Genomic DNA, 54,101 nt, shown 5'->3' on the forward strand with positions numbered 1-54,101 from the left:
CCCCAACCCATCCAGTCTCGTAGCCCAGGGTGACGATGAAACCCTGTCGGTCAAGTCTGGACGCAGGATGGCGAGCTTGAAGCCATCCTGCGTCCGGATTGCGTTCTCAGGGCTCGCTGAAGCCGCCGCGCACCCACGCGTTGGCGGCATCCCGGGTGAACTTGAAGTTCACCGGCACGCGATGCTTCGCGACGGTCGCGCCAGCGTCGTCGATGGCCGAGAGCAGCGCGTGGGGTTCGTACTCATCGGCCACCATCTCAAGCCGGACCTCGTACCAGCGGCCCTCCCAGGCGATGGAGAGCTTCTTGGTCATGGCCTGCTCGTGCTGTCGCGCGGAGCGATCCAGGACCTCCGAGGCCGTCTTCACGAAGGTCGCGAACGCCGGCGCATCAAAGGGCTTGGGATTCTTCTTGTCGCGGCCCATCACCCACGGGCTGATGAGTACGGGCTCGGGGATCCCCTGCTTGCGGATCTCCACGGCCCAGCCGTCGTCGTCCTCGTTCTTGATGACCTTGGCCGTCCAGCCGTTCTTCCGCCAGAACGTGGGCTCCATCACTTCGGGTTCGGCGGGCGTCTGCTCGTTGCTCATGGCATTGCTCATACTCCCCCGGGTGACACCTCGCCAGGACACAATCCTGGAACCGGAATGCATCACGGCGGCGGCGCGGGGCTCCTATCCATTCAGAGAACAACGCTGCAAGGGAGCCCATCGATGACCTTTCTTCCTCGTGGTCTGGGGGTGCGGCTGCTTGCCTGCTCCCTGGTGCTGACGGCCTGCGCTGAAACCCGGGGGACACCGGATGCCGGCCCGCCCCCTGTCGTGGCCTGGGATGGCACCTCCACCCCCATCGAAGAGAAGAGCGATTGGATTGACCGCGGTGTCTTCGCTCCTTGCGAGTTCACCCCGCCACTGGGAACCGAGATCGACTGCGACACCCCGGCCCTCTTCAACCTGTCGCAATGCAACCCGAGCGCGCTCCGCACGGCGTCACGGCACGGCATCTACCAGACCGAGCTGCGACCGGACACCGGCGAGTACCCTTGGGGCGGAGCTGGCCTCCTGCTTCCGGAAGGGGGCGGCACGGGAACCTCGAACTTCGATCGCTTCACCCGGCAGCAGTTCGATGACCAGGGCATGCTCCTCACGAGCGTCTTCACCACGACCCGGGGCGTGGCCATCAAGACCGCGCTGGCGGGCTGTGACGTGCCCCAGCCCCACCACATCACCGGCTGCTATGCGGTCTGCACCAACGGCGTGCTCACGGAGAAGGGGACGTTCGACGCGGACCGCCTGGTCTTGAGCCGCGGTGAGGCCGAGTCCTCCGGGGGCCTGAACCTCGTCTCCGAGTCCGTCGTCGGGATTGGCCATCCGGTGGATGTCTACGTCACGAAGAACCATGCCTACGTGGTGTCCATCCAGCTCAAGCCGGACATGCCCTCGGGAGGCCTGACGGTCTTCGACGTCAGCGACCGCAACCACCCCGTGTTGAAGAAGGTCATCTCCCTGCCGGGCGACGGGTACTGGAACGCCGCGTGGGCCAAGGACGACGTCCTCTACGTCGCCACCAAGGCTTCCGGCGTCATCCTGTATGACATTTCAAACCCGGGGGATCCGACCTACCTCCGCAGCGTGCCCAGCGGCGCGCCCCCGAATGTCCACACCCTGTTCGTGGATGGCAACCGGCTCTACGCCATGGCGCTGCGGCCCGCGCAGACGCTCATCTTCGACATCACGTCCCCGCGAGACCCCGTCCTGCTCAACCGCGTCGTCTTCTCGTCCGAGGAGTTCGTCACCAGCTATCCGCACGACTCCTTCGCCTACGAGGGCCGCCTCTACATCAACCACACGGACATCGGCTTCCTGGTCACCGACCCGAGCGACCCGATGCAGGTCAAGGAGCTGGGCAAGTACCACTACAACCGGCAGTACAGCCATGCCAGCGCGGTGGGGACCTTCGCGGGCCGCACCATCGCGTTCGAGGGCAGTGAGCAGGAGGGCGCGCACCTTCGCGTGCTGGATGTCACCGACCCGGCGAACATCCAGCTCATCGGCGAGCACCGGCTGCGTCCCACCACCTCCATCCACAACATGATCCTGAAGGGCACGAAGCTGTACGTCGCCTGGTACCAGGAAGGCGTGCGCGTGTTCGACGTGGCCAACCCCACGCTCCCCAAGGAGATTGCCTGGTTCAACGCCTACCGTGAGACCGACCCGAAGCGGCTGGGCGTCGTCTACGAGGGCGTCATGGGGATGCGCGTCCCGGGCGACGGGTTTGTCTACGCGGTGGACACCTCGCGCGGGCTGCTCATCTTCAACGAGCCCTGAGCGCGCGAGAAGTGAGAGGGAGGAGCCTGCGCTCCTGAGACGATCGGGTCCCCTGGCCGTCGCATTCTGCTCACGCGGAAAGGACGTGCGGACACTGAACGTCCAGCGGGCCAGGGCCTAGATCCACGGCGCAGTCGAGGAAGCAAGGCAGGCGTCCCCTGCCCTCTTCCGTACACGGTCGGCACGCCGCCCGAAGGAGGATCGAAGTGCAAGCTCCCCACATTGTCTCTCCATTCATGCACGTGCGCAGACGCGCCATGGGTGCCATCGCATGGCTCGCGCTGGTCACCCCATGGATTCCGCTTCAGGCTCACGCGGAGCAACCGCCGCCGCCGTGCCATCCCAACCCGAATGCCAACGCGGATGTCGCCACTGTGGCCAAACGTGGGGACATCGTCGCGCTGCCCACGCCGCTGAAGGATCGGATCCTCCGGCTCGCAAGCCGGCCGCACACCTTCCTCCCCATGCAAGCCTATGCGGAGGCGGACACGCCGAGCCAACTCTTCCAGTACTACCTGCTGGATACCAATGGCTTCGAGCGCAACGTCTTCGTCAGCATCATTCCCGGCGTCAATGACACCGCGATGTTGACGGCCACGGGCGGCAACTGCGGTCTTCCTACCATCGCGTCGGTACGGCTCGTCGTCGAGCCGAAGCCCGGGCTTCCCACCGACCCGAACAACGTCCGTGCCTTCATCGACGTCTTCACGGACATCTCCGGGCTCTTCGTCATCAACAACGAGAGCGGGTGGTACGAAGGCTGGATGATCCACGACCTGGTCGTCCCGCCGGTCGCGCCCCCGCGTCCTGACGGGCGTGCCCAGTTCGGCACGATGACCGCCGCCGATGCGGCGATGCTGGCGAAGATCGGCCACCACAACAACGTCCCCGGGAATCTCTTCACGACGGATGGGAAGGGCGTCCGGTTCCCGAGCGAGAACGATCGCTTCCCGTGGATTCAGAGCAACGTCGTTCCCATCCAGCTCAGCATGGGGGCGTACAACGCCCTGCAGCAACTGGATGTCCACAACTACTGGGAGTTCAACTACACCACGAACTGGGTCCACCCGCTCTACGAGCTGCCGTTCACCGGTGGCTTCCCCGACAAGATTGGGGCGCCTCCTGACGCCTTCGAGGACGGTGAGATTGGCTTGCTGAAGTCAATCGTCCCCGGCTCGGGGCCCCTGGGCGTGAAGAACTTTCCGCAAGAGTATGGAGACAGCCCGTATCGTCCCCGCGATCCGGACCTCTTCGACGCGGAGATCGACTCCCAGCGTGAGTTCCGCCAGCGATTCATCCCGAGCGGGCTCGCCAACGAAATCTTCCTGGATGTCTATGTCCGGCTGGCGTCGTTCATGCCCTGGGAGAAGAACCTGAACCGCCGCCTCTTCCAGGCCTATGCCCGGGAAGTCGCGCGGGTCGACATGAATGGTGACGGCGTCGTCTCGGCCGCCGAGGGCGACGTCGACTCCTCCTCGGATGGCTTCGCGGACAACTCGCGGTTGTTCATCCCCGCCACGGCGTTCAATCGCTTCGCGGTGACTCGCGAGATCAACGATGGCTATCTCGCACCTCGCTTCGCCCCCAGTCAGCGCGCCTGGCTGCTGACGGGCGGGCGCCAGGAGGTCAGTCCCACGGTAGACGCCTCCGCGGGGCGAGACGGCGACGACCGCTGAAGGACCCGGAGGGGTCTCGGTTCCGTGGCACTCCTCGCTGAGCGCCGCGGAACCGGGACAAGGCCACGAACTCCGTGCGCTTGCACCGCCGCATCAGCGCCTCGCAGGAGCGGCGGCACGGAGTCCTCCAGGACCTCCTGGGGGAGGGCTAGAACTTCTGGCGTGCCTGGCCGTTGAATGCCGCCATGGCCCACTTCGTCCCGTTTGCCCTGCGCGCGCTCCTGCCGCTGGGAGTCGCAGCCGTCTTCGTGACGTTATCGCCCCAGGTCCTCGCGGCCCGGGCGACCTCACGCTCCCTGGGGGGCGAAAACCGCTACCTGACCCATGTCACCACCGACAAGCCGCTCTACCGCCCCGGGGAGCAGGTGCTGGTGCGGGGCCTGGTGCTGGACGCCCTGAACCGCAAGCCGTACGCGGGCTCACTCCATGCGCAGGTGGAGGTGCGCGGGCCCAAGGGGGACGTCGTCACCACCAGCACGGCTTCCACGGCGGACTCCGTCTGGGGCTACGCCTGGCCCATCCCCGCTGGACAGGCCGGCGGCGAGTACACCCTGCGCGTCACCTATCCGTGGACGGGCGCGGCCCCCGCGGAGCGGAAGTTCGACGTGCGCGCCTACCGGGCCCCCCGGCTCAAGTCCCAGATTGAGTTCCTCCGGGACGGCTACGGGCCGGGCGACACCGTCACCGCCACGCTGGACGTGAAGCGCGCGGAGGGCGGCGTGCCCGCGGGCGCGAAGGTGACGGCCAACGCGCTCGTGGATGGCGCCAACGTGGCGCAGGTGCCGTGCACGGTGGACGCGAAGGGGCGCTGCACGGTGAGCTTCCCGCTGCCCGCCGCCATGGAGCGCGGCGAGGGCACGCTGGCCTTCACCATCCAGGACGGCGGCGTGGTGGAGTCCGCCGCGAAGACGATCCCCATCCTCCTCCAGACGCTGGACCTGGCCATGTACCCGGAGGGCGGCGACCTGGTGGCGGGGCTCGCCTCGCGCGTCTACTTCGAGGCGCGCACGCCCGCGCGCAAGCCGGCGGACCTGATGGGCCGGATCGTGGAGGTAGAGAGCGGCAAGGTCGTCGCCCGCGTGAGCTCCGAGCACGAGGGCCGTGGCCGCTTCGAGCTGACCCCGCAGGCGGGGGTGCGGTACGCGCTGCGCATCGACTCGCCTTCAGGCATCCGGAAGAGCTTCCCGTTGCCGGAGGTGAAGCCGAGGGGCGCCGTCATCCGCGTGCGCGACGACGTGGTTCCCGCGGGCAAGCTGGTGCAGCTCGTCGTGGGCCTGACCAACGTCGGCCGCGCGACGGTGACGCTGAGCCAGCGCGAGGTGCGCGTCGCCTCCGCGGTGCTGGACGACGTGAAGGGCGGGCCGGTGACGTTGAACCCCGGCGAGGCGGACGGCGTGCTCGTCGCCACGGTGTGGGACCACGACGGGCGGCCCCTCGCGGAGCGGCTGGTGTTCCGCCAGCCCTCGAAGGAGCTGTCGGTGGAGCTGAAGGCGGACCGCACGCGCTACGTGCCCGGTGGCCCCGTGCAGCTCACGGCCCGGACGACGCGCGGCGGTCAGCCGGTCTCCGCGCTGGTGATGCTCACCGTGACGGATGACGCGGTGCTGGAGCTCCAGGAGAAGCGCGACCAGGCGCCGCAGCTCCCGGTCATGGTGCTGCTGGAGCCGGAGGTGAAGGAGCTGGCCGACGCGCAGCTCTACCTCGACGCGAAGAATCCGAAGTCCAGGCTGGCGGTGGACCTGCTGCTGGGGACGCAGGGCTGGCGGCGCTTCGCGCTGACCGACACGAAGGCCTTCCTCGCCCGGCACGGTGACGCGGCGATGCGCGTGCTCGCGGTGCGCTGGCCGCCGGAGCCCGTCCGCAAGCCCCGGCCGTCCGCCATCGCCAAGGCCGGACGCGGCGCCGCCGTGGGGGGAATGCTGCGAATGGAAAAGCCCCTGATGGACCAGAACGTCGAGGACGAGGACGACGCCTTCGCCGGCGCGGCCGAGGGCGCGGCCATCCCCCAGATGGTCCCCGTCGCCGCGGCGGCTCCGCCTCCCATGCCCCCGGCGGATGCGCCCGCGGAAGTGGAGGCACCGGCCCCCGTGCTCCAGGCGGCGAAGGAGGAAGAGGCGCCAATGGAGCGCAGGAGGAGCCTTCGCGCGAAGCGGGACTTCAACGCCGACGACAAGCAGGTCATCCAGGGGCAGCTGATCTACCTCCGCGAGTTCGCGCACACCGCGCGGCCCAACCGCAAGTCGGGAGACCGGGTCGACTTCGCGGAGACGCTCTACTGGAACGCCGGGGTGCGCACGGATGCCCGCACCGGCGAGGCGCGGGTGTCCTTCGCGATGAGCGACTCGGTGACGACGTTCAAGGCGTTCGCGGGAGCCGTGGGCGGTGACGGCGCGCTCGGTTCGGCGGTGGCGGAGCTGGAGTCCGTGCAGCCGTTCTACGCGGAGCCCAAGCTGCCGCTGGAGGTGACGTCGGGAGACGTGGTGCGGCTGCCGGTGGCGCTGGTGAACGGGACGGAGGCGCGGCTTTCGGGCGCGGGGGTGAAGGTGGAGCTGAAGGGAGACGTGAAGGTCTCCGGCGGCCCCACGCTGGACCTCGCCTCGCAGGCGCGCGGCCGGCAGCTCTTCTCCCTGGAGATTGGCCAGGAAGCAAAGCCGGTGGACGTGAAGCTCACGGCGAGCGCGGGCGAGTACACGGACGTCGTCACCCGCACGCTGTCCATCAAGCCCCGGGGCTTCCCGGGACGCGTGTCCTACGGCGGGCTGGTGTCCGCGAAGGCACCGGCGGTGCACCCGGTGGTGCTGCCCAGGAGCCTGGTTCCCGGCACCGTGCGGACGTCCATCGCCGTGTACCCGGGCCCGCTGGCCAACATGACGGAGTCGCTGGCCCGCCTCATCCAGGAGCCCTCCGGCTGCTTCGAGCAGACCAGCTCCACGACGTACCCCATGACGATGGCGCAGCAGTATTTCCAGACGCACACCGGCGTGAACCCGGAGCTGGTGGCGAGCGCGAAAGAGAAGCTGGAGCGCGGCTACCAGCGGCTGGTGGGCTACGAGACGTCCGAGAAGGGCTACGAGTGGTTCGGGCAGAACCCCGGCCATGAGGCGCTGACCGCGTTCGGCCTGCTGCACTTCACGGACATGCGCCAGGTGCGCGACGTGGACACCGCGATGATGGAGCGCACGCGCGAGTGGCTGCTCCAGCAGCGGGACGGCCAGGGCGGCTTCAATCGCAAGCGCCGCGCGCTGCACGTGTGGGTGGAGGACCCGGACACGTCGAACGCGTACATCGTCTGGACGCTGCTGGAGAGCGCGGGCCAGCCGGCCTCGCAGGCGAAGGAGCTGTCGCGCGAGGTGGCCTCGGTGAAGGCCGCCGCGGCGAAGAGCACCAACAGCTACGTGGTGGCCCTGGCGGCCAACGTGCTGGCGCTCGCCGGTGACACCGCCGAGGCCCGGAAGCTGATGGGCCGGCTCGCCTCCGCTCAGGGGAAGGAAGGCGTGGTGGACGGCGCGACGCAGTCCATCGTGGGCAGCATGGGCGAGACGCTGAACATCGAGACCACCGCGCTGGCGACGCTGGCGTGGATGCGCGACCCCGCCTACGTGGGCAACGTGGAGCGCGCGATGAAGTTCCTCGCGGAGTCCAGCGACGGTGGCCGCTACGGCGCGACGCAGAGCACGGTGCTCGCGCTGCGCGCCATCATCGCCTACGACAAGGCGCGCGCGTCCAAGCTCACCCCGGGGCTGGTGCGCGTCTACGTGGATGGCCGTCCGGTGGGCGAGCCGGTGCGCTTCGACGGCTCCTCCCAGGAAGCCCTCAAGCTGCCCGACGTGAGCGCGCTGCTGGGTACGGGCGAGCGCCGAGTGGAGCTGCGGATGGAGGGAGGCGCGGAGCTGCCGTACTCGGTGGAGGTCACCTACAACATGCTGACGCCGGACAGCTCCAAGGACACGGCGCTGACGCTGGAGGTGGCGCTGGCGAAGACGGCCCTCACCGAGGGTGAGCCCACGGAGGCGCGGGTGGTGGTGGCCAACCGCACGGGCCAGAAGCTGCCCACGGCGGTGGCCATCTTCGGCGTGCCGGGCGGACTGGAAGTGCGCCACGACCAGCTCAAGGAGCTGGTGAAGCGGCAGGTGGTGGATGCGTACGAGGTGCTCGGGCGCGACGTCGTCCTGTACTGGCGTGGCATGGAGCCGAACAAGCGCATCGACGTGCCACTGTCCCTGGTGGCCGCGGTGCCCGGCACCTACACGGGCCCGTCCAGCCGCGCGTACCTGTACTACGCGGACGAGCACAAGGTGTGGAGCGAGGGCGTGAAGGTCTCCATCGCACCGAAGCCGTAGCCGGACCGAATCGACCGGGCCTCCGACCAGGGACCGGTGGGCATGACGTATAGGCAGGTACACCCGTACCTGCTCCCGTCCATGACCCACCGGCCCCAGCCCTCCCGTCCTCCCCAGTGCCGGCGAGCCCTCTTCGTCGCGCTCGCCCTCATCCTCCCGCTCACCACCGCTTGTGGTGACGAGGAGCCCATCCAGAAGCCCGGCCCCGTCGAACCCCAGGCCGATGCGGGCGGTCAGGATGCGTCCACCGTGACGACTCCCGACGCCTCGTGTGCCGGCGCCGCCTGTGATGCGGGGGTCATCGTCGAATCCCCCGACGCGGGCCCCGCGGATGGCGGTGTAACGGATGCCGGCACGGCGGATGCCGGCGCTCCGGATGCCGGCCCGGACGTGCCCCTGCCCCTGCCTGTCGACCTGAGCGCCCCGTCCGAGCTGCTCGTGCGCGGCGACGACTTCGCGGTCTTGCGCGTCGGCGTCGAGCGGCACGAGGGCTTCACCGGTCCCGTCACCCTTTCCATCCGTGGCCTGCCCTCCGAGTTCTTCGTGGCCGACCGGAATGTGTCGGAGGGCACGAGCGCGGCGGCGCTGGTCGTGAGTGTGTCCGGGCGCGTCGGGCCGGGGACCCGCCTTGACGCCACGCTGGTGGCCACCGCGGAGGGCCGGTCCACCTCGCGTCCGTTGCGGATGCTGGTCGCGGGCCCCTCCTTCACGCTGGACCCCACCTTCCCCGTGGTGCCCCTGGGCTGGGCGGATGGGTCGCGGTTCGTCGACGTGTCGCCGGACGGCAAGCTGCTCACGGCCTATCCCATCGCCAACGCCTCCTCGCCGAGCGCCCAGGGCTACGTCCTCGAGCGCCATCATGCGGACGGCATCCCGGACCTGACGTTCGGGATGCTCGGGTCGGTGACGCACCCGCGTCCGGCGATGTCACGCATGCTCGCGTTCAAGGCCCTGCCCACGGGAGGCAGCCTCGTGGCGGGCGCCGCCGCCGACTGCCACGACGGCGACAACGCGCCCCCCTGCACCTTCCTCGTCTCGCGCCACCTCGCCACGGGCATGCTCGATACGAGCTTCGGGGACGAGGGCGTCGTTTCGACGCGGTTCAATGCCGCGCCCCGCTCCCTGGTGAAGCTCCTCGCGGACGAGGCGGGCCGGGTGTCGGTGGCCCTGACGTACTACGACCCGACCCAAAGCAGACCCTACATCTACGCCGTGCAGCGGTGGGAGGCGGATGGCAGGCCCGTCGCGGGATTCGGGACGGAGGGGCGGGCAACGTCCGCGCTCCCGGCCTATGAACAGCGCTTCGACCAGCTCCGAGAGGCCCTCCAGTGGAAGGACGGCACCATCGTCATCGCCGTCACGCTCTTCGACAGTGGCAGCCCGGGCAACCACGGACTGGGGTTCGTCCGCATGGACGGAAAGACCGGGCAGGCCGGGTGGTCGGTGGAAAACAGCCCCAATCTCCATCGGAGCGTCGCCACGGACGGGCACGGCCGGTTCGTCTCGCTCCTCAACACGTATGCCCCCGGTTATGACCTCCTCGTGCAGTGGTACAACGAGGCCGGCACGCGCATCTACTTCGGCACGGGAAGCACCACGATGCCGCCGCGCCAGCTCGCCATCGGCTCGGCCAATGAGCTGTTCTTCGATGACGTGGGCACGCCCTACACGGAGGGACAGATTGAGGGGGGTGGAGGGCTGGCGGTGGTGCGCTTCACCCGGCACGGGGCGGTGGACCCGGGGTTTGGCACCAACGGTCTCGTCCGGTTGGACGCCCGGCTGAACTCCGTGTCTGGCTTCATCCGTGAGCCCAATGGCTGTCTGCTCGCGCAGACGGTGCCGGAGCCGGGGCTGGTCCGCTTCTGGCCGTGACGCGCCAGCCGCTCTCCACGATAGAACGAGGGCTTCTTCCCTCGCCGCACCCTTGAGATGACCCAGCCCGACACCTCCGTCATGGCCCTGCTGGCCCGCGTCTACGACTCCCGCAACAGCCACTTCGATGCGGAGGGCCGCTACAGCCATCGGATCCCCTCCACCTTCACGGAGGCGGAGCATCAGCAACTGAGGGACACCGGGCTGGTGCCCAATGTCTTCATCCAGTGGGGACATGACGAGGTCATCACCCGGTTGCGCCAGTCCGCCGCGGCGGTCGACCTGCGCCCCGCGGCGGATGCGTTCGTGGCCTCGATGGGGTCCGCCGACCTCGCCTGGTTGACCGTGCTGCCCGCCGCTGTCCTCGGGCGCGCCATGCCGGTCCACGCCGAGGACCCCATGGGCGGCGGCAGCTGCCGTGTCTGCTTCTTCAAGGCGGACGTCATCGACACCACCCAGGCCGCGTACTTCCGTCACCTGGAGGGCGCGGGCTGGGGTGACGCCCAACCGGCCGACGGCGTCCTCGCACTGAACGCCGCCATCGCCAGTCCACCGTCCGCCTGGCCGAAGCCCACGCCGCGAGACGTCTGGGTGTTCCACCAGGTGCTCGACCTGCTGCGCGGCCTTCCCTCCACGGCACGCTACAGCCAGGCGCGCACCGCGCTCCACAAGGCCGGACTCCTGAGCGCCAGCCGTCCCTCGCGCTGCGGGACCGTGCTGGAAGCGCTCGCGTTCATCGGCATCCTGCAGACGCCCGAGCACCCGGGCCTGATGACCCGCTTCACGACCGCCATCGAGCGCGACCAGCGCCCATCGGTCCGCGTGGAGGTGCCAGCACCGCTGGCGTGGTGGTCGGCGAAGGAGGGCCTCCAGGAGACGCTGGTGGCCACGCTGTTCGGCCATCTCGAGCGACCGAAGGCGGAGCCCACCCCGCCACCACCAGCGCCTACCGCGCGCCGCAAGACGGCCAGCCCGGCCGGCGCCCGGCCCAAGTCCATCCCCGGCCCGCCAGCCCCGGGCAGCGTGTATGCCATTCGCTTCCGCGAGGACCTGTGGGGTGCCGCCTATTGCCATGAGGTGCGCACCGACGGCCGGGGCCGGATGGAGTTCCTCGACCTGCTCTCCCCCACTCCGCCCACGGCGGACCAGCTGACAGTCATCGGCTTCCGGGACCGCCTGAATGGCGAGCGCTGGCAGACCTGGTGCAGCGGTCTCGACAAGACTCCTGGGGTCAAACGCATCGCGATGGATGTCCCCGCCCCCGCGCACGGCCAGCCCGTGCCGGAGCGCATCCCCCACGGCGGCGCCCGCGACCTGCAGCACCTGGCCGGGTGGAACTTCAGATTCTGAGCGCGTTTCCCGCGCAACTTCCGCGCGCGGCCCGGGTTCATGAGGGCTTTCCTGGAGGAAGTCCCCATGAAGCGAAGCGGAACGACGCAGTTCACCTGGGCGTGCGCGCTGTGGGCCCTGGGCACCGCCGGCTGTGGAAGCCCGGAGGACACGCTCGACTCCAGTGATGGCGTGACCTGGGGAACGTCCCAGGCGGCCCTCACCGTGCACGAGCAGGCCGCGCTGGATACGGCCAACAACGCGGCGGGCTGCAAACCGCTCGGGAACTTCTACTGGGAGATTGGCAACGGGTCCGGGCTGCTCTACGGCCTCACGAAGGGCAGCGGCGTCACGGCCACGACGGTGATGCCCATCGCGTCCGCGAGCAAGTGGTTGTACGCAGGGGCCTACGTGCAGTCCAAGGGCTACGCGAACCTGACCTCGGACGACAAGAAGCGGCTCAACTTCACCAGCGGCTACATCGACGAGAACACCACCCTGTGTGACGCCGCCGGGACGACCGTCTCCGCGTGCTACGGACCGTCCTTCAAGGACGTCACCTATCGCCCGCTCCAGAACGGCCGCTTCTTCTACAACGGCGGGCACATGCAGAAGCTGGCCCTGGATGACATCGGTGCGCGCAAGGGCACCGGCCTGCTGAGCGTCATGGATTGGCTCAATCCCTTGCTGGGCACCACCTTCCCGGAGTCCGACAGCGACGTCGCCGTGGCGGGAGGTTTCTCCGGCAGCGCGGCGCAGTACCGCGTCTTCCTGCTGAAGATGATCAACAGTCAGTACGCGCTGTCCTCCAAGCTGACCGTGGACTCCGTCCCCGCCTGGTCGGGAGGCCCCAACGTGGCCTACACGCCGTGGTCCGCCGCGGGCGAGGCGTACTACGGGCTCGGACACTGGATCGAAGGAGAGACCGTCGGCAGCTCCTGGACCGTGACGGGCCACTCGTCGGCGGGGGCGTTCGGCTTCTACCCGTGGGTGAACGCGGCCAGGACCCGGTACATGGTCCTGGCTCGCAGCCGTCAGCTCGGCAACGAGGAGGGCGAGAAGTCACGCGCCTGTGCCCAGACCGTCCGCAAGGCGTACGAGACGGGCGTGGCACAACCGTGATCAGGGCATCCTGTCCTTGCGCATGAACACCCGCCGGCTCTCGTCGAGCCCCCGTGCAAGATGCTCGGCCCGGATGACCTCCAGGGCCGGCGTCAGGGTCTCGACGACCCGGAAGCCCAGCCGCGCGTAGTAGGGCGCGTTCCACGGCACGTCGCGGAAGGTGGAGAGCAACAGGGCGGGCCATGCCGGCTCGAGGGCCGAAATCAGCGCAGCGCCCAACCGCCGTCCGGCATGGGTCGGCAGAACGTCCAGTTGCTCGATGTAACCGCAACCCTCCACGGGTCGCGCCATCAGGAATGCGACCGGACGCCCATCCTCCCCTTCCGCGACGGTCAGCCCGCCCGTGGCGATGCGGGCCGCGAGCGTGGCCGAGTCGGTGGGTTCATCCTCCACCAGGGCCGCGAGGTCCGTGCCCAGGAAACGGCGCGCGGAGAGGCGCTCGATTTCGCGCACACGCGCGATCTCGTCGAGGCGGGCGGGGCGCAGGCGCGCAGAGGGATGCACACTCATGGGACAGGCAGTGTGCCCCCGCTCGCAACACCGCGGGCGAACATCCGTCCCAGCCACGCGTCGCGCGTCGAAATGCAGGCGCGCGCCACGTCAGACTGGGGGGCGATGTCGTAGAAGCCATGGAAGGCTCCGCCCCAGACGTGCAGTTCGCACTCGCCGCCGGCATCAAGGATGCCGCGCGCATATGCGACGGCTTCATCCCGGAACGTCTCCCCTGCCGCGACGTCGATGAAGGTCGGCGGCAGCCCCCGCAGGTCCGTGGCGCGCGCGGGCGCTGAATAGGGAGACACGTCCGGGCCCCCACAGCGCTCGCCCAGCACCGCGCGCCAGGCCGTCAGATTGCTGGTGCGGTCCCAGACTCCGACGCCGTCATACCGACGGGCGGATTCCGTCTCGTTGCGGTCATCCAGCATCGGGCATTGCAGCAGTTGACCCAACAGCTTCGGGCCGTGCCGATCCCGGGCCAGGAGCGTGGTTCCGGCCGCGAGCCCGCCACCGCCGCTCCCGCCGAAGATGACCAACTGCTTCGGATCAAACCGCAGCCGGTCGGCGTTCGCAGCCATCCAGAGCAGCCCGGCGTAACAGTCCTCCACCAGGGTCGGCGCCGGATGCTCGGGCGCCAGCCGGTACTCGACCGTCACGCAGACCGCGTCATGACGGAGCGCCCAGTCCACGAGCGGCTTCGCTCCCGCGAAGCGGGTCCCCATCACCATCCCGCCGCCATGGATGAAATAGACGGCAGGCCCCGGAACCGAGTGGCCCTGCCGGGCAATGACCGAGACCGTGATCTCTGCGCCCTGATAACCGGGGATGCTGTAATCGACGCAGTGGACCTTCGCGTCGCCAATCAGGTCCTCCCGGGCCACGCGGCTCAAGCCACGGAAGTGCTCCAGCTGCGCCAGCGTCATCTGCCGGGGCACATACCCCTCCAGCGCGGGCAGGAGGGCGGCCAGCTGTGGGTCGAACTCAATGGGGTGAGCGCTCATCCTCGAAGAGGATCAAGCCTCGACGCTCGCGTCAAACGATCTCTGCATCTGAACGCTGGGCCGAGAAGCAGAGGTTGCTCTTCTTGTTCACGAGGAGGCGCTTTACGCGTCGCTGAAGCGCGCTGTCACGGCGTGGTGGTCGGAGGCCGTGCCTACGTCCACCACTTGAGCCGCGAGCAGCCGCCAAGCCAACGTGGGCGAGGCGAAGACGAAGTCCGTGCGGAAGTCGATGACCTCCCCCTCGCGTTGGCGCCGGGCGGTAACCCACTGGGAATCGGCCGGCTTGAGTCGGAGTGTGTCCAGCCAGCCGAAGCCCTCCAGGTCGTCAATGACGTCGAAGCGTGGCGGGTGGCCATACTTGTCCACCCGCGCACGGCGGACGCGGTCGGCCAGGTCCACCGGATAGGGATCCGCGCGGGACAGGGAGTTGAGGTCCCCGGCCAGGATGAAGGCCCGCTCACCAAAGGCCGCGGGCTCGATGAGGGAGCGCAGATAGCGCGCCTCCACGAAGCGCAGGGACTCATGGTGGGAGTCGAAGTGGGCGGCGAAGAGGGTCAGCGGCTCCGCGCCCGTCTCCAGTTCACACTCAAGGAGGCAGTGGCCGATGAAATGGGCATTGGCGTGGGCGCGAACCGAGCGCAGGGGCAAGCGGCTCGCGACGGCCACGTGGTAGCGGCTGCCGCTGGGACGGGGACGCGCGCTGCCCAGTCTCACGTGGGCGTCGGTGGCGGGGAGGTTGAGCGCGGCGGCGACCTGACGGAGCCGCTCGCCGTCCTCCCAACCCAGGCACTCCTGCAGCACGAGCACGTCCGGGCGCTCACGGGCGATGAGGGCCAGGAGCAGCGGCATCCGCTCCTCGCCTCCCATCAGGGTGTTGAGCGTCATCACCTTCAGCGGCATGCCGGACAGACTACCTCCGCGGGCATCATGCGAATACGGCTCCGCCTGGGATACTCCGGAACGAGGTAGAACCGGACCACCCCGCCTCGACCCCAGACAGCGACACCTTCGAGCGGGAGTTCAGAGTCCCCGTTCCTCCTGGAGGTACACGCCGATGACCGCCGCACGTTGGAAGAACCCGGGCGCGATCGGACTCGGTGCGCTGCTGTCGGGCCTGCTCGCCGCGCCTTGGGTTTATGTCGTCGCCTTCAATGCGCTCTTCGCGTTTCCACCACCCTTCGCCTTGATGGTGGCCCCCCTGTTGCTCATAGCGACACTGGACCTCGGACTGGAGGCGTTCGCACGGCTCCATGGGTTCACGCGGCTCCGGCGACTGGGAGCGGCCCTGTCGGTAGGTAGTCTGCTCACGAGCCTCTGGGTCCTGTCGGGCTTCACGCTGATGACCGATTCCGAGCGGCTGGGATTGCTGTCGACTGTTTGGCTCGGGGCCTCACTGGCCTGCCTCATCATCTGGTTGGCGATCGGCGTTACTGGCCCCGCGGTGCTCCTCCATTCGCGCCTAGACTCGCCGATGAGACGGCGAGCCGCGCTGGCCGTGGCGTTACTGCTGTTCGGTGGCCTTTTCGCGCTTTGCCTTCACTACTTGTTGACGCCCGCGAGATTCATCGGGGGTCCGCCTTCGCCAGTTCCCATCGGATAAAGGACTCCGCGGGCCACCTCCCCTTCCGCCCGCTTCTCCATGACCCGCCGGTGGGGTCCAGCTGGGTCTTGAGGCACGTGCTCCGCCATGGAAGGCTCGCTGGATGGAAACCCAGGAGAACAGCAGCCTTCGAAGCGTGTTGCTGACCCAGCTGGACACGGCCTGGGCGCTCACCCAATACCATCTCAACGGGCTCACCACGCAGGAGTGCCTGCTCCGGCCCGCACGAAAGGGCCTGCACGTGGAGCAAGGCACGGACGGCGTCTGGCGCGCGGAGTGGCCGGAGTCAGAGGGCTATGACATCGGGCCCGCGTCCATCGCCTGGCTGACCTGGCACATGGGGTTCTGGTGGTCGATGGTGCATGACCACTCGTTTGGTACCGGCGCACTGAAGCGCGAGGACGTGCACTGGCCCGGAACCGCCGAGGGCGTGCAGGCATGGATCACACGCCTGCACGACCAGTGGCGAAGCGCCGTCATGGGGCTGGACGACTCCGAGCTAGACGCGTCGACGCGCACCCGGTGGCCCCTGGAGGGCAGGCCCTTCGCGGACATCGTCGCGTGGGTGAACGTGGAGCTGATGAAGAACGCGGCGGAGTTGGGCTACGCGCGCTTCGTCCTGGCCGTGGCGGACAGATAGCTGAATCAGACGTCGCCGCTGGCGGTTCCCACGATGCGGATGTCGCTCGACGCTGGATTGCTGCACGTCGCATCGATGCTGACCCGCCAACTGGGAACATCCGAATGGACGATGAGCGTCCCTCTCCATGCGGAGCAGGCGGTCGTAGCGCTACCGGAATGAATGGTGACTCTCGAATCCGGCAGCGTCACGACTTGTCCAGCCAGCGGAAGCGGGCGGCCGATGATGACCTGGATGGAGCGGCCGATCATCTCGGGGCAGCTTCCCGTCGTCTTGGGCGGATCAATGTAGAAGGTGAAACTGTTCTGGTCGCAGGTCGAAGGCGCCACGCAATAGTTTTCCTTGTCCCTGCTCTCATCGAAGGCATAGGTGCGACCCGAGATGGCGGGGCTCGTGAACGACCAGTCACAAGTGGCCTTCGCGGGACGGCAGCAAGCCGTGGCGCCACCGGGACAATCCGTCGTGAAGCAGCCCACCGGGTTGCTTTCCGAGCCTCCGGCACAAGCACCAAGACTGAACGCATCCCTGCCAGAGCGGCTGCACGAGAAGAGGTGCGCGCCGTCGCAGAAGGTCCTGCCGGGCTCGCAGACAACCGCGCCCACGAGGCTGTCGGAAACGGTGACAAGGGACTCCGGAGACATCTGGGGTCCCAGGGACCCTTCATCCCCCAGACAGGCAGTGACGAGAGACAGGAAGACACACATTGAAACCACGACGAGGGAGCGCGTTGGCATGGCGGAACCAATAGGCCTCCGCACCCTCTCCGTTAAATCCCTCCGGAGGGGTATGCTCAGTCCGGCTCAACCAAGGTCATGCGTGGGGGTGTCATGCCGAAGCAACACAACGGAGCGGATGATCCGAACGCCGCGGGGTACTCCGTCCGCCGGCCCGGAGAGAGCGCACGAGAGAAGCAGAACGCGCTCGCGAAGGCCGCGCCGATCAAGACCTTCTTCACGCGGCTCTTCGGAATGCACACCGATGAGCGTGCCTGGGGGCGCGGCGCCGAAGGCGAGGAACGCGTAGGCCGGTTGCTCGAACCCCTGCGAGCGCAGGGCTGGTTCATCCAGCACGACGTCAGGATTGGCCAGAACGGCGCGAACGTGGATCACCTCGTGATTGGCCCGCCGGGCGTCTACGTCATCAACACCAAGTTCCTCCGCCAGAACGTGTGGGTCGCCGGGAACGTCATCAAGGTCGGCGGCTCCAACAAGGACTACGTGAGGAAGGGCGAAGCAGAGGCCAAGCGGGTCCGTGAAAAGCTGCTCGCGGCGACGCGACTCCGCTCGCTCTGGGTCCAAAGCCTGCTGGTCTTCGTGGACGCGGAGCTCGTGGTGAGGGAGCCACCGAGGAACGTCCCGGTGCTCGGAGATCACGAACTGGTTACGGCCCTGCTCGCCCAGGAAGTCACGCTGGGGCGGGACGAAGTCATGGCGCTCGCCAGGGCCGCCCAGCAGATGGCGACCTGGGGCTGAGCCCCATGTGATGACGCATTGCGCGCCGACTCTCTCGCATCAGCGGGGGTTCCAGCGCCTCTCTCCCCCAAACCTATCCGTCTTTCTTGAACTGTCGTAATAGCCGACAGGCAGGCATTCAAGGAGACAGGGATGAATCACCGTGCAGGCTGTTGGCTGCCCATGCTGTTGGGGCTGGGTTTGTTCATGGGTTGCGGACAACCCCCACCCGAGTCAGACGAGACGGCGGTGGCGTCGTCCACCTCTGCCATCAAGCGTTCCAGTCCACGCGCGCGGGTCGCGGCAGGCTTCCGGCACTCCCTGGTCATCCGGCCGGACGGCACTGTCTGGTCAGCGGGCCGCAACAGCGACGGGCAATTGGGGGACGACACGCTCACGGATCGCACCACGCCCGTGAAGGTGCAGGGTCTGACGGGCGCGGTGTCCGTCAGCGCGGGCTACTACCATTCCGTGGCGCTGATCACGGGCGGCACCGTGTGGACCTGGGGCGACAACTCGGCGGGGCAGCTGGGGGACGGCACCTCTACGTTCCGGAAGGTGCCCACCCAGGTAGCAGGGCTCAGCGGAGTCACTTCCGTGGGTGCTGGCTTCGCGCACACCGTGGCCGTGAAGCCGGACGGGACGGTCTGGGCGTGGGGTGACAACGCGTACTGCCAGTTGGGCGACGGCACGACGACTGATCGCGCCACGCCCGTGAAGGTGCAGGGGCTGACCGGCGTCGTCGCGGTCGTGGGCGGATACAACCACTCGCTGGCCGTGCGTTCCGACGGCACCCTCTGGGCCTGGGGCAGCAACGCCTATGGAGTGCTGGGGGACGGCTCTGGCCAGACGCAGTGCGCCCCCGTGCAGGTGCCGGGCATGACGGGAGTCGTCGCGATGGCCTCGGGCTACCGCGTCTCCGCGGCCGTGAGGTCGAACGGCACGGTCTGGGCCTGGGGAGACATTGGCCTGGGCGGCGCTACCCCGGTGCAGGTGCCGGGGCTCACGGGCATCACCGACGTGAGCGCCTCCATCCACGTGCTCGCACAGCGCTCGGACGGCACCATCTGGACCTGGGGCACCAACGGCAATGGCCAGTTGGGCATCGGCAACAAGACGACCGTGGACGTCTCCGCGCCCGTCCAGGTCCAGGGGCTCACGGGCGTCGTCGCCACGGCGGCGGCCGCCCATCACTCGCTGGCCCTGCGCTCTGACGGTTCGGTGTGGGCCTGGGGTGGCAACCTCTCCGGCGAGCTGGGCAATGGCGCGGTGGTCCGGCACTACGTACCGCAGCCGGTGCAGGGGCTGGGGACGGCCCTGGCCGTGGCGGGAGGCAGGCATCACTCAGTGGCGGTACGCGCCGACGGGACGGTGTGGTCCTGGGGTGGCAACTGGAACGGCCAGTTGGGCGACGGCACCACCACGCGGCGTGCGCTCCCTGCGGCCGTGCCGGGAATGACTGAGGTGCTGACGGTCGTTGCGAACGAGGCCACCACTCTTGCGCTGCGCGCCAACGGTACGGTCTGGGGATGGGGCGTCAACAGCAGCTTCCAGTTAGGGGATGGCACGTCCACTGACCGCCTCACCCCCGTCCAGGCGCAGGGAATCGAGGGCATCACCGCCGTCGCGCTCGGCGGCACCCACGCTCTGGCGCTGAAGCATGACGGCACCGTCTGGGCCTGGGGCCGCAACGACTACGGGCAGTTGGGGGATGGGACGACGGTGAGCCATGCGACCGCTTTTCAGGTCCCGGGGCTGACGGGCGTGATTGCCGTCGCGGCGGGCGATGACCACTCGCTGGCGCTGACGTACGACGGCATCGTCTTGTCCTGGGGTGGAAACTGGCTGGGCCAGTTGGGCGACGGCACCTTCACCGACCGGTACACCCCCGCGCAGGGCCCGGGACTGACCGACGCGGTCTCCGTGGTCGCGGGCCCCTACCGCTCGTTCGCGCTCAGTGCCAACGGCACAGCTCTGAGCTGGGGCGCCAACGGCTACGGCGAGTTGATGCGCCCCTATCGCTCCCCCATCATGGGCGCCCTGCCCTTCAATGGACTGACCACGCTGGCGGCAGCGCCGTACGTATCGCTCGCTGCGGACTTCACCGGCGCGGTGTGGACCGCCGGGGACAACAGCTGGGGCCAGTGGGGCAACGACACCGTTGAGATTTACGACGACACGCCCGTGCAAGTGACGAGCCTGTCGGACGGCGTCATCGCGGCGGCAGGTGGCAACTACCACATGCTGGTCATCCGCATGGACGGCACGGTGTGGACCTGGGGCCGTAATTCCGACGGCCAGCTGGGCGACGGGACATCCCTGGACGCGCTCGTGCCGCTGCGCTCGCAGTTCTACTGAGCCGTTCAATTTCTCACACGCAAAACAAGGATGTATCAATGACAATCACGAGTTCCCTCTGGGGACAGCGTCTGGCCGGAGTCTGGCTCGGGCTGTGCCTGTTCGCTGGCTGCGGGCAACCGCAACCGGACGCCGCCGCTCCCGAATCCGCAACAACCTCCGCTGGCATCAAACGCACCAGCCCGCGCACCCGGCTGGCTGCGGGCCTGGACCATTCGCTGGCGATCCGTCCGGACGGCACCGTCTGGACGGCTGGAATAAATGAAACCGGCCAACTGGGAGATGGCACGCGCGTAAATCGCTCCTCGCCAGTGCAGGCGGTGGGGCTGTCGGGCGTCGTGTCCGTCGCGGGCGGGGCATACCACTCACTGGCGGTGCGCTCGGACGGCACCGTCTGGGCCTGGGGCTCCAACGGCTTTGGCCAGCTGGGCAACGGCACCCACAACAGCCGCACCGCGCCCGCGCAGGTACCAGGAATGAGCGGGGTCTCCTCCGTCGCTGCGGGCTGGTACTTCAGCCTTGCCGTGAAGTCTGACGGCACGGTGTGGGCCTGGGGGGAAAACACCGAATGCGAGCTGGGCGACGGAACCACGACCCATCGACTCATCCCCACCCAGGTGCCCGGTCTCACCAATGTAGTCGCCGTGCTCGCCAGGAGCGACTACTCCCTGGCGCTGCGCTCCGATGGCACCATTTGGGCCTGGGGTGACAACTTCAGTGGCCAGTTGGGGGATGGGACGGAAGTCCAGCGATGCAGCCCGGTGCAGGTGCAAGGACTGTCGGGCATCACGGCCGCGGCGGCGGGCCCCCACGGAGCGCTCGCGGTGAAGTCGAATGGCACCGTCTGGGCATGGGGATCCGTCGGCCACACTTGGTCTCTCACGCCAAAGCAGGTCCCGGACCTCACGGGCATCATCGACGTCAGCGCTTACGACCACGTGCTCGCGCAACGCTCCGATGGCACCGTCTGGGCATGGGGCTCCAACGGCTCCGGCCAGTTGGGAAATGGCAACAAGGTGTCCACCTCCAAGCCCATCCAGGTCCCAGGGCTGACGGGCGTCGTCGCCACGGCGGCTGGCGACGGCCATTCTTTGGCCATGCGCTCCGACGGTTCGGTCTGGGCATGGGGTGGCAACATGTATGGACAGTTGGCCAACGGCGCGATTCCTCGTCACCTCGTCCCCGAGCAAGTACCCAATCTCATGGGCGTGGTGGCCGTGGCGGCTGGCCCACAGTATTCCCTGGCTGTCCTCTATGACGGGACCGTGTGGGCGTGGGGGGATAATGACTACGGCCAGTTGGGCGACGGCACCACCACGCGGCGCGCGATTCCCGCAGCGGTGCCCGGGCATACAGGAGTCATTGCGGTAACGGCGGAGAACAATGCCTCCATGACACTTCACTCGGACGGAACAGTCTGGGCCTGGGGCTCCAACAGCTTTGGCCAGCTGGGCAACGGCACCAACACCGACCGCATGACGCCTGGACAGGTACCCGGGCTGACGTCCGTGAGCGCTGTCGCCATGGGAGGTGGCTTCGCCCTGGCGCTGAAATACGACGGTACCGTCTGGGCCTGGGGCATCAACATATCGGGCGAATTGGGCGATGGAACCACCCAGTCGCGTCGGGTTCCCACTCAGGTCCAAGGCTTGACGGGTATCACGGCTATTTCGGCGGGTTCCAGCCATTCGCTCGCGGTGCGCTACGATGGCACCGTCTGGGCGTGGGGGGAGAATCGCTTCGGCCAGTTGGGCGACGGGACCAAAATCGATCGTTCAACGCCTGTCCAGGTCCCGGGCATCATCGATGCAGTATCCGTATCTGCGGGTCGACTCCATTCTCTCGCGGTGCGCTCGGACGGCACGGGCTTGGGGTGGGGACATAGTGGCTACGGACAAGCGCTGGGATGGGAACCCATCTACGAGTCAGGACTGGAGCCCATTGCAATCCGCGACCTGAGCACCGTCGTCGCGGACTTCGACATCAGCCTAGCAACGGATTTCACAGGCGGGGTGTGGGTCGGCGGGCGCAACGACTGGGGTCAGCTCGGGAATGACGCCTACAGCTCGGATGAACCGGTGCGTATCGACGCATTGGAAGGCGGCCTCACCGCAGCAGACACCAGCGGTGATCACCTGGTCGTGGTCCGCCCGGACGGCACTGTCTGGACGTGGGGCCGCAACTCCGACGGCGAGCTGGGCAACGGGACGTTCCTCGACATGCACTCGCCCGTGCGCTCGCAGTTGTTCTGACGCATCCCCGGCGACCCGCGCTGCATGCTTGACTATCCATAAGCCCCAACTTATGCGTCGCGCATGCAGCGCGTGGCCGTGGCCGAGAACAAGATCTTCCAGGCACTGGCGGACCCGAACCGCCGGGCGATTCTCGTGTCACTCACGCGTGGCGAAGCGGCGGTGAAGGACCTCACGGCGCGATTCGACATCTCGCAGCCCGCGGTCTCCCAGCACCTCGCTGCCTTGAAGAGCGCTGGCCTGGTGAAGGGCCGGCGTGAAGGGCGTTGCACCTACTACCGGGTGGATCCACGCGGAATGAAGCCGCTCATCGACTGGATCGCGCACTACCGCGCGTTCTGGTCGGAGCACGTCGACCGCCTCGAACAACTGCTGGAGAAAATGGACCCATGACCTCCTCCGACAAGACCGCCGCTCAGCGCCGTTCGAGCCCCGCGGACAGCCATGACCTCATCCGCGTCCAGGGCGCTCGCGAGAACAACCTGAAGGACGTCAGCGTGGAGCTGCCCAAGCGGCGGCTCACCGTCTTCACGGGCGTCTCCGGCTCCGGCAAGTCGTCGCTCGTCTTCGGCACCATCGCCGCGGAGTCCCAGCGGTTGATCAACGAAACCTACAGCGCGTTCGTCCAGGGCTTCATGCCCACGCTGGGCCGCCCCGAGGTCGACGTCCTGGAAGGACTCACGACCGCCATCATCGTCGACCAGGAGCGCATGGGCGCGAACTCCCGCTCGACGGTCGGCACCGCGACGGACGCCAACGCCATGCTGCGCGTGCTGTTCAGCCGCCTGGGCAAGCCTTACATCGGTTCGTCCAACGCGTTCTCCTTCAACGTCCCGTCGGTCCGCGCATCAGGCGAGATGACCGTCGAGAAGGGCGAGGGCAGCAAGACCGAGAAGAAGGTCTTCAACGTCACCGGCGGCATGTGTCCGAAGTGCGAGGGCATGGGGCAGGTCAGCGACATCGACCTGACCCAGCTGTATGACGACAGCAAGTCGCTCAACGAGGGCGCCCTCACCATCCCCGGCTACAACGTGGACGGCTGGCTCGTGCGCATCTTCGGGGCCTCGGGCTTCATCGACCCGGACAAGCCGATCCGCAAGTACACCAAGCAGGAGCTTCACGACTTCCTCTACAAGGAACAGACCAAGGTGAAGGTCGACAAGATGAACCTCACCTACGAGGGGCTCATCCTGCGGATCCAGAAGTCGTTCCTGTCCAAGGACGTGGACGCCATGCAGCCGCACATCCGTGCGTTCGTGGAGCGCGCGGTCACGTTCACCTCCTGCCCCGAATGCAAGGGCACCCGGCTCAGCGCGCCCGCCCGGTCCTCCAAGATCAAGGGCATCAACATCGCCGACGCCTGCGCGATGCAGATCAGCGACCTGGCCGAGTGGGTGCGCGGCCTGGACTCGCCATCCGTCGCCCCGCTGCTGGCGTCGCTGCGGCACACGCTCGAATCGTTCGTGGAGATCGGCCTGGGTTACCTCAGCCTCGACCGGCCCGCCGGCACGCTGTCGGGCGGTGAGGCGCAGCGCACCAAGATGATCCGCCACCTCGGGTCCTCGCTCACGGACGTGACCTACGTCTTCGACGAGCCGACGGTCGGACTGCACCCGCACGACATCCAGCGGATGAACGAACTGCTGCTGCGGCTGCGCGACAAGGGCAACACCGTGCTCGTGGTCGAGCACAAGCCGGAGATGATCGCGATCGCAGACCACGTCGTCGACCTGGGCCCCGGAGCCGGCACCGCTGGCGGCGAGGTGGTCTTCGAAGGCACCGTCGAGGCGCTGCGCGCGAGCGACACGCTCACCGGGCGCCACCTGAGCGACCGGGTCGCCCTGAAGTCGTCCGTGCGCAAGCCGTCTGGCGTGCTGAAGGTGCGCGGCGCCGGCACACACAACCTGAAGAAGGTCGACGTCGACATCCCGCTCGGCGTGCTGGTGGTGGTGACCGGCGTGGCGGGGTCCGGCAAGAGTTCGCTGATCCACGGCTCGGTGGGCAACCGGGACGGGGTGGTGTCCATCGACCAGGCTCCGATTCGCGGCTCGCGGCGGAGCAACCCGGCGACGTACACCGACCTGCTGGAGCCGATCCGCAAGGCGTTCGCGAAGGCCAACGGCGTGAAGCCCGCCCTGTTCAGCGCCAACTCCGAAGGCGCCTGCCCGACCTGCAATGGCGCCGGTGTCATCTACACCGACCTGGCGATGATGGCCGGCGTCACCACGGTCTGCGAGGACTGCGAAGGCCGGCGGTTCCAGGCGTCGGTGCTGGAGTACAAGCTCGGAGGGCTCAACATCGCCCAGGTGCTCGACCTGCCCGTGAAGGACGCGGTCGCCTTCTTCGGCTCCGGCAAGGCGCAGACGCCGGCCGCGTCCGCCATTCTTCAGCGCATGGCCGACGTGGGCCTCAGCTACCTCCGGCTCGGCCAGCCACTCACCACGCTGTCGGGTGGCGAGCGGCAGCGCCTCAAGCTCGCGACGCACATGGGGGACGAAGGCGGCGTCTACGTGCTCGATGAGCCGACCACCGGTCTGCATCTGGCCGACCTCGAGCAGCTGCTCGGGCTGTTGGACCGGCTGGTCGACTCCGGGAAGTCCGTCATCGTGATCGAGCACAACCAGGCGGTGATGGCGCACGCGGACTGGATCATCGACCTGGGGCCGGGCGCGGGCCACGACGGCGGACGCATCGTGTTCGAAGGCACCCCGGCCGACCTGGTGGCGGCGAAGTCGACGCTGACCGGCAAGCACCTGGCGGAATTCGTCAGTGGCGCTGCGAAGGCTGCCTCGGGGAAGGCACCCGAGCCGGCCCGGGCTCGTTCCCAGAAGAAGTCTTAGCAAGACGGGTCTCCGAGCCCCCCGCGCGACGGAATGGTAGCCTCTCCCCGGCAGTCGTCCTGACACCGGGGAGAATCATGGCAATCACGATGTCACCGCAGGAGTACGCCACGGCGTTCCGCATTCTCGCGGCGTCCGCAAGGCATCCAACGAACCTCCACCAGATCGTCACGGAGAGACTGCTCCCAGGTCTCTCCAAGCACCCCACCCTGCTGGACGTCGGAGCGGGGGCGGGCAAGGTCGCGGAACGGCTCGCGCCGCACTTCGACTCGCTCACCCTGCTCGAACCCCACCCCGAGCAGAGCTCCGGCTTCCATCATGAGAAGGCGACGGTCATCCCTGTCCCCCTGGAGCGGTACGCTTCCAATGACAGATATGACCTCGTCGTCTGCTCGCACGTCCTGTATCACGTCCCTGTGTCTGAATGGGGCGGCTTCATTGACAGACTGCTCGGCTTCGTGCGGCCCGGCGGCAGTTGTCTGATTGTGATGGCCGCCGCCCGCGGGCCGACCCATGCGATGTGCCGTGAGTTCTCCGACTCCCTGCATTTCAGCGAGGAGGTCGTCGCCGAGTTGCAGCGGAAGCACCTACCCCACGAGGCGATCCCGACGATGAGCGGGTTCGCCGCGCAGACCTTCGAGGAGATGTACACGCTCTGCCGCTTCCTCGTGCTGGAGGGGTGTTACACGGCCGCGCAGCTGGCGGTCCTGAACCCGGACGAGGCGGGAAGGCTCGATGCGCGAATCCGTGCGCATGCCGAGCGTTGCCAGCAGCCTGACGGAACGTACCGGCTGGAACAGGATGAGGATGTGATCCTCATCTCCCGGTAGCCGTCACGCCCACCCTGGAGGCGACGTCTTCCAGGACGTCGCGGGGAAGCTTCAAGGCCTGGCTGAACTCCGCCTTCAGGGCATCAGGCACCGGAGGCTCGCGCGCGTCGAGCGCCGCGAGCACCCGCTCCGCCCACGCGAGGAACGCAAGCCCCTGCCGCGCCAGGGATTGGGCGAAGGGAAGAAACGCCACTTCGACCCGGGGCGAGAGGGGTTTCTCCGAGGCGCTCCGGTCCTCCATGCTCAAGACGTCCCCCTGGCGCCAGAGCCGCATGTGTGACTCTTCCCAGGGGTTGGCGCCCGCCTCCGCCGCGCCATCGAGCAGCGCCTTCAGCGCGAAGAACCAGCTCCAGGTCATCCAGAACTCGTCCACCGAGCCGTCATCGCTGAAGGGGTGGCCGCCCACGTCGATGAAGAATCCGCCCTGGAAGCTGCAACAGGTCACGGACGGGCGACGGAGGTACATGTCCACCGCTTCGGCCTCCAGCCCCTCCAGGGACTGAAGCGGCACCCAGTCCGGACCGATGAGTACGCGGAACTCCGCATGGAAGGGTGAGGGAGCCATGGGGAAGAGCGTAACGCATCCCCTTGCATGGACAGTGTCTGGAGGGGAACCGGGGTGATGGCGGGGCACCCGCGTATCCTGGCGCGATGAACGCCCTTGCCCTGCTCGCCCTGATGGTCCCAGCCGCGTCGCCTGACTACGGCTCGCCGCAACCCTGGTACACGGTGGGCCCGCTGCTGAGCGTGAGCCGCCGCCAGGAGGACACCACCTGGGGCGTGGGCCTGGAGTCCACGCTCAACGTGGCGATGCACAACAACAGCATGAGATCCTTCAGGTCGGGCGCCGTGGGCGTCTTTGGACAGGGGCAGTGGATGGACGGCGACCATGCGCGGCTGTGTGGCGGCGTCCAGGGCACCTTCCTGCTCTTCGGGCTTGAGGCGGGCGTGGCCCACGAAACGGGGACGGCGGCCCACCGGCCCACGACGTCGCTCCACGTGGCGCCCTTCCTCGGCTTCGTCTACGGCTCCGTGGGCCTCCGCTTCAACGTCCCCTTCCAGGACGGACGGGACCTGTCGGGCCGCCTCCCGTATGGCCGGGAGATTGGCCTCACGCTGACCCTCAAGAAGCCCTTCTCCCCCATGCTCTGATCGTGCCCCCATGAAGCCCGAACCCATTGTCCCTGTGGGGCCCGGGGCGTCCGTGTCGAGCTGATGGACCTGGACGAGGTGTATCCGGACGTCCTGGTGGACTGGGGGCTCAAGCCCGCCGAGCCAGGCCTCTCCCCGCCCGAGCCCGTGGGGGAGTCAGGCATGCTGTTCGCGAGCTACGTGGACGTGCCCGGCCTGCGCACCCAGCTGTTCGATGAGGCGCGACGACAGGGGGCCCAGGTCGCCGCCTCCCAGCTGCGGGTGCGGATCACCCGCCCCGGGCAGACCTTCCCGGATTGGACCTGGGATGTGCTCTGGGCACGGCGGGACTGAGGACCACCACGGTCGCAGGTGCTCCAGCACGGCGCAGAGCACGTCCGCCTGTGCGAATCGCTCCGCGGGTTCCTCCGCGAGACAGCACGCGATGACGGCGGCGAAGCCCGGATTGATTCCAGGGAGCCACTCCGTCAACAGCGCCGCCGGGCCACGCCGCGCCGGAGGCAACCGGCCCGTGCACAGCTCGAACAACAGCAACCCCAGCGCGTGGAGGTCACTCCGCGGGGTCGCGGACTCGCCCATGCGGATCTCCGGCGCCAGGTAGCGCGGCGTCCCCACCACCTCCCGCACCACTCGAGGCGCCGTGACTCCGCGCCCCACGAACGTCGCGAGCCCGAAATCGATCAGCTTCACCGTGCCGTCAGGTTTCAGGATGGCGTTGCCGGGCTTGAGGTCGCGGTGCAGCACCCCACCCTGGTGCGCGGCGCGCAGCCCTGACGCGAGCCCCTCCGCGATGTCGAGCACCCGCTGCCATGGCAGTGGCGTCCGCAGCTCCGCCAGGCTCTTTCCGTCCACGTACTCGTAGACGAGGTACGGCCGCCCGTCGAACTCACCCGCGCCATACATGGTCACCACGTTCGGGTGCTGGATCCGTGCGATGGCGCGCGCCTCGGTGGCGAAGCTCGCGAGCATTCCCGCATCCGGCTGGAGCGCGACACACACCTTCAGCGCCACCCGTCGCTCCCCCGTCGCATCCCGCGCCAGGTAGACGGCCCCCATGCCGCCCCGCCCCAACAACCGCTCCAACCGGAACCCGTCCAGAACCTCCGGCGGCGTCCAGGTGGCGCCTGTCACGCAAGGTCGACGCGAACAGCGCCCTCCTCCCTCCAGCGGCTGGGTCTCCGGCGGCAGGGCGTCTCCATGCGCGAGCGTCACCAGCAGCGCCCGGCACGCGGGGCAACGAGCCGCATGATGATGCGCCAGGACGTTCGCCGTCACCGGCAGCCGGCCCTCGAACAGGGCAACCACGTCCTCATCGCATAGGCAATTGGACGGCAATCTCATCCCCCCCTCGAAACAGCCAGCAGCAGCCTCGCATGTAACGTTCATGTTCCGGATCCATTGCGATGTTTCGTGGTTCCAGAGGGCCATGAGCATACGACTAGCCTTAAAACGAGAACTCAAGGCATAATCAGGTCGTCGTGTGAAGGGGGGGAACATGAAACTCGCACCAGCGTTCCTGTCGCGCGCGAGCTGGCACGTCGAAGAGGCAGTGCAACTCGAAGCCCTGGAGGGCCTGCTGCGACAGGTCTGGGCGGAGGGATGTCGGCCCTGGCCGGACATTCCCCTCTCCCAGGACGCCTTCGTTGCCTCCCTGGCTACACACACTCCCAGTCCGTCAGTCCGAACCGGCATCGCAGGGATCTTCGCTCAACTCACTCCCGGCGACCTCTACCTGGCCTGCGCCTGTGCCGAGGGCATCCCGTGGCGCTGGCCGCGTTCGAGCGGCGCTACATCGCGAGCATCCCCGCGACGCTGGGGCACATGAAGCTGACGGAGGCCGTGCTCGATGACGTCCGGCAACAGGTGCGTGAACACCTGTTGGTGCGCACCAACAGGCCTCCTCGGATTTCGGAGTACTCCGGCCGCAGCCCGCTCGCCAACTGGCTGCGCGTCGTGTCCGTGCGCACCGCCCTCAGCCTGCTGCGCACGGCGCGCGAAGAGGACGCGACGGGCGACGAGGCCATCCTCGAGTCCCTGCCCGCCTCCGTGGGAGACCCAGAGACGGAGGCCATCCAGCGGCGCTACGAGGGCGAGTTCCGCCAGGCCATGGAGGACGCCTTCGCCGCCCTGTCCAGCAAGCCCCGGTACCTGCTGCGCCTCCACTTCGTGGACCGGCTGTCCACCACCAAGATTGGCGCCCTGTTCAACGTCAACCAATCCACCGCGTCCCGGTGGCTCCAGAGCGCCCAGCAGGACGTCCATGACGAGACGCGGCGCCTGTTGAAGGAACGCCTGGACCTCTCCTCCCAGGACTTCACCAGCGTCCTGCGCTCCGTGGAGAGCCAGCTCGATTTGAGCCTCAGCCGCATCCTCACGGAGGCCTGATGCGGTTTTCCACGATGCGGCGCCGCACAGCCACGCAATAACAATTCACTCCTCGTGAATTCTGATAAAGATTGCATAGCTTGATTCCGGGTCGCGTCTTTAAGACGCGAACACCCGGTCTGTGCCGGACAGCACACAGCATCGCCCTGGTGGAGCACGGCACCCGCCCCTGCCCCACCGCACCCATCAACCACCTTCCGCCCGAGCGCGTTCGGCCCCCACGGCCACGACGCCGGAGGCACATCCACACCTGCAGCACAGGAGGCCACATGTCGACAAACCAGACACGCCCCAGCCGCGCCACCGCCATGAGAAGCCAACTCCTGCCCTGGATGGGCATGCTCACGCTGGCGCTGGGCGGATGCAGCGACCCGGGCGCCCAGGACGTCGGCACGCCGCCGCCGGCGAAGCTCATGAGCCGCGTGGCGCCCCTGAACGCGGCGCCTCCGGGCCTGGCCATCTCCGGTGAGTACATCGTGGTCTTCGAGTCGGAGGTGAACACGTCCGCCATCGACACCGCGGTGGCGGAGGTCGTCCAGGCGGGCGGCGCCAACGCGCTGATGCACCAGTACTCCATCGTGCCCGGGTTCTCCGCGAAGCTGGACGCCACGGAGCTCGCCAGGCTCCGCGCCAACCCGGCCGTCGCCTATATCGAAGAGAACGCGGCCGTCAGCATCAACACCCCCTTCCCCAGCCCCGCGGACGGCACCGACCGCGTGGATCAGCGGCTGGGCCGCGACGGCATCTACAACGACCACGGCCGCACCGGCTTCGGCGTGCACCTCTACGTCGTCGACACCGGCATCAACTCGACCCACACCGAGTTCACCGGCCGCATCGGCAACGGCTTCAGCGCCATCAACGACGGGCGCGGCGTGGAGGACTGCCACGGCCACGGCACGCACGTGAGCAGCACGGCCGCGGGAACTCAGTACGGCATGGCCAAGAAGGCCCGCATCCACCCCGTCCGCGTGCTGAACTGTGGCGGCGGCGGGACGTGGGAGGGCGTCATCGCGGGTGTGGACTTCGTCCGCTCCAACTGCGCCACCCAGAACGGCCCCTGCGTCGCCAACATGAGCCTGGGCGGCGGGATGTCCCCCACCGTCAACGCCGCCGTCACCAACGCCATCAACGCGGGCGTGACCTTCGTCGTCGCCGCGGGCAATGAGTCCACGGACGCGTGCACCCGCTCTCCGGCGAGCACGCCCGGGGCCATCACCGTGGCCGCCACGGACGACAGTGATCGGCGCGCGTGGTTCTCCAACTTCGGCAATTGCGTGGACATCTTCGCGCCGGGCGTCACCATCCTCGGCGCCTGGATTGGGAGCACCACCGCCACCAACGTCATCGACGGCACGTCCATGGCCAGTCCCCACGTCGCGGGCGTCGCCGCGCAATACCTGACGGACCACCTCAACGCCCGCACCACCCAGGTGGAGGCCAACGTCAAGGGCTCCGCGAGCCTGGAGTGCGTCACGGACACGCGCGGCTCCCCCAACACCTTCCTCTTCAGCGACCTGAACCAGGGCAACTACACCTGCAGCAACACGGTCGCCAGCTGCAGGGGCCTGTGCGGTGGCCCCGGCTACGGCTGCTTCTGCGAAGAGAGCTGCGTCCAGTACGGCGACTGCTGCCCGGACTACGCCGACGCCTGCCAGTGACCTTCAAGCCGTCTCGTCTCTCGCGTCCCTACCCCATCGTCTGAAGCAAGGAGGATGCAACATGATGCGCATGCGTCGTTATCTGGTGCTCGCGGGCACCGGCTTGAGCCTGCTGTCCAGCTGCACGTCGAACCCCCAGGAGTCCACGCCGGAGTTCCACGGCCGCAACCAGCAGGGCCTGGGTGAACCGGGCCGGCTGAGCCGGGCCGAGTGGACCACCTACCTCTCCGACCAGAAGTACCTGCACTCCATCGCGAAGCCGGACGTGCGGATCCGCCTGAACCTGGCGGACCCGGCGCAGCACCGCTTCGCCCTGTCCCGCCTCAAGCTCGCGGGCAAGACGCCGGAGAACTCGCCCTACCTGTTCAAGGCCCTGGAGCAGCGGCGCCAGGACCAGGTGGCCCGGGGCTACGCGCCCGGCCTGCTGCCCCCGGAGGCCAACAGCCTGGTGGGGACCGCGGACCGCCAGGAGATGCACCTCATCGAGGAGGCCAGCACGGGTGAGACGACCGCGGTGGCCAATGACGGCCTGGGCACCGCCAGCTCCACCTTCCCGGGCGGCGCCATCTACACCTACGTCGACACCAGCTACTCGGACTCCAGCGGCAACGCGCTGGGCGACCTGGCGTGGCGCGAGGAGTTCGACGGTGGCTACAACGTCACCATCAACGCCACGGGCAACCTGGCGCTGACGACCCTCAAGCGCTACCGCGTGTCCTCCTACAAGGTCGAGGAGTCCGCCGGCCAGAACGTCATGGACTCGTACATCTTCACGGAGATGGGCGTCGAAGGCGGCCCCGTCGTCAACGAGGCGCCCCGCCTGGGCGGCCTCACGGTGCTCGCGCCGCTCGACGTCGCGTTCAACGACAACCTCATCTCCGTGTGCCTCAACCGCACCTGGACCCAGGACTGCGACTACGACCTGACGGGCAACCTGAACTCCGTCAAGCTGCCGCTGCAGGGCTCCATCTCCGTCACCAGCAGCCACGTCTTCGACGACGCCGTCATCACCCAGCTCAAGGCGGACCTGAACTCGGGCGTGGCCCGCCCGGACGCCGGCCACCTCAAGCTCATCCTCACCAACACGGGCGGCGGCTGCGACGTCACCGACGGCAACACGCTCGTGGGCAAGATGAACCAGTTCTGGAACCGCGTCACCCTGAGCACGGACAAGAAGACCTTCTCCTGGGACCTCACGGGCACCAACGCCGCCTTCTTCGACGACGGCTGCCGCCAGATGCAGGACTCCGCGAAGCTGACCGCGCTCATCTCCCTGCCGCTCATCTCCGCGGGCACCAAGTACCGCTCCTCCATCACCCTGAGCAATGATCCGGCCGCCGTCCGCCCGGACTACGTCTTCAAGAAGATCACCGTCACCAACAGCTGCCTGGCCGAGGGCACCGAAATCGCCATGGCCGAGGGCAAGCCGGCCGCCATCGAGTCCCTGAAGGCCGGTGACCACGTCACCAACCCCTACAACCCGTCCCTCACCATCATGGACACGGCCGTCGGCATCGAGACGACCCCCATGGTGCGCATCCACGACGAGGCGGGCCGCAGCCTGCTGATGACGGAGATGCACCCCATCCAGGCCGTGGCGCGCGGCATGGTGCAGGCCCGCGACCTGCGCACGGGGGACCTGGTGATGACCCGCACGGGCCCCAGCAAGCTCACCGCGGTGACCCGCGAGGCGTTCACCGGCAAGGTCTACAACGTCAAGGTCGGCTCCAAGACGGAGAAGGCCCTGCTCGGTGAAGACCAGACTGCGGTGTACGCCAACGGCTTCCTGGTGGGCGACGGGCAGATCCAGAAGAAGTACGAGGCCATCGCGCAGCAGCCCAAGACGGGCGACATGCTGGCCCGGCTCCCCAGCCGCTGGCACCGCGACTACCAGCTGTCGCTCCAGCGCAAGTAACCCCAGCCCCCACGGCATGGCTGATGCGGCCACCCCACGGCTTTCGAGCGTGGGGTGGCCGTGCCGTTGCCGCCGTGGGGACGCCCTTCCCTTTTCGCGAAGCACCCACGCGTTCAACGTCACGGAGTGAACCCGATGCAGCCGTTCAAGACCTACCTGCTCCCGCTGTTCGTCGCCCTGGCGGCGTGCGGAGATCCTCCCGAGCCCGCCACTCCCGAGAAGCCCCTCCGGGTCTTGAGCGCGGAGGCCCTGGCCGAGCGCCAGCGCATCGCGAAGAAGGCCCTGGCGAAGCCCGGCACCGTCAAGGCCTCGCTCGCCACCGTCGCGGAGGTCAACTCCGCGCTGGACCTGCCGGCGGGGGTGGTAGCGAGCGCGTCGCTCACCAGCCCCAATCCGCAGGCGGCCATGGTGGCGCCGTCGTACGGCAACATCACGCCGCGCAGGGGCAGCTCGCTGTTCATCATGAGCACGGGCAACATCAACGTCGCCAACCTGCCAGAGCCGGGCACGGACTACCCGCCCGAGGGCGTCGAGGGCGACAAGGTCCTCTACCGCGTCACGCTCAACGTGCCGGCCAGCAGCAACCGGGTGACCTTCGACTTCCGGTTCCTCAGCGCCGAGTCCCCCGAGTATGTCGGGACGCAGTACAACGACACGTTCACCGCGCGCGTCATCGACGGGCTGGGCACGCGCACCGTCGCGGACTCGTCGGTGAACAGCGCGCAGTTCTTCGACGTCTCGTCCACGCGCGCGGCGGGCACCGGCTACGACACGCTGTTCTCGGACGACCCGTCCGGGGTGGACTTCTTCCCGGCCACCTACCCGCCTGAAATCATGCTGTTCCCCGATGCGGGCATCACCGACTTCCGCACCGTCAACTTCGAGGTCCTGCGCGGCGGGCAGGTCACCATCGAGTTCGAGATCAGCGACCTGGGTGACGGCGTCCTGGACTCCGCGGTGGTCATCGACAACATCACCTTCTCCAGCATGGAGGTGGTCAACCCGAACCCGACCCTCATCCACCCGTATACGGGCGCCGTGGTGACGGACGTCACGCAGCTGTCGGCGCCGTCTTCCGCGGCGATTCCCCCGGTCCAGGGCGTGGCCGCGGACGGCGTGACGCAGGTCCTGGTGCGCGCGAAGATGCCCTCCGCCGGGTCCATGACCTTCTCACTCAGCGGGACCAGCCCGGCCAACGGCGGCCTGGGCGCGGTCGGGACCACCACCCGGGCGGCCTCCGTCACCGTCCCCACCGTTCCCGTGGGCGGCGTGCACTACGCGTTCGCGCTCTACACCAGCCCCCCGGACTTCAACAGCGGGGGCTTCGAGACCGCCACCTCGCGCCTGGTGACGCTCTCCGGCGTCTACACACCCGCGTCGGGAGCGAGCTACACGTCGACGGTCGAGCTCTCCATCGTCCGGCCGCCGCTGGTGCTCGTCCACGACCTCTGGTCCTCGTGCTCCGCCTGGCAGGGGACGGAGGGCATCGCCGCGAGCAACCTCTTCCAGACGACGTGCGCGGACTACTCCGCGACGAGCTCGGCCAGCTTGACCCTGGAGGCCAACGAGCTCGCGGTCCCCAACGCCATCTACTCGGCGCTGACCAAGATGCGTCAGGGCCAGAACGCCGTCACCCAGGTGGACGTCGTCGCCCACGGCGCGGGCGGCCTGCTGACCCGCAAGTACGTCGACTCGGCCAACTACCGGAGCGTCGCGACCTTCAAGGAGGGTGACATCAACCGGCTCATCAGCCTGAACACGCCCCATGAGGGGACGCGCATGGCCACCGAGTTCGTCCGCATGCGCGACGACCTCAGGGTCGCGTTCCCTGCCGTCTGGACGCAGGTGAAGGCCGCCCTCGCTGCGACCCAAAACATCGTGCTCGACATGCCTGGAGGCGCGGCCATCGACGACCTCCAGGTGGGCAGCGCGCTCATCAACAACCTCCGACAGACGGACGTCCCCACGCACTTCATCGTCGGCGAGGGAGCACAACCCCTGGCGCGGACCCCCACGTGGGGCCTCCTTCCGGATGGGATCAAGGTGCTCTACCATCAGACGGAGACCCACCACCCGCTCTCCCGCTCCCTGCCCCTGCCGCAGCGGCAGAAGCTCATCCTGGGTCCCGACAGCCTGCTGTTCTGCAACGACCCGCACGACGTCTTCGCCGGGACCGCGGAACAACGGGGCGGCACCGCGATGAGCAGCTCGGCCATCACCCCCTTCACCGTGGATGTGACGAACCGGAACACGGAGCACTTCAAGGTCCAGATCAACGCGGCCCACCGGGACAAGATCCGCCAGTTGCTCAACAGCCCTGTCGGCGGGCCGGACTTCGTCGCCTCCATTCCCAGGCCCAGCACCATTCCACCGGTGAACAGCTGCGGGGAGGCCAGCGCGCAGTTGGCCCCGGAGCGCGTCCGTGAGGCCCGCGCCACCGCCGCCACGGGCACCCTGATCATCACGTCCCCCCAACCCGGCACCGTGGTGTCGCCGGGAGGCACGGTGGCGGTGAGCGTCGCCGGGGCAGGAGGCTTCCAGCCAGAAACCGTCCTCATCGTGGGCGAGGGCGCGGCATCCATCCTCGAGTCGGGGCCCTTCACGACTCCATTCCGGATTCCGGCGCAAGCGCTGGGCTCCATGGAGCTCGTCGCGTTCGGCATCGACAGCCAGGGCCGGATGTTGAGCTCCGCGCGCATCCCCCTGACCGTCAGCAGCTCCGCCCAGCTGAGCTCCATCCAGATCCTCAACGGGGACGCCGTCCTGAGAGGCCCCGGCTCGAAGCTGAAGCTGGTGGCGAACGGCAAGTACACGGACGGCGTGGTGAGGGACATCTCCTCGCCCTCGCGAGGCACGCTCTACTCGGTCTCCAACACGGGCATCGCCACCATCACCGCTGACGGGACGCTGACGGGCGTCTCCAAGGGCATGGCCACCGTCATGATCCGCAACGGCACGGTGCTCACCAGCATCACCGTCACGGTGGGGGACGAAAGCTCCGCGTCCTGCATCCCGATCCGGCTGGGCGAGTACAACCTCTTCGTGCTGGAGGACTACCAGCAGGGCAACGAGGTCCAGGGCAAGCTGGCCGCGGGCCGCAACATCTCCCTCCAGAACTTCTCCGTGGGCGCGATGCTGCCCGCGACCGACACGGCCAACGTCCTGGTCGCGGGCGGGACCCTCTCCCTGGCCAATGGCTATGTCTGGGGCGAAGCCCGGTACGGCGGGAAGCTCATCCAGGAGCCCAACGTCTACTACCCCCGTGGGAACGTGGCCCGGGCGACGCCCATCAACTTCACCAATCAGGGCAGCGCCCTGAAGGCACTCTCCGCTGAACTGGGCGCCCTTCCCTCCAACGGCACCGCCACGCGCGAGTCCTGGGGAGGCGTCATGCTCACCGGCACGGATCCGAAGGTGAACTTCTTCGACGTCAAGGCCTCGTACTTCACCGGCGCCACGCTGCTGTCCATCAATGCTCCCGCCAACAGCCTGGCCGTCATCAACGTCCGGGGTACGTCCGCGACCTTCACCAACTTCGGCCACACGTTCAGCGGCGGCATCGACGAGCACGGCATCCTCTTCAACCTCCCGGATGCCACCAGCCTCACCGCCTTTGACTATGGCTTCTACGGCACGGTTCTTGCCCCGAATGCCAACGTCAACTTCTCCGGCGGGAGCTGGGTGGGTGGAATCTACGCACGCTCACTGAAAGGCAATGCCGTCGGACAGCTCAGCCGGCTGCGGGACACCGACATCTGCAATTGATGGCAGGATTCACGCGTCCGCGAGAAACCGCGACAGTGGGGGCCAAGGTGCTCAAAAATCTGAGGAGCCGCACAGCCACGGGAGGAATGCTGCTCGCCTTCTGGATGGGTTGCGCGGCGGAAGCCCCCGCTGACAAGGTCCCCGGCCTGGAAACGCAGGCTGGGGACGTCACGGACGCATCACGGCCCCTCACCGTCGTCGCCAGGGACGCGGAGCGCGGCGTCCCGACGCTGGCGTGGGCACCGCGGGGACCGCCGGCCAACCGCCCGGCGCTGCAAACGCCCGAAGCCGCCGCGCGGCGCTACCTGGAGCAGCACGCGGCCCTGTACCGCCTGTCCCCCAGCGCGCTTCAAGCCGCCTTCGTGCACCGGATCCACGACACGGGCCGTGGCGGCATCATCGTGGCCTTCCGCCAGCGCTTGGGCGGCATCGACGTGGTCCGCAACGAGCTGAAGGTGCTGATGACGCGCGACCTGTCGCTCGTCGCCATCACCGGCAACCTGCATGACGGCGTGGAGGGTGCACGGGCGACGGCCCTGAGCCCCTTCCGGACGTCCGCGTCCCAGGCGGTGGCCGCCGCGTTGGGAGACCTCTACAACATCACGCTGGATGACAAGGCCGTGGTCGCCCAGGCGGCGGCGACGTCCACGGGCCGTCTGCGGTTCGACCTCGCTCCCGGCCGGGGCGCGAAGCGCGCGGGCGTGTCATTGGTCGTCCCCGCCGAGGTCCGGCAGGTGTACTTCCCCCAGGCGGACCGGCTCGTGCCCGCCTGGGCCGTGAACGTGCTCGCGGAGCGCACCGGGCAGGAGGGCCGGCGCGGCTATGAATACCTGGTGGATGCCGGCCAGGGTGGCACGCTCCAGCGCAGCAATCGCATCTTCCATGACAGCCATTCCTACCGCGTCTGGGCGGACGCGGACGGGACGCCCCGGGATGGTCCCCTGCAGGACTTCACGCCGCATCCCACGGGCATTCCCGACGCGACGTTCGAGCCGGCCTTCGAGTCCCCGCGAAACATCACCGTGGACGGACGCGCCCACGCGGGCGGAGTGGACTCCTGGCTGCCTCCGGGCGCGACCACCAGCTCCGGCAACAACGTGTCCGCCTATGCGGACCACTTCGACCCGGATGGCTATACCGAGGGCTCCGACACGTGGGCCTTCGTGAATCCCGGCACCCGTGACTTCCATTACGACTACGAGCCCACGCTGGGGCCCCTGGCCCGGCCATCCCAGACGCAGGCCGCCATCACCAGCCTCTTCTACACGACCAACTGGCTGCACGATTACTTCTACGCCTCCGGCTTCACGGAAGCCGCGGGCAACGCCCAGCAGACGAACTACGGCCGGGGCGGCCTGGAGGGCGACGCGCTGCTCGCCGAGGCCCAGAACCAGGGCCCCAACCCCCAGGCGCGCGACAACGTCGCCATCTACGTGCCGGATGACGGCCAGGCACCCCGCCTGGAGATGTACCTCTTCACGATGCCAGAGACCCGGTCGTTCCAGGTCGCGGGGACGGACTACGCCACGGGCAAGGCCAACTTCGGCCCGCGCACCTTCCACCTGGACTCGCTCCGGCTCGTCATGGCCCAGAGCGGTTCCCCGTCGGTGACCACCGCCTGCCAGGCGCTGACGAACGACGTCTCGGGCGCCATCGTCCTGGCCGACCGGGGTGGCAACTGCTCCTACGAGCTCAAGGCGGTGAATGCCCAGGCCGCGGGCGCGGCCGGCCTCATCGTCCTCAACCACACCGCTGGCGCCGCTCCGCCCAACATGGTCGAGTCGGATCCGCTGCTCGACCCTACCCTTCCGCTGCTGTCCGTTTCGTTTGAGACGGGGCAGACCTTGAAGGGCCTGCTCGCCAACGGGGCGGTGACCGGGACGATGATCCGCGCGTCCGACCCCGAGCGGGACGGGGCGATTGACAACACCCTCGTGTCGCACGAGTGGGGACACCTGCTCCACCAGCGGCTGGTGGATTGCAACCTGTCCGTGTGCTTCGCGCAGAGCGAGGGCTGGGGGGACTTCATCGCTCTCCACCTGATGGTCCAGGAGGATGATGGTTTCGGCTACAACGGCACGTATGGGATTGGTGGATATGCCGCGCATGTCTATGGCGACAGCCCCTATTACGGAGTCCGCCGGGTCCCCTACTCCCGCGACCCCACGAAGAACGCGCTCCGCCTCCGCCACCTCAGCGACGAGGAGCCCCTTCCCCTGGAGCACCCGCTCCGCGACAACGGTGGGTTCAACTCCGAATGGCACAACGCGGGCGAGGTCTGGGCCTCGATGCTCTTCGATGGCTACCTGGCGCTGCTCGACGAGGCCCGGAAGCCGGGCTCGCGCTTCGCGTCCTTCGCGGAGGCGAAGCGGCGCATGGCGGACTACGTCGTCGCCGGGATGATGCTGGCGCCCGTGGACCCCACCCACACGGAACAGCGCGACGCCCTGCTCATGGCGGCCGGCAGCTGGAATCCCCAGGACCCGCGCGACATGCTCCTCCTGGCCGAGGCCTTCGCTCGGAGGGGCGCGGGCACCTGCGCCCGTTCCCCTCCGCGCAGGTCCCTGTTCTTCACGGAGATCCACGAGGCGTACACGGCCCAGGCGGATCTGCGCTTCGAGTTCGTGAACGTGGATGATGCCCGCCGCGCGTGCGATGCGGTGCCGGATGGCGTCCTCGATGCCGGGGAGGCGGGTTCCCTGCACCTCAAGATCACGAACCTGGGGCCCGTGGCCTCCGCGGGGACCACCGTGACCATCACCAGCAGCCGGCCGAGCGAGGTGTCCCTCCCCACGGGGGAGCTGTCCGTGCCGCCAGTGCCGCCCTTCGGGTCCATCTCCATGGCCATCCCCATCGAGTTGGCCGCCTCGCCTTCGCTCACGCGAGACCTGGAGCTGACGCTCACGCCAAGCGGCTCCGGCTTCTGCCAGGCCCCCGTCCCGCTCCGGCACATCCTCAAAATGGATCACGACGAGGAGTCCTCCACGACGGACACCCTGGAGCTCCCCACGACGACCTGGAGCACGGCGGTGCTGGAGGGGTCCGCGGACCAGGCGTGGCAACGGGTGCTGGCCCCGGACAGCACGGTGGATGCTGCCAACCATGTCTGGTTCAGCGCGGACGGCCCCGACGTCGCGGACACGGCACTGGTCTCGCCCCGCCTCACGGTGTCGGGCTCCGTGCCCTTCACTGTGACGTTCGACCACCGGCATCGCTTCGCCTTCGACGTGGACTCCTGGACGGGCCGGAAGACCTTCTGGACGGGCGGCGTGATCGAGCTCACCCAGGATGGTGGCCAGACCTGGGAGGACGTGAGCAAGTATGTCGAACCGGGGTACGGGGGGAAGATCGACTCGACCACGAGCAACACCCTGGGCGGACGTCAGGCGTTCGTCGCACAGAGCAGCGTCTGGCCACGGATGAACCAGGGCACGAAGTTGGATTTCGGCTCGCGGTTCGCCGGGAAGACGGTCCAGCTGCGGTTCCGGTTCGGCTCACCCTGGTACGTGGAGTCCCATGGCTGGGAGGTGGACAACGTCGTGCTGTCAGGCGTGGTCGGCAAGCCGTTCAAGGCCGTCATCCCCAACGCGGGCACCTGTATGCCGAGCGCCAACGCCGGTGAGGATCAGCTCGTCGAAAGTGGCGCGGCGGTCACGCTCCAGGGCTCGGGACACTCGACCGCGCCGGGGACCGTGATGACGTACACGTGGCGGCAGCTCGATGGTCCGCCCGTGGAGCTGACGGGCGGAGGCACCGCGTCCGCGTGGTTCCTGGCGCCCATCGTTTCGAGCGAAACGCCGATGCACTTCGAGCTGACCGTGAGCGTCGGTCCGCTGCTCGTTGACACGGACACGCTGGAGATCCGGGTCAAGCCCGAGGACCCGACGACGGATCCCGACCCGGATCCGGATCCGAACGTGGGGGGCGGGGGCTGCGCCAGTGCCTCCCCTACCTCAGAGCCCTCCACCGCCTGGGTGGGGTGGCTGGTCGGAATGCTCGCGGCCCGGCGCCTTGCGTTGCGCCGGGCCGGGCGTTGAGGGGCTCAGTCGCGTCCTCCAGCAGGGCCATCAACGTGTCGGACGCATTGTCCAGGCGCTCAACCACGCCACGTGCCAGGGCGCCAGCGCGGTGAATCCGGACGGGCCAATCTTGGTCATGGAAAGGCAGACAACCCCCGTCCAAAGCAGCGCCTGCGCCAGGATGAGCGACCAGCCGGTGTTCTGGAGCCACCTGCGCTTCAAGGCATGGCCGCCCAATGAAACCAGGGCCGGCAACAAGCCGCTCAGGGTGAACAGCGCCCACGGCACCACGCGGTCTCGCGTGAGCTGCTCGGGCGGGCGGTGGATGGAGTGCTGGTTGTGCACCACGCCGTCGTGCAGCAGGAACGCGTAGAAGAGGCCCGACTGGTAGAGCATGGAGGCCGTCGCGACGGCGACCCCGAAGCCTCCGAGTCGCGTCCGGCGCCGCGCTTCCCGAGCCAGCACCTCCGGCGGCAACTCCAGCGCGTAGGGGTGGCCCAGATCCAACAGGGCGTCCTTCGCCGCCTGCCGCACCGTCACCCCTTCGCGGCCCGCGCGGTCGCCCACCGGGTGGTCCGGCACCAGCAACTCCAGCAGCAGATCCGCCCGTGCCCGGGGCGTCTCCTCTTCCGTGGGGGCCCGTCGCAGCGCCGCGATGAGCAGGTCGGTGTCCGCCCGGGTCGCGTCGGGTGAGCGCACCGCGTCCGTCATCGCTTCGAGGGAAGGCTGCGCGGGACGTGGCTGCGACCGTGACATGGTGTGCGCTCCCTCGGGCTCGCTGACTCCGGTGCGAGGCCCCGAGGATAGGTGAGTGCCGCCCGGCGGCCCACCCCGGGGGCGCGGTGGTGGAGCTGGAGACGCAGGTCCACCGCGTCGACGACGGCCGCGTGCGCCCCTACCGCTCCCCCCGGGGCGCCTGGCTGCGCTTCCTGCGCCTGGGCTCGAACGTGCCCGGGCCGCGGAACGTCCTGCCCATGATGGCCCACGTCTCGACCGCTCCGGGGAGCTGAGCCGGCCCGCGGTGCGCGCGGTATCCTCGTGGGATGTCTGATCTCTACGCGGTCCGAGTCCTCGGTGTGTCCCGGCATGCCGTCCGCCTGTCGGTGGCGCGCGTTCACCCTGACGCCGGGAAGCCCGCGCCTCACGCCGTGTTCGCATTGATGTTGATCTACGACCCCATCGAGAAGGCGGAGGACGCCGAGTTCAGCAACTACCGACACCTGAAGGACGCGGCGCTCGTGCGGGAGGTGGGGGGGCGCAAGGTCTTCACCAGCGAGTGGATGAACGCGAACGCGCGGGCCTTCGTGTCGAAGGTGACGCGGTCCGGCCCCTTCCTGGACATCCAGCTGACGCACCCGGCGTGGGGGGAGCACCTGCGCCCGCGTATGGCCTGGCGGACGACCGCCCACGACGTCGGCCCGGGCCTGCCCGCCGAACCTCGGGTGCCCGCGATGGAGCAGGCGACCGTCCCGCGCTCACCGGGTGAACGGACTCCGAAGGCCGTGGGCGAAGGAGCGAAGAAGGCAGCGAAGGCGAAAAGCCCGGCGAAGAAGGCCGCGAAGGTGAAGAAGACCGCCGTGAAGAAGACCGTGGCGAAGAAGACCGTGGCGAAGAAGGCCGCGAGGGCGAAGCGAAGCGGCTGAGGGCCCCGGCGGCGTCTGGCCCCGGGCAAGCACCTTCGGTTGGAGCAGCCGGGCATCGCGGCGCGCACGGGCCGGTGACATTCAGTCCCGTGACTGCTTCAGGCATGCGGAACCCGGGGCCTCATCCCGTATGCTCCGCGCCCCATGTCCCCGTCCCTGAACGCCCGAAGCGCGCTCGCCGCGGCCTCGCTCCTGCTGACGCCCCCGGCGCTGGCACAGGCACCGCAGGCCGGCGCGCCGCCCGCGGAAGCGGCCCCGCCCGCGCAGGCCCAGCCCGTCATCACCAAGCCTCCGGAGCTGCTGCAGCAGGTGGAGGCCACCTACCCTCCCGAAGCGCTCTCGGAGGGGGTCACCGCCTCCGTGCGCCTCATCATCACCATCGCCGCGGATGGCTCCGTGTCGGAGGTGTTGCCCACGGAGCCCGCGGGCCATGGCTTCGACGAGGCGGCCATCGCGGCGGTGCGCCAGTTCCGCTTCTCGCCCGCGGAGGTGGACGGTGTGCCCGCGCCGGTGCAGGTGGAATACATCTACCACTTCACCCTCAACGCCCCTCCGGAGGAGGCCCCTGGAACCGACCAGGCCCCGGTGGCGCGGAAGGCCACGCTCAAGGGCCAGCTGATTTCGCGCGGCAGCCGCTCGCGCGTGGCCGGCGCCACGGTGCGCTGCGGTGACGACCCGGAGGCGCCCGAGGCCCTCTCCGACGCGGACGGCCGCTTCAGCCTCGACGTGCCCCCTGGTGAGTGCGCGGTGCGCGTGGTGGCGTCCGGCTACCAGCTCTACCAGACGAAGGAGCAGCTCCAGGAGGACGAGACGACGGAGGTGAACTTCTTCCTCGCCCCCACCGGCGGCGCGCTGGAGACCGTCGTGCGCTCCGACCGGCCGAAGAAGGAGGTCGTGCGCCGGACCATCACGCGCCAGGAGGCGCAGCGGACGCCGGGCACCTTCGGCGACCCCATCCGCGTCATCCAGACCCTGCCGGGCGTGGCGCGTGCGCCCTTCATCTCCGGCCAGCTGCTGGTGCGCGGCTCCAACCCCGGCCAGACGGCGACGATGATGGACGGGGTCGGCATCCCCCTCCTCTTCCACCTGCTCGGCGGGCCCTCGGTAGTGAACGCGGAGTTCATCGACCAGCTCGACTTCTTCCCGGGCGGATACGGCAGCCAGTACGGCCGCGCGGTGGGCGGCATCGTGGAGGTCGGCACGCGCAAGGGCGCCGCCGACACGTTCCATGGCTCGGTGAAGGTGGACCTGCTGGACGCGGGCTTCTTCCTGGAAGCCCCCGTGACGGACGGCATCAGCGTGGCCGCCGCCGCGCGCCGCTCGTACATCGACACCATCCTCCCCGCCGTCCTCCCCAAGAGCGAGGGCAGCACCCTGTCCGTGGTCCCCAAATACTGGGACTACCAGCTGCGCGTGGACTTCGGCGCGAAGCGGGACGCCCGTTCGGAGGAGGAAGCCCAGGCCCTGGCGGGCAGCGCGCGCAGCACCGGCTACGTCATGGCCTTCGGCAGTGACGACCAGCTCCGCCTGGTGACCGGAGGTCCGGAGACGGAGCGCGACCTGACGGTGGACACGCACACCCTCTTCCACCGCATCAAGGGTGACTGGACGTACCGCAAGGGACCGCTCACGTCCGTCTTCACGCCGTACGTGGGCTACGACGGCACCAGCTTCAAGTTCGGCGCCGCGAAGCAGGACGGCGTGGGCTACACGGTGGGCGCGCGCGAGGTGCTGGGCCTGGAGCTGTCCTCCAGCCTCACCGTGCGCACCGGCCTGGACCTCGTCTACGAGCACCAGTCCTTCGACGTGGAGTTCCCCGCCCCGGAGAACTTCGAGTACGTGGCCTTCCCCGGCGCCGAGTCCGTGGGCGAGCTGCTGGTGGAGAAGATTGGCCTGGGCTCCTTCGACGGCGCGCTCTTCGTGGAGGCGGACCTGAAGGTGGGGAAGTTCACCTTCACCCCCGGCGTGCGCGGCAACTTCCAGCGCGCGGGCGACGCGCGGAACGTGGCGTTGGATCCCCGGCTGTGGGTCAGCTTCGCGGCCACCGAGCGCACCCAGCTCAAGGGCTCGCTCGGCCTCTACAGCCAGCCGGCGGAGACGTTCCGCTTCATCTCCCTGCCGTACGGCAACCCGGACCTGGCCTACCAGCGCGCGTTCCAGAGCAGCCTGGGCGTGGATCACCGGCTGACCGACGTGCTCAACGTGGACGTCACGGGCTTCTTCAACCGCCGCTTCGACAACATCGCGGCGCCCGGCGACATCCTCTCGCTCCCGGGTGGAGGCGTGGTCCAGCTGCCGTACTCCAACCAGGGCATCGGCCGCGCCCTGGGCCTGGAGGTGATGGTGAAGAAGCAGCGCGCGTCCGCGACGGACAAGTGGTCCGGATGGCTGTCGTACACCTTCAGCCAGTCACTCGACGGGCGCACGGGCCGCGCCCCCGAAGGGAATGGTAGAGACTTCGGCGGGGGCTTCGGTGGCAGCGGCGACGAGACGTATGGCCTCAGCCCCTTCGACCAGACGCACATCCTCACGCTGGTGAGCACCTACGTGCTGGGCAACGGCTGGGAGCTGGGCGGGCGCTTCCGCTACACCACCGGCCGCCCGACGACGCCGCTCAACCACACGTTCGACCAGTACCAGGTGGACCGAAACCGCTTCAACGGCACGTACGGCCCCTACGCCTCGGCGCGCACGTCCGGGTTCCACCAGCTCGACATGCGGCTGGACAAGAGCTGGCAATTCCAAAGCTGGACGCTGGGGGTCTACCTGGACGTGCAGAACCTCTACAACGCGGAGAACGTCGAGTTCACCTTCAACGACTACCGGCAGCGCCGGGAGTACGAGGTACCCGGCATCCCCATCCTCCCCGTGGTGGGCGTGAAAGGAAGCTTCTGACATGAAGGCCCTGCTCAACACCGGAAGCCTGCTGCTGCTGGCGCTGACCGCTCTCGCGTGCGTCGAACCCGAGGACAAGCCGTCGAGCGTGCACGACCTCCGCGTGCTCGGCGTGTCCACGGAACGGCCCGAGCTGATCGCCTCCACCTGCGAACAGACGCCGGAGGCCTTCGACGAGTTGGCGGAGGAGGTGACGTACCGCGCGCTGGTGGTGGACCCCGTCGGCGCGGGACGCCCCATCCAGTACCAGCTGTGGGCCTGCGCGGATCAGGACGACCGCACGTGCGCGACGGAGGCGGACCGCGCCCTGCTCGCGGAGGGCACCACGACCGCGGGCGAGCTGACGCTCCCCATCCGTCCCGGCGCGGCCCGCGTCTCTCAGGACAAACTCCTGCTGGAGCGCGTGCTGGCGGAGGACGCCTACAAGGGGCTGGGAGGCATCCGCATGCCGCTCGTCCTGAGGGTGTCGGCGGGCGACGAGGAGATCTACGCGCAGAAGCTGATGGTCTTCTGGTGCCCGGTGGTGGAGGGCATGAAGGCCAACGAGCAGCCCGTGCTTCCGGGCCTGCGGGTGGACGATGCGGCCTGGCCGGAAGGTGAGCCGCTGGAGCTGAGCGGCCCCGGGCCCTTCGTGATGACGTCCGAGGACGTGTCGGACCGCGAGGAGAACTACATCGTCCCGGGCCTGCGCCTGCAGGCCGTGAACCTCAAGGAGGCGTGGGAGATCGCCTGGTACACCACGCTGGGCGAGTTCAACCTGTCGGAGACGGGCGGCGCGGACTTCGGTGGCCAGCAGGGACGCCACCGCGTGGAGTGGGAGCCAGCGGAAGGCGCGGCGGCCCAGGAGGTGACGTTCTGGGCCGTGGTGCGGGACGGGCGCGGCGGCAGCTCATGGGTGGTGCGCCGGGCTCGCTGGACGCCCTGAGCACCGCCGTCCCTCCCGGGAACCGAACTCAGCGCGGCGCGGCGCTGGCGATGAGGTCGTTGATCAGCTGAGGACTCTTGATGAGTTCTCACTGGGAGCGCACACGAGCCCCCGAGGCAGGCGTTGCCAGTGAAGCAACATCCATGCGGGCTTCGTAGCCTCCCCGGCCACGGGAGATGTGGAGGCCGGGGTGTGATTCCGCGCGGTTGAACGCGGCCATTTCCTTGCAGCGCTTCCGGGCACTCCCACGGAGGTCCACGCATGAGACGCAACGGACTCATTGCTTCGTTCCGCCTTCCCCATCTCCGCCCCGCACTGGGCACACTGGTTCTCGCGGCGTCGCTGTGCACGGCGACCGCCGAAGCCGCGGCCCTCCGGGTCATGCCCCTGGGGCTTGGCTCCGGCACCGTCACGGGCACTGGCATCAACTGCACCAACATCGTCGGCAGCGACTGCGATGAAACCTATAGCGCCAGCGCGTCCGTGACCCTCACCGCCACGCCGTCAGCGGGTTCTTCATTCCAGGGCTGGAACGTCGACCTGGACGCGGACCTGTCGTCCACGCCGGACTGCACGGGGACGACGCCCAGCTGCACCCTGACCATGGGCGTGGCGCGGTCCGTGAAGCCTGTCTTCCGGCTCGCGGCGGGCACCGTCAATCCCATCCCCGTCGTCAACACGAGCGCCATCACGCCCGAGGAGATCGAGGCGTATCTCAACAATCCCGCCAATGCGGCCACGAACACCGTGGCCCGCTTCATCAGCGCGCTGCCGGCTGAGTACAGGGCCAGCCCCATCCTGATGGCGCGGTCAGAGAGCCTCCAGACGGGCACCGCGGAGCACCCGCGCCTGCTGCTCTCCAGCCAGACCGCCCGGTCCGTCTTCTCCATCGGGCCCGCGCCGCATGCGTCCTATCCAGGCTCGCATCCGGACGTCATCGAATACATGCAGTGGGACGAGGCGACGAAGAACTTCCGCTTCCACGAAATCATCCTCACGACCATCCCCCAGATGGGCTCCATCCCTCCGCGCTCGCGCCACATCGAGAAGGATGATGGGAAGTGCGCGGCCTGCCATTCGACGCGGAACGTGCTGAACCTCACGGGCATCCCCGGCACGACTGGCTTCCCGGTGGGCGTCATCAAGACGAAGAACAAGCCCAACTGGGACCCCTACGACAGCTGGGGCGGGATGCTCCCCTTCAACCGGGATCGCCTCTACCAGGGCTCGGTGGACACCGCCGCGTTCCGCAAGCTCTTCAACCCCTGGACGTGGCGGACGCAGCCCGAGGTCCGCCGGCTCATCGAACAGCTCCGGCTGCAACCGCCCGGACGGCTGCCGGCGGGGAGCCCCCACCTCATCACGCGCTACCGGGGCGGCCCCAACGACGGGACGCCGCGCTTCAGCTTCGACCTGACGCCCCCGGTGACGACGGAGCCCGTTCCTTCGGGGACCGCCACCATCGCGACGGCGTATGCCTTCAACGCCCAGCCTGGCTCGGGCGCGCTCACCTCCGTCACCCGGGGCGGCCCGTCCGTCACGCTGTTCCATGACTCGCTCATCTCCGGGGACGAGGGGCGCGGCGTCCAGCTGTTCGACCTGCTGGGCGGCTTCGATGGCAGCCTCAATCAGCGGCGCATCGCGGACGAGCTCGCCAGCCACCGCTGGGCGACTGGCAGCGTGTTCGTCGATCCGCGTCCGGTGGCCCTGGCCATCACCAAGGGCTGCCTCACCATCAACAGCTCGCTGAATACGGTTCAGAGCAGCCCCTCGGGTCTGGCGGTGAACCTGCCCTTCTTCACGTCGCGCAACGGCATGGGCATCAACGCCCTGCGCGACGACACCCTGGCGCGCACGCAGAGCATCCCGCGCCGCAAGGCCGACATCGAGAAGCTCAACCTGAGCCGCGCGGGCGACCCCTATCTGATGACCGGGACGACGGTGAACGGCCTCATTCCGCAGTACGGCGCCGCGACCAGCGCGTCGACGGACGTGTCGCTGACCCGGCTGAGGCAGGAGGTGTTCCGCCGGCCCATCGACAACCCGGCCCCGGACTCGACGGTCATGGGCGGCATCCTCGTGGACCGGGAGAACTACAGCCCCAACACGAACCTGATGGCCCTGTACCGGTACTTCCTGGAGCCGCTCGGCGTGTCGGTGGACAAGTGGTCCCTGGGCGTGCGCGGACGCTCGCGCGCCTATGGCTTCGCCGACGTGTTCAGCACGTACACCGGCGCGCTCCAGACGGGGCTGGAGGCCAACCTGATGGCGGACCCCATCCCCGGTCTGGCGGCGCCCTTCTCCTGCGCCAGCCTGATTCCAGCGGTGAACACGACGCTGGCCTCGCTGCCGCCCGTGGGCGACTACCCGACGTACACGGACGTGCAGCGCATCTTCAACAAGGCCTGCATCGAGTGCCACGGCGGCCTGGACTACCCGCCGTACAAGAACTTCGGCACCTACCTGAACCTGGCCGAGGACCAGAGCGCCCCCGGCGTGAATCCGCTCACGGCGTCGTATGCCATTGCCGCGCCCATGGCCACCAGCCAGACGGGGCCGTTGTTCGACCGCATCACCCGCACGTCCGAGGACTGCCCGAACGGGATGATGCCGTGTGGCGGACCGCCGCTGAGCCAGACGGACGTCGAAACCATCAGGCGGTGGATCATCGGCGGCAATCCCTCCCTCTGGGGCGACCCGCACCTGACGACGATGGACGGCGTGCGCTACGACTTCCAGGGCGCCGGTGAGTACGTGCTCCTGCGCGACCCGGGGCTGGAGCTCCAGGCGCGCCACACGCCCGTGCAGACCGAGCAGCCCGTGGGGCCGGATCCGCACACCGGCCTGACGGCCTGCGCGAGCATCACGACGGCGGTGGCGGTGCGCGTCGGCCCGCATCGCGTCAGCTACCAGATGAACGCGGAGAAGCCGGAGCTGCTGGTGCTGCGCGTCGACGGCAAGCCGGTGTCTCTGGACAAGGAGCTGCTGCTCCCCGCCGGAGGACGCATCACGTCCACTGGGACGACCGGCGGCATCCGCATTGAATCCGCGGGCGGCACGCGCATCACCGTCACCACGGATTGGTGGGCGCACTACGGCCTCTGGTACATGAACATCGACGTGCGGCAGGCGCGCGCCAGGGAGGGCCTGCTGGGCCCCATCGCCCCGGGCAACTGGCTGCCCGTGCTGCCGGACGGCTCACAGCTGGGGGCGCGTCCCTCGGACCTGGGGGACCGCTACGTCGGCCTGTACGAGAAGTTCGGCGAGTCCTGGCGGGTGACGAAGGACACGTCCCTCTTCGACTATGCCTCCGGCTACTCCCCCGAGTCGTACACGCTGCGCGAATGGCCCGGGTACAAGGCGGACAGCTGCCGCATCGAGAAGGCGCCGCCCGGCATCCCGGTGGTGGAGCCGCTGAAGGCCATTCCGCTGGAGCAGGCGGAGGCGCTGTGCAAGGGCGTCTCGAAGGAGCGTCTGCGCGACTGCGCGCAGGACGTGGCCGCGACCGGCGATCCGGTCTTCGCCAAGACGTTCGTCACGACGGAGAAGCTGGGCCGCAACCTCGCACCAGTGACGCTGGAGCTGGTGACTCCGAAGGAGAACGCCATCACCTCGTCGAGCGTGACCTTCGAGTGGAAGGACGCGTACGACAAGGACGGGGACGCCGTCGTCTACCGGCACTGCGTCTGGAGTGTGAACACCCGCTTCACCTACGCGGCCTGCACGAAGGGCGTGCCCGAGCAGTCCAGGACGGTGAAGCTGGAGGGCGGCCGGGACTACTTCTGGAAGGTCCTCGCCGAGGACGGCCGGGGTGGCACCACGGAGAGCCGCACCTGGCGCGTGACGGTGAAGTAGCCACACGTCGCGGCTGAAGAACGAAGGCCCCGGATTGCCTGTGAGCATCCGGGGCCTTGTCGTGTGACGCCGCTGTTTGCCCGGGCAACACAAGGCGCCTCCTGGCAAGGTCCCTTGCCATGCCCAAGAAGCCCGACACCGCCGCGCTGATGAAGAAGGCGGACGCGTTGCTGGATGAGATGCCGCCCCAGTTGGACCCGGCCATCCTACTCCTGCGCGAAATCGTGGAGGCGGATCCGGAGCACCTGCTGGCGCTGCACTCGCTCAACTGGGCCCTGGATCCGACTCGTCGCGTGGAGCCCCACCGCTGGGAGCGCGAGGTGAAGGCCGAGCACTGGCGCGTTCGTGACCGCGTCCTTGAGTTGACCCGAGGGACGAAGCCCGGCGGAAAGCTGTCGACCGGGCAGAAGGCGCGCGCGCTGGCGCTGAGCCAGTGGGCCGACGACGTGTTGCGCCGCAAGCCGACGGACGCGCAGATGCAGCAGGCGGAGGCCGCGCTGGTGGAGGCCGAAGGCCTGCGCGACCTCGCGGACCACGCCCGCGCGCGTCGAGGGCTGGAAGCGTGGCACGCGCTGCGGCGGGGCCCTCCGGAGCAGGGCTACCGGAAGCTGCTCGCCCAGGTGGAGGCTGCGCCCGACCCGCGCGCCCGCGACGACGAGGGCAACGAGGATCCGTTCCCCTTCCAGGGCCTGGAAGGTGCCTTCTCCGACGAAGGCTTCCACGCATGGCTCCGGAAGCAGAAGCCCGCGGCGCGTCCCCCAGCCAAGAAGGCCAAGGCCCTGGACAACGGACTCCTGCAGGCGGCGGGGCTCGACGCGGCCCCCTTCTTCGGCCCTGGCTTCGAAGGGGAATGGCGCACGGGCCGGGTGCTGGCCCTGATTGCGCTGGGGGCCGACCTGGAGGCCCGGGACAAGACCCAGGGCGGCGTTCTCCACCTGGCCGCGCGGGTGGAGGACGCATCGCTGGTGAAGGAGCTCCTGCGGCTGGGGGCTCCCGCCGACACGACCGATTCAGCGAAGGCCACGCCCCTCCACGCGGCGGCGGAACACGGCTGCACGGCCTGCATCGCCCTGCTGGCGAAGGGCGGCGTTCCCGTGGACGCGCTCGACAACGCGGGGCGCACGGCACTCTTCAACGCGCGGCGGGCGGACGTGGCGCAAGCGCTCATCGACGCGGGCGCCAACCCCAACGCGGGCAAGGGCTGGACGCCGCTGCACCAGCACGCGCGCGTCAAGGAGCGGGGGCCCGTCATCGAGGTCCTGCTCCAGGCCGGGGCGGATGTGAATGGCAAGAACTCGGCGGGACAGACGCCCGTGCAGGAGGCGCTGGAGCACGGCAACGCGCACCTCGCCCAGCTCATGGGTGCCAGGGCGCCCTCGGGGAAGAAGGGCGCGCTGGACGTGCAGCCGATGCTGGACGCGCTGGCCCGCGAGCGGAAGGCGTTGCTCAAGGCCTGGTACTACGAGGACAAGGATGTGGACTCCGTCGAGCAGGTCCTGAGTCGGCTCGCGCTGGAAGGCGCCACGTCGTGGGACGCGCTCGCGGCGGCGGTGCAAGGCCTGCCTCCCTGGACGGCCATGGCCCTGGTGGTGCTCGCCCGGGAAGTGCTCCCTGCCGAAGCGAAGGCGCCCTCCCCCTCCAAGCTCCCACGCTTCGTTCGAGGGGACCTGGTGGTGAAGGGGGACGTGCATGTGAACGGTCCCTTGCTGGTGACAGGGAACCTCACGGTGGAGGGCGTGCTGAGCAACGCAGGGCCTGAAGGCCTGCTCGTGGTGGGCGGCTCGCTGCGCGCCAGCGGCGTGGACACGGATGGGGAGCTGGTCGTGGGCCAGGACCTGGAGGCGCAGGTCGTCTGGGGGCACGGCAACGACGCGACGCTCCGGGTCGGCGGCGTGCTGAAGGCCGAGGCGGTCATCGCGGATGACCACGACGTGCAGGCCCAGGTGAAGGCAAGGCATCACTTCGCCGCGGGGGACTTCGACGCCACGGACGCATCACTCAAGAAGCTCTTCGTGCCAAAGGCTTTCGACCGAGCGCGACTGGACCGCGAAAGGCTCTTCAACGTCCTGCGCAAGGCGGGAAGTGCGCTCCGGAGCCCGGACTGACAGGTGAGCCCGCGGACCAACATCCCGCAGTCGGGCTGTTCCGCGGGTCAGTACTCCCGCCCACCACCGGGACCCACCTTGGGCCCGTTCGGAAAAACCACTCAAGGGGGCGGTGGATGAAACAGATGAAAGCGGCGCTGTTGTTCCTGTCGCTGGGCGCGGGCATGGCCTGCACCAGCACCTACGACCCGTACTACTACGACGACGCCTACTACGATCCGTACTACGGAGCGTATGACGCGGCCTGGTCCTATGCATGGGTCGACCCTGTCTACAGCTATTGGTACTACGCCATCGGCAAGGTGCAGGCCATGGCTGTCGACCCGGCCACGGCGGCCACCCAGCTCGCGGCGAATGCCTCCACCGCCTTCACTCCCTCCGGCTGCGCCACCGCGACCGCGACGGGCGCGACGGTGAACTACACGTTCAACAACTGCCAGGCGGCGATCTCGCTCACGCAGATCTCCGGCAGCGTGGAGGTGGTGCTCGCCGACAACCAGGGGCAGCTCGCCGCCACGGCCAACTCCACCGACCTCACCATCAATGGGGAGCCGTACAACCTCTCGCTGCAGATCGCCGGGTCCCCGCCGCAAGGCGACCAGCGCAAGGTGACCGTCACCTCCAACAGCTTCTCGCCGAATCGCTTCGATTCGCGAACGTCCACGAGCACGGTCACCTGGGTGGCGGGCAGCGGGTGCATCACCGTGGACAGTACGTCGCAGGCCACGAAGGGCGGCCTCAGCTCGACGACGACCGTGTCCGGCTACCAGCGCTGCGACCACCAGTGCCCCACGGCGGGGATGGTGCAGGTGGATACGAGCGAAGGGACGTTCACCGCGACGTTCGACGGCTCCAACACCGTCAAGGTCGTCGCGCCGAACGATGACGTCAAGACGTACGACCTGGACTGTTGAGCACGGGGCGGGGCAGCTGGCCCGCGCATTGCTGAAGGGCAGACCCGAGGGCTCCCATGACGGCGCTCCGGGTCCACGCCCTTCCCGGAGCCGTTGCACCGTGGCCATTCCGACACGGTGCGCGGCTGTGGCGCCACACGCCACCATGTCCCGACCGCACTCCCCCTTCGCCTCCATCCCGAGCCGTCACGGACTGCTGCCCGCGATCCTGTGCAGCATCCTCGCGGTGGACCTGCTGGCCCTGCGGCTCGACTGGAGCGAGCGCGCCAGCTTCGCCTTCCTGTCGTGGAACCTGTTCCTGGCCTGGGCGCCGTACACCCTGGCCCTCATCGCACGGGGGCTGATGGTGCGAGGCCTGGGCCGTCCGTGGCTCCTGGCCCCGCTGGCGCTTGGCTGGCTCGCGCTGTTTCCCAACGCGCCCTACCTCGTCACCGACTTCATCCACCTGCGTCAGCGGCCCGTGGTCCCGCTCTGGTTCGACGCCGCGCTCCTGGCCCTGTTCGCCGCCACCGGGTGGCTGCTGGGCCTGCTGTCCCTGGACATCTGGAAGCGGTGGCTGGAAGAGCGCTGGGGCCGCACGGCGGCATGGGCCTTCGTCGCCATCACCTCCGGCCTGTGTGGCTATGGCATCTATCTGGGCCGCGTGGAGCGCTGGAACAGCTGGGACGTGCTCTCGGAGCCGGGCCGCCTCTTGCGCGCCATGGCCTCACACGTGAGGGATCCCCTGGCCCATCC

General features: G+C 68.6%; 36 protein-coding genes. 28 read left to right on the forward strand and 8 right to left on the reverse strand.

Annotated features, from left to right (window positions below; translation table 11 throughout):
* Positions 1 to 106: 106 nt before the first annotated feature.
* Positions 107 to 589 carry a hypothetical protein gene (locus tag D7Y15_RS00500; RefSeq protein ID WP_121751354.1) on the reverse strand — a complete coding sequence of 161 codons (483 nt, stop codon included), beginning with the start codon at positions 587 to 589 and terminating at the stop codon, positions 107 to 109.
* A 123-nt stretch (positions 590 to 712) separates the two neighbouring features.
* Here D7Y15_RS00500 and D7Y15_RS00505 point away from each other — a divergent pair, with 123 nt between their 5' ends.
* The 6 genes from D7Y15_RS00505 to D7Y15_RS00530 all read left to right on the forward strand — a co-directional run bounded on the left by D7Y15_RS00505 (position 713) and on the right by D7Y15_RS00530 (position 12,665).
* The gene (locus D7Y15_RS00505; RefSeq protein ID WP_121751355.1) at positions 713 to 2,326 is read left to right on the forward strand and encodes an LVIVD repeat-containing protein; all 1,614 of its coding nucleotides are present in this window, start codon (positions 713 to 715) and stop codon (positions 2,324 to 2,326) included.
* Between the two features lie 257 nt (positions 2,327 to 2,583).
* Complete coding sequence (locus tag D7Y15_RS00510) at positions 2,584 to 4,002, forward strand: hypothetical protein (RefSeq protein WP_199733850.1); 1,419 nt, start codon at positions 2,584 to 2,586, stop codon at positions 4,000 to 4,002.
* A 185-nt stretch (positions 4,003 to 4,187) separates the two neighbouring features.
* A complete protein-coding gene (locus D7Y15_RS00515) occupies positions 4,188 to 8,342 on the forward strand; it encodes an MG2 domain-containing protein (protein ID WP_121751356.1) in 4,155 nt (1,384 codons plus the stop codon).
* Between the two features lie 42 nt (positions 8,343 to 8,384).
* Positions 8,385 to 10,214, forward strand: coding sequence for a hypothetical protein (locus tag D7Y15_RS00520; RefSeq protein ID WP_148712662.1), 1,830 nt, complete (start codon positions 8,385 to 8,387; stop codon positions 10,212 to 10,214).
* Positions 10,215 to 10,271: 57 nt separating this feature from the next.
* Positions 10,272 to 11,564 carry a hypothetical protein gene (locus tag D7Y15_RS00525; RefSeq protein WP_121751358.1) on the forward strand — a complete coding sequence of 431 codons (1,293 nt, stop codon included), beginning with the start codon at positions 10,272 to 10,274 and terminating at the stop codon, positions 11,562 to 11,564.
* A 66-nt stretch (positions 11,565 to 11,630) separates the two neighbouring features.
* Positions 11,631 to 12,665 carry a hypothetical protein gene (locus D7Y15_RS00530; RefSeq protein ID WP_121751359.1) on the forward strand — a complete coding sequence of 345 codons (1,035 nt, stop codon included), beginning with the start codon at positions 11,631 to 11,633 and terminating at the stop codon, positions 12,663 to 12,665.
* Here D7Y15_RS00530 and D7Y15_RS00535 read toward each other — a convergent pair whose 3' ends face one another.
* The 3 genes from D7Y15_RS00535 to D7Y15_RS00545 all read right to left on the reverse strand — a co-directional run bounded on the left by D7Y15_RS00535 (position 12,666) and on the right by D7Y15_RS00545 (position 15,061).
* Entirely contained in the window at positions 12,666 to 13,175 is a 510-nt protein-coding gene (locus tag D7Y15_RS00535) for a GNAT family N-acetyltransferase (protein ID WP_120578733.1), read from the reverse strand.
* Positions 13,172 to 14,161, reverse strand: coding sequence for an alpha/beta hydrolase (locus tag D7Y15_RS00540; RefSeq protein WP_120578734.1), 990 nt, complete (start codon positions 14,159 to 14,161; stop codon positions 13,172 to 13,174). The genes D7Y15_RS00535 and D7Y15_RS00540 overlap by 4 nt, the downstream gene beginning before the upstream one ends.
* A gap of 102 nt (positions 14,162 to 14,263) precedes the next feature.
* Positions 14,264 to 15,061, reverse strand: a complete 798-nt coding sequence (locus tag D7Y15_RS00545) for an endonuclease/exonuclease/phosphatase family protein (RefSeq protein WP_120578735.1) — start codon at positions 15,059 to 15,061, stop codon at positions 14,264 to 14,266.
* A 154-nt stretch (positions 15,062 to 15,215) separates the two neighbouring features.
* Between D7Y15_RS00545 and D7Y15_RS00550 the strand changes: the two genes are divergently transcribed.
* Both D7Y15_RS00550 and D7Y15_RS00555 read left to right on the forward strand, forming a co-directional pair.
* Entirely contained in the window at positions 15,216 to 15,761 is a 546-nt protein-coding gene (locus tag D7Y15_RS00550; RefSeq protein ID WP_121751360.1) for a hypothetical protein, read from the forward strand.
* A 103-nt stretch (positions 15,762 to 15,864) separates the two neighbouring features.
* Positions 15,865 to 16,401, forward strand: coding sequence for a DinB family protein (locus tag D7Y15_RS00555; RefSeq protein ID WP_120578737.1), 537 nt, complete (start codon positions 15,865 to 15,867; stop codon positions 16,399 to 16,401).
* A 5-nt stretch (positions 16,402 to 16,406) separates the two neighbouring features.
* On the opposite strand, the gene D7Y15_RS44015 is transcribed toward D7Y15_RS00555, so the two are convergent.
* Entirely contained in the window at positions 16,407 to 17,042 is a 636-nt protein-coding gene (locus D7Y15_RS44015) for a collagen-like protein (protein ID WP_148712663.1), read from the reverse strand.
* Positions 17,043 to 17,228: 186 nt separating this feature from the next.
* Here D7Y15_RS44015 and D7Y15_RS00565 point away from each other — a divergent pair, with 186 nt between their 5' ends.
* The 6 genes from D7Y15_RS00565 to D7Y15_RS00590 all read left to right on the forward strand — a co-directional run bounded on the left by D7Y15_RS00565 (position 17,229) and on the right by D7Y15_RS00590 (position 26,132).
* On the forward strand, positions 17,229 to 17,873 hold the full coding sequence (locus D7Y15_RS00565; RefSeq protein WP_158626951.1) for a nuclease-related domain-containing protein: 645 nt from the start codon (positions 17,229 to 17,231) through the stop codon (positions 17,871 to 17,873).
* Positions 17,874 to 18,005: 132 nt separating this feature from the next.
* Positions 18,006 to 20,210, forward strand: a complete 2,205-nt coding sequence (locus D7Y15_RS00570; RefSeq protein WP_121751363.1) for an RCC1 repeat-containing protein — start codon at positions 18,006 to 18,008, stop codon at positions 20,208 to 20,210.
* A gap of 38 nt (positions 20,211 to 20,248) precedes the next feature.
* A complete protein-coding gene (locus D7Y15_RS00575; protein ID WP_121751364.1) occupies positions 20,249 to 22,462 on the forward strand; it encodes an RCC1 repeat-containing protein in 2,214 nt (737 codons plus the stop codon).
* A gap of 63 nt (positions 22,463 to 22,525) precedes the next feature.
* Positions 22,526 to 22,855 carry a helix-turn-helix transcriptional regulator gene (locus D7Y15_RS00580; RefSeq protein WP_120578739.1) on the forward strand — a complete coding sequence of 110 codons (330 nt, stop codon included), beginning with the start codon at positions 22,526 to 22,528 and terminating at the stop codon, positions 22,853 to 22,855.
* A complete protein-coding gene (locus D7Y15_RS00585) occupies positions 22,852 to 25,302 on the forward strand; it encodes an excinuclease ABC subunit UvrA (RefSeq protein ID WP_121751365.1) in 2,451 nt (816 codons plus the stop codon). The genes D7Y15_RS00580 and D7Y15_RS00585 overlap by 4 nt, the downstream gene beginning before the upstream one ends.
* A gap of 77 nt (positions 25,303 to 25,379) precedes the next feature.
* Complete coding sequence (locus D7Y15_RS00590) at positions 25,380 to 26,132, forward strand: bifunctional 2-polyprenyl-6-hydroxyphenol methylase/3-demethylubiquinol 3-O-methyltransferase UbiG (RefSeq protein ID WP_120578741.1); 753 nt, start codon at positions 25,380 to 25,382, stop codon at positions 26,130 to 26,132.
* Here D7Y15_RS00590 and D7Y15_RS00595 read toward each other — a convergent pair.
* Entirely contained in the window at positions 26,119 to 26,697 is a 579-nt protein-coding gene (locus D7Y15_RS00595; RefSeq protein WP_121751366.1) for a hypothetical protein, read from the reverse strand. The two genes, D7Y15_RS00590 and D7Y15_RS00595, sit on opposite strands and share 14 nt — an antisense overlap.
* Positions 26,698 to 26,783: 86 nt before the next feature.
* On the opposite strand from D7Y15_RS00595, the gene D7Y15_RS00600 reads away from it, so the two are divergent.
* Complete coding sequence (locus D7Y15_RS00600) at positions 26,784 to 27,284, forward strand: hypothetical protein (protein WP_120578743.1); 501 nt, start codon at positions 26,784 to 26,786, stop codon at positions 27,282 to 27,284.
* Positions 27,285 to 27,440: 156 nt separating this feature from the next.
* Here the strand turns inward: D7Y15_RS00600 and D7Y15_RS00610 are convergent, their stop codons facing one another.
* Positions 27,441 to 28,589, reverse strand: a complete 1,149-nt coding sequence (locus tag D7Y15_RS00610; RefSeq protein ID WP_158628970.1) for a serine/threonine-protein kinase — start codon at positions 28,587 to 28,589, stop codon at positions 27,441 to 27,443.
* 456 nt (positions 28,590 to 29,045) lie between these two features.
* On the opposite strand from D7Y15_RS00610, the gene D7Y15_RS00615 reads away from it, so the two are divergent.
* The 5 genes from D7Y15_RS00615 to D7Y15_RS00635 all read left to right on the forward strand — a co-directional run bounded on the left by D7Y15_RS00615 (position 29,046) and on the right by D7Y15_RS00635 (position 41,047).
* A complete protein-coding gene (locus D7Y15_RS00615; protein WP_158628971.1) occupies positions 29,046 to 29,669 on the forward strand; it encodes a sigma-70 family RNA polymerase sigma factor in 624 nt (207 codons plus the stop codon).
* Between the two features lie 269 nt (positions 29,670 to 29,938).
* The gene (locus D7Y15_RS00620; RefSeq protein WP_233604788.1) at positions 29,939 to 31,330 is read left to right on the forward strand and encodes a S8 family serine peptidase; all 1,392 of its coding nucleotides are present in this window, start codon (positions 29,939 to 29,941) and stop codon (positions 31,328 to 31,330) included.
* Positions 31,331 to 31,391: 61 nt separating this feature from the next.
* The gene (locus D7Y15_RS00625; protein ID WP_121751368.1) at positions 31,392 to 33,245 is read left to right on the forward strand and encodes a Hint domain-containing protein; all 1,854 of its coding nucleotides are present in this window, start codon (positions 31,392 to 31,394) and stop codon (positions 33,243 to 33,245) included.
* A gap of 135 nt (positions 33,246 to 33,380) precedes the next feature.
* The gene (locus tag D7Y15_RS00630; protein WP_120578748.1) at positions 33,381 to 37,010 is read left to right on the forward strand and encodes a choice-of-anchor A family protein; all 3,630 of its coding nucleotides are present in this window, start codon (positions 33,381 to 33,383) and stop codon (positions 37,008 to 37,010) included.
* 86 nt (positions 37,011 to 37,096) lie between these two features.
* Positions 37,097 to 41,047 carry a M36 family metallopeptidase gene (locus tag D7Y15_RS00635; RefSeq protein WP_158628972.1) on the forward strand — a complete coding sequence of 1,317 codons (3,951 nt, stop codon included), beginning with the start codon at positions 37,097 to 37,099 and terminating at the stop codon, positions 41,045 to 41,047.
* A 30-nt stretch (positions 41,048 to 41,077) separates the two neighbouring features.
* Here D7Y15_RS00635 and D7Y15_RS00640 read toward each other — a convergent pair whose 3' ends face one another.
* Positions 41,078 to 41,785: a hypothetical protein gene (locus D7Y15_RS00640; protein ID WP_148712665.1), complete on the reverse strand. Its 708-nt coding sequence runs from the start codon at positions 41,783 to 41,785 to the stop codon at positions 41,078 to 41,080.
* Positions 41,786 to 41,874: 89 nt separating this feature from the next.
* Between D7Y15_RS00640 and D7Y15_RS44550 the strand changes: the two genes are divergently transcribed.
* The 8 genes from D7Y15_RS44550 to D7Y15_RS00675 form a co-directional block, all read left to right on the forward strand.
* Complete coding sequence (locus D7Y15_RS44550) at positions 41,875 to 42,039, forward strand: hypothetical protein (protein WP_158624490.1); 165 nt, start codon at positions 41,875 to 41,877, stop codon at positions 42,037 to 42,039.
* 150 nt (positions 42,040 to 42,189) lie between these two features.
* Positions 42,190 to 42,672 (forward strand): hypothetical protein, encoded by a 483-nt coding sequence (locus tag D7Y15_RS44555; RefSeq protein WP_233604789.1) that lies wholly within the window; start codon positions 42,190 to 42,192, stop codon positions 42,670 to 42,672.
* 144 nt (positions 42,673 to 42,816) lie between these two features.
* On the forward strand, positions 42,817 to 45,567 hold the full coding sequence (locus tag D7Y15_RS00650; protein WP_121751372.1) for a TonB family protein: 2,751 nt from the start codon (positions 42,817 to 42,819) through the stop codon (positions 45,565 to 45,567).
* 1 nt (position 45,568) lies between these two features.
* Positions 45,569 to 46,492, forward strand: a complete 924-nt coding sequence (locus tag D7Y15_RS00655) for a hypothetical protein (protein WP_120578752.1) — start codon at positions 45,569 to 45,571, stop codon at positions 46,490 to 46,492.
* Positions 46,493 to 46,753: 261 nt separating this feature from the next.
* Positions 46,754 to 50,347, forward strand: coding sequence for a VWD domain-containing protein (locus D7Y15_RS00660; RefSeq protein WP_121751373.1), 3,594 nt, complete (start codon positions 46,754 to 46,756; stop codon positions 50,345 to 50,347).
* Between the two features lie 119 nt (positions 50,348 to 50,466).
* Positions 50,467 to 52,452, forward strand: coding sequence for an ankyrin repeat domain-containing protein (locus tag D7Y15_RS00665; RefSeq protein ID WP_120578754.1), 1,986 nt, complete (start codon positions 50,467 to 50,469; stop codon positions 52,450 to 52,452).
* 116 nt (positions 52,453 to 52,568) lie between these two features.
* Positions 52,569 to 53,366: a hypothetical protein gene (locus D7Y15_RS00670; RefSeq protein WP_126934189.1), complete on the forward strand. Its 798-nt coding sequence runs from the start codon at positions 52,569 to 52,571 to the stop codon at positions 53,364 to 53,366.
* 145 nt (positions 53,367 to 53,511) lie between these two features.
* A partial coding sequence (locus D7Y15_RS00675) for a DUF1361 domain-containing protein (protein ID WP_120578757.1) occupies positions 53,512 to 54,101 on the forward strand: 590 nt, incomplete at its 3' end.

Origin of the sequence: Corallococcus sp. AB030 (assembly GCF_003668965.1) — a bacterium.
GTDB lineage: Bacteria > Myxococcota > Myxococcia > Myxococcales > Myxococcaceae > Corallococcus > Corallococcus exiguus.

What these genes read in the sequence shown, in the direction of transcription:
- D7Y15_RS00500 (WP_121751354.1), bottom strand. Translation starts at nt 589, where the DNA reads ATGAGCAACGAGCAGACGCCCGCCGAACCCGAAGTGATGGAGCCCACG.
- D7Y15_RS00505 (WP_121751355.1), top strand. Translation starts at nt 713, where the DNA reads ATGACCTTTCTTCCTCGTGGTCTGGGGGTGCGGCTGCTTGCCTGCTCC.
- D7Y15_RS00510 (WP_199733850.1), top strand. Translation starts at nt 2,584, where the DNA reads ATGGGTGCCATCGCATGGCTCGCGCTGGTCACCCCATGGATTCCGCTT.
- D7Y15_RS00515 (WP_121751356.1), top strand. Translation starts at nt 4,188, where the DNA reads ATGGCCCACTTCGTCCCGTTTGCCCTGCGCGCGCTCCTGCCGCTGGGA.
- D7Y15_RS00520 (WP_148712662.1), top strand. Translation starts at nt 8,385, where the DNA reads ATGACGTATAGGCAGGTACACCCGTACCTGCTCCCGTCCATGACCCAC.
- D7Y15_RS00525 (WP_121751358.1), top strand. Translation starts at nt 10,272, where the DNA reads ATGACCCAGCCCGACACCTCCGTCATGGCCCTGCTGGCCCGCGTCTAC.
- D7Y15_RS00530 (WP_121751359.1), top strand. Translation starts at nt 11,631, where the DNA reads ATGAAGCGAAGCGGAACGACGCAGTTCACCTGGGCGTGCGCGCTGTGG.
- D7Y15_RS00535 (WP_120578733.1), bottom strand. Translation starts at nt 13,175, where the DNA reads ATGAGTGTGCATCCCTCTGCGCGCCTGCGCCCCGCCCGCCTCGACGAG.
- D7Y15_RS00540 (WP_120578734.1), bottom strand. Translation starts at nt 14,161, where the DNA reads ATGAGCGCTCACCCCATTGAGTTCGACCCACAGCTGGCCGCCCTCCTG.
- D7Y15_RS00545 (WP_120578735.1), bottom strand. Translation starts at nt 15,061, where the DNA reads ATGCCGCTGAAGGTGATGACGCTCAACACCCTGATGGGAGGCGAGGAG.
- D7Y15_RS00550 (WP_121751360.1), top strand. Translation starts at nt 15,216, where the DNA reads ATGACCGCCGCACGTTGGAAGAACCCGGGCGCGATCGGACTCGGTGCG.
- D7Y15_RS00555 (WP_120578737.1), top strand. Translation starts at nt 15,865, where the DNA reads ATGGAAACCCAGGAGAACAGCAGCCTTCGAAGCGTGTTGCTGACCCAG.
- D7Y15_RS44015 (WP_148712663.1), bottom strand. Translation starts at nt 17,042, where the DNA reads ATGTCTCCGGAGTCCCTTGTCACCGTTTCCGACAGCCTCGTGGGCGCG.
- D7Y15_RS00565 (WP_158626951.1), top strand. Translation starts at nt 17,229, where the DNA reads ATGCCGAAGCAACACAACGGAGCGGATGATCCGAACGCCGCGGGGTAC.
- D7Y15_RS00570 (WP_121751363.1), top strand. Translation starts at nt 18,006, where the DNA reads ATGAATCACCGTGCAGGCTGTTGGCTGCCCATGCTGTTGGGGCTGGGT.
- D7Y15_RS00575 (WP_121751364.1), top strand. Translation starts at nt 20,249, where the DNA reads ATGACAATCACGAGTTCCCTCTGGGGACAGCGTCTGGCCGGAGTCTGG.
- D7Y15_RS00580 (WP_120578739.1), top strand. Translation starts at nt 22,526, where the DNA reads ATGCAGCGCGTGGCCGTGGCCGAGAACAAGATCTTCCAGGCACTGGCG.
- D7Y15_RS00585 (WP_121751365.1), top strand. Translation starts at nt 22,852, where the DNA reads ATGACCTCCTCCGACAAGACCGCCGCTCAGCGCCGTTCGAGCCCCGCG.
- D7Y15_RS00590 (WP_120578741.1), top strand. Translation starts at nt 25,380, where the DNA reads ATGGCAATCACGATGTCACCGCAGGAGTACGCCACGGCGTTCCGCATT.
- D7Y15_RS00595 (WP_121751366.1), bottom strand. Translation starts at nt 26,697, where the DNA reads ATGGCTCCCTCACCCTTCCATGCGGAGTTCCGCGTACTCATCGGTCCG.
- D7Y15_RS00600 (WP_120578743.1), top strand. Translation starts at nt 26,784, where the DNA reads ATGAACGCCCTTGCCCTGCTCGCCCTGATGGTCCCAGCCGCGTCGCCT.
- D7Y15_RS00620 (WP_233604788.1), top strand. Translation starts at nt 29,939, where the DNA reads ATGTCGACAAACCAGACACGCCCCAGCCGCGCCACCGCCATGAGAAGC.
- D7Y15_RS00625 (WP_121751368.1), top strand. Translation starts at nt 31,392, where the DNA reads ATGATGCGCATGCGTCGTTATCTGGTGCTCGCGGGCACCGGCTTGAGC.
- D7Y15_RS00630 (WP_120578748.1), top strand. Translation starts at nt 33,381, where the DNA reads ATGCAGCCGTTCAAGACCTACCTGCTCCCGCTGTTCGTCGCCCTGGCG.
- D7Y15_RS00635 (WP_158628972.1), top strand. Translation starts at nt 37,097, where the DNA reads ATGCTGCTCGCCTTCTGGATGGGTTGCGCGGCGGAAGCCCCCGCTGAC.
- D7Y15_RS00640 (WP_148712665.1), bottom strand. Translation starts at nt 41,785, where the DNA reads ATGTCACGGTCGCAGCCACGTCCCGCGCAGCCTTCCCTCGAAGCGATG.
- D7Y15_RS44555 (WP_233604789.1), top strand. Translation starts at nt 42,190, where the DNA reads ATGTTGATCTACGACCCCATCGAGAAGGCGGAGGACGCCGAGTTCAGC.
- D7Y15_RS00650 (WP_121751372.1), top strand. Translation starts at nt 42,817, where the DNA reads ATGTCCCCGTCCCTGAACGCCCGAAGCGCGCTCGCCGCGGCCTCGCTC.
- D7Y15_RS00655 (WP_120578752.1), top strand. Translation starts at nt 45,569, where the DNA reads ATGAAGGCCCTGCTCAACACCGGAAGCCTGCTGCTGCTGGCGCTGACC.
- D7Y15_RS00660 (WP_121751373.1), top strand. Translation starts at nt 46,754, where the DNA reads ATGAGACGCAACGGACTCATTGCTTCGTTCCGCCTTCCCCATCTCCGC.
- D7Y15_RS00665 (WP_120578754.1), top strand. Translation starts at nt 50,467, where the DNA reads ATGCCCAAGAAGCCCGACACCGCCGCGCTGATGAAGAAGGCGGACGCG.
- D7Y15_RS00670 (WP_126934189.1), top strand. Translation starts at nt 52,569, where the DNA reads ATGAAACAGATGAAAGCGGCGCTGTTGTTCCTGTCGCTGGGCGCGGGC.